Genomic DNA, 56,002 nt, shown 5'->3' with positions numbered 1-56,002 from the left:
GCCAAGGCCCTCGCCGACGCCGTCGGAACCCGGGCGCGGCACGCCGCGCGGTCGCTGACGGCGTCCCCGTCGGGAGGCGCCCGATGAGGGCCGGAGCGCTGCGGCGCACGGCCGCCTGCGTGGTGGCGGCCGCCGGACTCGCCTTCGTCCCCGTCGCCCCGGCGCACGCGGACGCGGTACGGGACGCGGACTGGGCACTGGACGCCCTGCACGCGCAGGACGCGTGGCGGACGACGAAGGGCCGCGGGGTCACCGTCGCCGTCCTGGACACGGGTGTGGACGACTCGCACCCCGACCTGACGGGACAGGTGCTGCCCGGCAAGGACCTGATCGGCTTCGGCGACGGCCGCGGGGACAGCGCGTGGGCCCGGCACGGCACCGGGATGGCGGGCATCATCGCAGGCCACGGCCATGGTCCCGACGGCGCGGACGGCGTGATGGGCATCGCCCCGGAAGCCAGGATCCTTCCGGTGCGCGTGATACTGGAGGACAAGGACCCGCAGCGCAAGAAGGCCCGCACCACCCGCGGCGGGGCGCTGTCCGAGGGCATCCGCTGGGCCGCCGACCACGGTGCCGACGTCATCAACCTCTCCCTCGGCGACGACAGCCGCACCGCGCACCCCGAGGCCCAGGAGGACGACGCCATCCAGTACGCCCTGCGCAAGGGCGTGGTGGTGGTGGCCTCCGCGGGCAACGGCGGCGAGCAGGGCAACCGGGCCTCGTACCCGGCCGCCTACCCGGGGGTGATCGCCGTCGCGGCCGTCGACCGCTACGGCACCCGCGCCGCGTTCTCCACCCGGCGCTGGTACGCGGCCGTCTCCGCGCCCGGTGTCGACGTGGTGATCGCCGACCCCAACCGCCGCTACTACGAGGGCTGGGGCACCAGCACCGCTTCCGCCTACGTGTCCGGCACCGCCGCGCTCATCCGCTCCGCCCACCCGAAGCTGAGTCCGGCCCAGGTCAAACGGCTGCTGGAGGACACCGCGCGGGACGCACCGCCCGGCGGGCGCAACGACGCGGTCGGCTACGGGCTGGTGGATCCGGCGGCCGCCCTCGCGGCCGCGGCCCGCCTCGAGCCGGAGGGCCTCACCCCGCGCCCCGCCGCCTACCCGCGGCAGTACTTCGGCCCGGGTCCCGACGCGGCCCGTGCCGCGCCGGTCGCGGACGGGCACACCTTCGGCGACGGGATCGCGGCGGCCTTCGCCGTGGGCGGCGCCGCCCTGCTCGCCCTCGCCGGGGCCCTGTGGCTGCGGCCCCGTCTCACGACGCGGCGGAGCCGCCCGCAGCCTTGGTGAACGCCGCCACCGCCGCCTTGGCGGCGTCCTCGACCAGGGCGATGCCCCCGGCCCGGGTCGCGCTGCCGCGCGAGACGACGGCGACCAGGTAGGTGCGACCGCCCGAGGTGATCCGGCCGATGCTGTTGATGTCCCACAGCGAGGTCGTACTCCGTTGCAGCCAGCCGTTCTTGACCTCGAAGGCGCCGTCGGCCGCGCTCGGCACCCCCCAGTCCTGGCCCGACGAGACCCGGCCCATCAGCCGGCGTATGTAGCCGCGCGAGGACGCGTCCAGTGCTCCGTTCGAGCCGAACACCGCCCGCAGCAGGGTCAGTTGGTCCGCGGCAGTGGTCTGCGTCAGTCCCCACAGCTCTCCGCTGCCGCCGCTCGTCCCGGTCAGTCCCAGACGCTTGTTGGCGGCGTCGAGACCGGCGGCCCGGCCGATGCGGTGCCACAGCTCCAGGGCCGCCGCGTTGTCGCTGTTCTCGATCATGACCTCGGCCCGGGCCCGCTCGTGCGCCGTCAGCGGCCGTCCGGCGTCCTGTGCCTGGAGCAGCAGCGTCGCCAGGATGTCCACCTTGACGATGCTCGCCGTGTCGTATGCCCCCTGGCCGTACACCGCGCTGTTCCCCGACGCTGTTTCCGCGATCGCGACCGAGTACCGCGCGTCGCGGTCACCGGTGACGCCCGCCAGCGCCGTGCGGACCGCCTTGTCGAAGTCCACCCGCGGCTCCCTCTCCAATGCCCCGGACACCACGTCCGCCGCGACGTCCCGCGCCGCCTTCCCCGGCAGCGCGGACACCGGCGCGGCCCGCACGTGCCGCTGTGCCGAGGATATGTACGTCACCGCGAGCAGCGCCGCGGCCGTCAGGACCGCGACGGCCACCACCCCGCGCACCATCCCCTGCGGGCGTCCGCCCCCGGGGTCGGACGGCGTGCGGGAGCGGTCGAGGCGTCCGGCGAGCCGGCGCCGCCACGGCGTGGATGTCTCGGGGGCCATGCCCGGGAAAATTAAGGACCGAACATGCGTGTGCCATGAGAGGGGAATTAAGGACCGGTAACAATCGCCTCTTGCCCTGCGGCTACCCTCGGGGAGTGGCCCTCAAGAACATCCCGGACTCCGGATTCCCCGACGACGACGGCTCCGCCGACCCCCGGCTGGCGGCCGCCCTCGCCGCGTACGGCGCCGACCCGGCGGCGGAGGACGAGGTGCTCGCCGCCCTGCCCGGCGCCCGTGTGCTGGTGCCGGTCGTCGCGCTCCTGGGCGAGGTCGAGGAGGGACCCGGGGGACTGCGCCGGGAGAAGACCAGCGACATGGCCGTGCCCACGATCGAGACCGCCGACGGCCGCCGCGCCCTGCCCGCGTTCACCTCGACCGCGTCGCTGACCCGCTGGCGCGCGGACGCCCGGCCCGTGGCCGTGCCCCTGGGGCAGGCCCTGCAGGCCCTGGCGCACGAGAAGGCCGACACGCTCCTGGTCGACATGGCCGGTCCCGTCCCCTACGCCCTGACGGGCGCCGCGCTGCGGGCCGTCGCCGCCGGCCGCGCCGGCGGGGACCCGCTGGCCGACCCGGCCGTCCGCCAAGCTTTGCGCATGGCCGTCGCCGGTGAGCCCGACGTGCTCCGCGCCCACATGGTGCCCTCCGCCGGCTCGGACGGCACCCTGGGCATCGTGCTGGGCCCCGCCGCCGACGTGCGCGGCGTGGCGCAGCGCGTCTCCGCCGCCCTGGCGGGCGACGAGGTGCTGCGCGGCGCGCTCGTGCGCGGCATCGAACTGGCGCTGTTCCCCGACGGCGCGACGCTGCCGGGCGAACCCCTGTTCACGCGCTGACGGCGCCGCCCCGAGGGGGCCGGCGCCGTCAGGTGGACCGTACGTCCGCTACTAGCCGTGGACGGGCCCGGTGAACTTCTCGCCGGGGCCCTCGCCCGGGGCGTCCGGGACGGTGGAGGCCTCGCGGAACGCGAGCTGCAGGGACTTCAGGCCGTCCCGCAGCGGGGCGGCGTGGTAGGACCCGATCTCGGGGGCACCGGCGGTGATCAGCCCGGCCAGGGCGGTGATCAGCTTGCGCGCCTCGTCGAGGTCCTTGTGCTGGTCGCCCTCCTCCGCGAGGCCGAGGTTCACCGCCGCCGCGCTCATCAGGTGCACCGCGACCGTCGTGATCACCTCGACCGCGGGGACGTCCGCGATGTCGCGGGTCATCGTGTCGAAGTCGGGGCGGTCGGCGGAGGGGGACTCGTGCTGGGAGGTGGCGTCACTCATGCCTCACACGATAGGCCCACGTCGTCCGATTACGGTCTGCGGTCGATCGCTGGTATGCTTGACGATTGACCGGCTGTACACCCCTCCGTCGACGCACGGCCCACGAAGCACCATCCAGTGGAGCCCATGGACGCGGAGGACCGTCAGCCCACAAGTGGAGCTCCGATCTCCCACCTTGCCGGCCCTGGAGGCCGGCGGGTCACCGGTCAGGTGACGCGTCCTCGACGAGGACGCGGTGCCCGACGCGCCCCGCGGGGAATACCGCGGCGGTGCTCCCGGTTGTGAGGAGCCCGCCTGTGACCCGTTAGGGGCGTTTTTTGCGCCCTCTTCCGGGCGGAACCAACGACACAGATGTTACGCGGCTGTCGGCCAGTCAGTCGCGTGGTGCTACCGAGGAGGCCCCATCAGCGCCGAGCCCCGCATCAACGACCGGATTCGCGTCCCCGAGGTGCGACTCGTCGGTCCCAGTGGCGAGCAGGTCGGCATCGTGCCGCTTGCCAAGGCACTGGAGCTTGCGCAGGAGTACGACCTCGACCTGGTCGAGGTGGCGGCGAACGCACGCCCGCCGGTCTGCAAGCTCATGGACTACGGCAAGTTCAAATACGAGTCGGCCATGAAGGCCCGTGAGGCGCGCAAGAACCAGGCGCACACGGTCATCAAGGAGATGAAGCTCCGGCCGAAGATCGATCCGCACGACTACGACACCAAAAAGGGTCACGTCGTCCGGTTCCTCAAGCAGGGCGACAAGGTCAAGATCACGATCATGTTCCGCGGTCGTGAGCAGTCGCGCCCGGAACTGGGCTTCCGACTGCTGCAGCGGCTCGCGGACGACGTCCAGGACCTGGGCTTCGTGGAGTCCTCGCCCAAGCAGGACGGCCGCAACATGATCATGGTCCTCGGTCCGCACAAGAAGAAGACCGAGGCGATGGCCGAGGCCCGCGAGGCGCAGGCCGCCCGCAAGGCCGGTCGCCTGCCGGGCAACCCGGACGACGAGTTCGACCCCGACGACGAGCACGGTGAGCAGCAGGAGCACCAGCAGGACGCTCCCGCCGACGCCAACTGACGCCACCGGACCGGTGTCCGGCGGCGATGCCAGGGCCCGGAGCACCGCTCCGGGCAAGGAATGAAGGACTGACGCTCTCCGTCCGCCCCCGGGCGGGCGGGAGGGCCAGCGACGAGGAGACTACGGCGCATGCCGAAGAACAAGACCCACAGCGGTGCGAGCAAGCGATTCAAGATCACCGGCTCCGGCAAGGTGATCCGCGAGCGCGCCGGCAAGCGCCACCTGCTTGAGCACAAGCCGTCATCGAAGACCCGCGCCCTGACCGGCACGGTCGTCCTGGCCAAGCCCGACGCCAAGAAGATCAAGAAGCTTCTCGGCAAGTGACGGCCCGCCCCCTTCGACCAGGGGGCGCGCTGCTGGACCGGGACCCATTCGCTTTCGGACCGTGTGACGACTTCCGCGGTCCCTCAAAAGGAGTTATCAAGTGGCACGCGTCAAGCGGGCAGTCAACGCCCAGAAGAAGCGCCGGGCGATCCTCGAGCAGGCCAGCGGTTACCGCGGCCAGCGTTCCCGCCTGTACCGCAAGGCGAAGGAGCAGGTCACCCACTCCCTCGTCTACAACTACAACGACCGCAAGAAGCGCAAGGGCGACTTCCGTCAGCTGTGGATCCAGCGCATCAACGCCGCTGCCCGCGCCAACGGCATCACCTACAACCGCTTCATCCAGGGTCTGAAGGCCGCCAACGTCGAGGTGGACCGCAAGATCCTCGCGGAGCTGGCCGTCAACGACGCCAACGCGTTCGCCGCGCTGGTCGAGGTGGCCCAGAAGGCCCTGCCGAGCGACGTCAACGCCCCGAAGGCGGCCTGACCCCACGCTCTTCCGGACCCGCAGGCCGCGTGCCTGCGGGTCCGAGGTGTGTTCCGGGCCGGCGTCGCCGTCCGCCCCCGCAAGCCCGCCAGACCCGACCGAAGTGAGTGCACCCCCATGGCCGGCCCCGAGCTGACATCCCTGCGATCCCCGCGTGTCGTCGCGGCCCGCCGCCTCGCCAAGCGCAGCTTCCGCGGCAAGGAGCGCCGCTTCCTGGCCGAGGGGCCGCAGGCCGTGCGCGAGGCCATGGCCCACCTCGTCGAGGTCTACGTCACCCTCGAGGCCGCGGAGCGGCACGCCGGCATCGTCGCCGCCGCCCGGGCCGCCGGCGTGCCGGTGTTCACCGCGACCGACGAGGTCGTCGCCGAGATGTCGGACACCGTCACCCCGCAGGGCGTCGTCGGCCTCTGCCGCTTCCTGGACACCCCGTTCGAGGAGATCCTGCGTGCCCGGCCGCGGCTGGTCGCCGTGCTCGCCCATGTGCGCGACCCCGGCAACGCGGGCACCGTGCTGCGCTGCGCCGACGCGGCCGGGGCCGACGCGGTCGTGCTGACCGACGCCTCGGTGGACCTCTACAACCCCAAGGCCGTGCGCGCCTCCGTCGGGAGCCTGTTCCATCTGCCCGTGGCGGTCGGCGTCCCCATGGAGACGGTGGTCGGCGGACTGCGCGGGGCCGGTGTGCGGCTGCTGGCCGCCGACGGCGCGGGGGAGCGCGACCTCGACACCGAGCTGGACGAGGGCACGATGGGCGGCCCCACCGCCTGGATCTTCGGCAACGAGGCGTGGGGCCTGCCGGAGGAGACCCGCGCACTCGCGGACGAGGTGGTGCGCGTCCCCATCCACGGCCGCGCCGAGAGCCTCAACCTCGCGACGGCCGCCGCCGTGTGCCTCTACGCCTCCGCCCGGGCGCAGCGTGCTCCCGGAGGGTGCCGCACGGTGACGATGAGCTAGTAGGGTGGCGCCCCGGGGACCGCCCTGGAGAGGGGGTTGCGGGGATGGACGTCAGGACCACCGACGGAACCGAGCCGCGCGCGCGGCCGGCCTGGACCGCAGTCCTGACCGAGTTCGGCATCACGACCGACGAACTGCCCGACGGCCTCGTCGTCGCCGACGAGCGCGGCCTGGTGGTCTGTTTCAACGCCGCCGCCGCCCGCATCACCGCGCTCGACCCCGCCCGGGTGCTCGGCCTCCCCATCGAGCAGGCGCTGCCCCTGGAGGACCTGGACGGCCGCCGCTGGTGGCAGCTCACCCAGCCGTACGGGGGACTGGCCACCCGCACCGGACAGCCCGAGCGCAACCTGCTGCTGCCCGGCGGCCGCGAGGTGCTGGTCTCCGCCCGCTACGTCCGCGACCACCCCACAGGACCGGTGCGCCGGCTGGTCGTCGCGCTGCGCGGCACCGAGGCCCGGCGGCGCACCGAGCGCAGCCACGCCGAACTGATCGCCACCGTCGCGCACGAACTGCGCTCCCCGCTCACCTCGGTCAAAGGGTTCACCGCCACCCTGCTCGCGAAGTGGGAACGGTTCACCGAGGACCAGAAGAAACTGATGCTGGAGACCGTCGACGCCGACGCCAACCGCGTCACCCGGCTGATCGCCGAGCTGCTCGACATCTCCCGTATCGACTCCGGCCGGCTGGAGGTGCGCCGGCAGCGGGTCGACATGGTCGCCGCGATCCGGCGCCATGTGGACGCGCTCGTCGCCGCCGGGGAGTCGTCCGACCGCTTCCTCGTCCGGGTGGCCGAACCACTCCCGGAACTGTGGGCCGACCCCGACAAGGTCGACCAGATCCTCGGCAACCTGCTGGAAAACGCCGTGCGCCACGGCGAGGGTACTGTCACCATTGACGTATCCGCGGCTCCCCGTCCGGCGGACTCCTCCCGCGAGCGGGACCAGGCCGGCACGGCGGTGTCCGTCAGCGACGAGGGGCCAGGCATCCCGGAGGAATCCATGAACCGCGTCTTCACCCGCTTCTGGCGGGGCAGCAAGCGCGGCGGCACGGGCCTGGGGCTGTACATCGTCAAGGGCATCGTCGAGGCCCACGGCGGCACCATCATCGTGGGCCGCGCGCCCGGCAAGGGCGCCCAGTTCCGATTTATCCTGCCCGTCGGGGCGCCGGCCTTCATGGCCTGAGCGAGCGTGGTATTCCACCGGCCCCGACGGGCGTGACCAGCCTTTCCCCGTGGCCCCGATAGACTCGACCCTTGGCATTCAGCGGTCGGGCAGGCAGGTCGGCCACGCCATCACCCACATCGGAACGGGAAGAAATGTCGGCACCGAACAAGTCGTACGACCCTGTCGAGGTCGAGGCACTGAAACCGGAACAGATCGAGCGCCGGCGTGACGAGGCGCTCGCCGCGATCGCCGAAGCCGCAGACCTCGACGCGCTGCGCGAGGTCAAGGTGGCGCACACCGGGGACCGCTCGCCGCTCGCCCTGGCCAACCGTGAGATCGGCGCGCTGCCGCCGCACGCCAAGGCGGAGGCCGGCAAGCGCGTCGGCCAGGCCCGCGGTGCGGTCAACCAGGCGCTCAAGGCCCGCCAGGAGGTGCTGGAGAACGAGCGCGACGAGCGCGTGCTGGTCGAGGAGGCGGTGGACGTCACGCTGCCCTACGACCGCACCCCGCGCGGCGCCCGGCACCCGCTGACCACCCTCTCCGAGCGGATCGAGGACATCTTCGTGGCCATGGGCTACGAGGTGGCCGAGGGCCCCGAGGTCGAGACCGAGTGGTTCAACTTCGACGCCCTGAACATCTGGGCGGACCACCCGGCCCGGACGATGCAGGACACCTTCTTCGTCGAGGGCGACAAGCCGGCCGGGTCCGACCCGCAGGAGAGCGGTGTCGTGCTGCGCACGCACACCTCCCCGGTGCAGATCCGCTCGCTGCTCGGCCGTGAGGCGCCGGTCTACGTGATCTGCCCCGGCCGGGTGTACCGCTCCGACGAGCTCGACGCGACGCACACCCCGGTCTTCAACCAGGTCGAGCTGCTCGCCGTCGACGAGGGCCTGACCATGGCCGACCTCAAGGGCACCCTCGACCACATGGTGCAGTCGCTGTTCGGCGCGGACATCACGACCCGGCTCCGCCCGAACTACTTCCCCTTCACCGAGCCGTCCGCCGAGATGGACATGGTCTGCTACGTCTGCCGCGGCGAGTCCGTCGGCAACCCGGACCGGCCCTGCCGCACCTGCGGCAGCGAGGGCTGGATCGAGCTCGGCGGCTGCGGCATGGTCAACCCGCGGGTGCTCACCGCCTGCGGCGTCGACCCGCAGAAGTACAGCGGCTTCGCCTTCGGCTTCGGCATCGAGCGCATGCTGATGTTCCGTCACAACGTCGAGGACATGCGAGACATCGTCGAGGGTGACGTGCGCTTCACCCTTCCGTTCGGGATGGAGATCTGATGCGGGTCCCGCTTTCTTGGCTGCGGGAGTACGTCGACCTGCCCGCCGGCGAGTCCGGCCGCGACGTCCAGGCCAAGCTCATTTCCGCCGGCCTCGAGGTCGAGACCGTCGAGCAGCTCGGCGCCGGGCTCAAGGGCCCGCTGGTGGTCGGCAAGGTGCTCACCATCGAGGAGCTGACCGGTTTCAAGAAGCCGATCCGCTTCTGCACCGTCGACGTCGGCATCGCCAACGGCACCGGCGAGCCGCAGGAGATCGTCTGCGGCGCGAGCAACTTCGCCGTCGGCGACAAGGTCGTCGTCATCCTCCCCGGCGGCGTGCTGCCCGGGAACTTCGAGATCTCCGCGCGCAAGACCTACGGCCGCACGTCGCACGGCATGATCTGCTCGGGTGCCGAGCTGGGCATGGGGGACGACGGCTCGCACGGCATCATCGTGCTGCCGCCGGAGCACGAGGCCGGCACCGACGCGATCGAGCTGCTGGAGCTCGTCGACGAGGTGCTGGACATCGCGGTCACCCCCGACCGCGGCTACTGCCTGTCGATGCGCGGCGTCGCCCGTGAGGCGGCCATCGCCTACGGCCTGCCGCTGCGTGACCCGGCGCTGCTCGACGTGCCCGGCCCCAACGCGCACGGCTACGAGGTGCGGATCGCCGACCCCGCCGGCTGCGACCGCTTCACCGCGCGCACCGTCACCGGGCTGGACCCGGAGGCCGCTTCGCCGGTGTGGCTCCAGCGCCGCCTGCAGAAGGCCGGCATGCGGCCGATCTCGCTCGCGGTCGACGTCACCAACTACGTGATGCTGGAGCTGGGCCAGCCCCTGCACGCGTACGACCGGCACCGCGTCGAGGGCGCGATCGGCGTGCGCCGGGCGCAGCCCGGCGAGAAGCTGACGACGCTCGACGGCCAGGTCCGGGTGCTGGACCCCGAGGACCTGGTCATCACCGACAACCGCGGGCCGATCGGCCTGGCCGGTGTCATGGGCGGCGCCAACACCGAGATCGACGAGACCGGCGCCACGACGACGGACGTCGTCATCGAGGCCGCGCACTTCGACCCGGTCGCCATCGCCCGTACCGCGCGCCGCCACAAGCTGTCCTCCGAGGCGTCCAAGCGCTTCGAGCGCGGTGTGGACCCGCAGGCCGCGTCCGCCGCGGCGCAGCGCACGGTCGATCTGCTGGTGCTGCTCGCGGGCGGCACCGCCGAGGCCGGCGTCACCGAGATCACCGCGCCCTCCGCCCCGCACACCATCAGCATCCCGGCCGACCACCCGGACAAGGTGGCGGGCATGGAGTACGGCCGCGAGACCGTCGTGCGCCGGCTGCAGCAGGTCGGCTGCGACGTGTACGGGTCCGACGAGCTGATCGTCACCGTGCCGTCCTGGCGTCCCGACCTGCGCGACCCCAACGACCTCGCCGAGGAGGTCATCCGGCTGGAGGGCTACGAGAACCTGCCCTCCACGCTGCCGCACCTGCCGTCCGGCCGCGGGCTGACCGAGTCGCAGAAGCTGCGCCGCCGGGTCGGCCGTGCGCTGGCCGGCGCGGGCTACGTCGAGGTGCAGAACTACCCGTTCCTGGGTGAGGGCGTCTTCGACCAGCTCGGCCTGGACGCGGACGACCCGCGCCGCATCACGGTGCGGCTCGCCAACCCGCTGTCGGACGAGGAGCCCGCGCTCCGCACGACCATGCTCCCCGGCCTGCTCGGCGCGCTGCGCCGCAACGTGGGGCGCGGCGCGCACGACCTCGCGCTCTTCGAGACCGGTCTGGTCTTCCGCCCCAGCGGCGAGGAGCCCGCGCCGCCGCGGCTGCCGGTCGACCGGCGTCCCACCGACGCCGAGATCGCCGCGCTCGACGCCGCCCTCCCGCGGCAGCCCCGCCGGGTGGCCGTCGTCCTGTCGGGCGCGCGCGAGCAGTCCGGCTGGTGGGGCCAGGGCCGTCCCGCGACCTGGGCCGACGCCGTCGAGGCCGGGCGGGTCGTCTCCCGCGAGGCCGGGGTCGAGCTGATCGTCCGCCAGGACCGGCACGCCCCGTTCCACCCGGGCCGCTGCGCGGCGCTGCTGGCCGTCGTGGACGGCGAGGAAGTGCTCGTCGGCAACGCGGGCGAGCTGCACCCCCGGGTCATCAAGGCGATGCACCTGCCCGAGGGGACCGCCGCCATGGAGCTGGACCTGGACCGCCTGGAGCGCGCCTCGGCGGGCGTCGTGGCGGCCCCCACGGTGTCCACCTTCCCGGTGGCCACCCAGGACGTCGCGCTCGTCGTGGACGCCTCGGTCCCGGCGGCCGAGGTCGAGACCGCCCTGCGGTCCGGCGCCGGCGGGCTCCTGGAGGCGCTGCGGCTGTTCGACGTCTTCACCGGGGACCAGATCGGTGCGGGCAAGAAGTCGCTCGCGTACTCGCTGCGCTTCCGTGCCCCCGACCGCACGCTGACCGCGGAGGAGGCCTCCGCGGCCCGCGACGCCGCGGTCGCCGTCGCGGCCGAGCGCACCGGCGCCACCCTGCGCGGCGCGTAGGCCCGACACCGCCGCCCGGCCCCGCGCGGGGCGCCCCCGGACCCCCGGAGGCGCCCCGCGCGCGCATGCGCGCGCCCTGCGGTCCGGCGCCCGGTCGCGGAGCCGTCGCACGTCGACCGCGGCCGTGCGCACCCCGGGGCCACCCCACCCCGCGTGCCGCGCATGACCCGGCCGCCCGTGCGGTGCGTCTGCTCGGACGTTTCGGTGGAGCGTTCGGTTCTCGTGCCGGGACGGCAGGGGCTCAGGCAGGCACCTGGTTCGTGGGGGACGACCCGGGGATCGCCGCACTGCGGCTGGGCCTGGACCTGGGCATGACGCCGGTGGACACGGCGGAGACGCGCGGCGGGCGTCGCCGCCTTCGTGCCGCGGAACGCGCCGCTCGCGGCGTGCTGCGCGAGGCGACGCCGCCGCGGTCGCCGAGGCGCCCCGGCGACGGGCCCCCGAGTGCGTCGCCCGAGCGCGTACGCGCCGTACTCGCCGCGCCTTCGCGCCCGCGACCGCGGAGGAGGCCGCCCGCCGCCCCTGACGTCCCGTCGCCGTCGCGGCCGGCGGCGACGGGGGGCGCGCCGCGCGTGAATGCGGGCGTATACGGGCGGGATGGGGCACATGGGGCGGGGGCGATCACTCCAATACCCCCGATCCAGCCACATAAGGGTCACGTCGCACGATCGGGTGAACTGGCCGGAGAGGGGGTGGAACCCGGCCGGCCGGTCGACAGAATCGTGGGCGAACCAGCCCCGCTCGACGCGGGAGCGACGGCTGCGAGGGGGAGCCCGGCGGCATGATCGGACCCAGGGTGGCCATGGCGATGACGGGCCGGGTGCGGGGGTGGCTGTTACTGGCGTGGCCCGGTGCGTGGGTGGCCGCCGTGCTGGGGCTGGCGTGCGGGGTGCCCGGTGGTGACGAGTGGATCCCCGGTGTCGCGGCGGCGCCCGCCCTCGCCTGCGCCGGCACGGGGCGGCGGCGCTGCGTCGCGGTGCACGGCGGGCTGGCGGTGGCCGCGCTCTTCGTACCGGGAGCGGGCCGGCCGCGGCCCGGCGCCGCGGTGGCGGTGGTCGCCGTGCTGGCGGCCTGCTTCTGGCTGGCCGACCGCAGGAGCAGGCTGGCCGCCGAACTGAGCCGAGCCCGCGAGGTCGCCGTGGCCACCCAGCGGGTGCTGCTGCGCCCGCTCCCGCCGCGGGTGAGCGGCCTCACCGTCGCCGCCGATCATGTGTCGGCCAGCCGGGGCGCCGACGTCGGCGGCGACCTGTACGAGGTGCTGGCCACGCCCTACGGGGTGCGCGCGGTCATCGGCGACGTACGCGGTCACGGCCTGGAGGCCGTCGGTACGGTCGCGGCGCTGCTCGGTACCTTCCGCGAGGCCGCGTACGACGAGCCGGAACTCGGCGGGCTGCTGGCGCGGATGGACCGGGCGCTCGCCCGGCACGTGCGGGAACGCCCGTTCGCCGCCGAGGAGTTCGTCACCCTGATGCTGCTCCAGCTCGACGAGGACGGCCAGGTGGACGTCCTGAACTGCGGCCATCCCGGACCGTACCGGCTGTCCACGGACCGCCCCGGCAGGGTCGTGGCGGTTCCGCTGGAGGCGGGGGAGCCCCTGCCGCCCCTGGGCCTGGTGGACGCGGCCGCCGGGGCGAAGCCCGTGCGCTGCGGTCAACTGCGGCCCGGGCAGGCGCTGTTCCTGCACACCGACGGCGTGGCGGACGCCCGGGACGCGGACGGCGCGTTCTTCCCGCTGACGGCCGCGCTGGAGGGGGCAGCACGTGCCGCGGCCGGGCACACGCTGTGCGCGCGGGCCCTGGTGGACGCCGTGCGCGCCGCCTACATGCGGCACACCCGCGGCCGTCCCACCGACGACATGGCCCTGCTCGTCCTGCACCGGGACGCCCCGCGCGTGCCCGTACAGGCGTCCGGCGCCCGGACCGTGACCCGGCGTTCCGGAGTGCCGCGCGTCTGATCATGCTCATCCTTGGTACACCTTGGTCGATCCGTGAGCGAAACGCTCATTGCCCGCCTCGTGCGCCGTTGTCGCACGAGGAGCGTCACCCGAGGAGAACCGAGCAGAGGGGCAGGCATGGCACCACCGACCGCCACCGACGTCGCGCTGTCCGCGCCCGCGGGAGAACTCATCGCCGTCGTCGGCCCGCCCGGCCCGCAGCGCTCCGCGCTCCAGCACGCGCTCAACGACGCGCCCTGGCACCGGGGTCCCGCCGTGACGACCACCGTCATCAGCGACGGCGCCTGGAGCGAGCTGCGCCGGGTCGCCGCGGCGGGCATCACCGTGGTCGCCGCGTGCGACGCGACGGTCGCCGCCGAGGCCAACGCCCACCGCGTCGTACTGCTCCCGGATCCGGACGGGGTGGCGTGACGGACGCCTCCGTACCGGGCTGACGCGCGCCATTGACAAGGTAGTTGCATCAACGTTGTCATGTGCATATGCCGTCCCTGATCGGGCGTCGGGAGATCCTCGACCATGCCCGGACACAGCTGAGCGCCGGTCCGGGCGTCCTGTTCCACGGATCCGCGGGCATCGGCAAGTCCGCGCTGCTGGACGCCTTGACGGAGCAGGACGGGGAGTTGTCCGCGGGCGGCTCCGTACTGCGCTGCGCCCCCGTCGAGGAGGACGCCAAGCTGCCCTTCGTGGCGCTGATGGACCTCTTCGCCCGCGTACCGGACGCCTATGTGGACGGGCTGTCCGAAGGCCCCCGCGCCGCCCTGCGCGCCGCCCTGCTGCGCGGGCGTGAGCCGGTCTCCCCGCAGAGCCGGCTGGCCGTGCGCGACGCGGCCGTCGACCTGCTGCGGGCGTTGTCCGCGGCCGGTCCGGTCCTCATCGTCGTCGACGACCTGCAGTGGCTCGACATGCCGAGCGCCGAGGTCCTCTCGGTCGCCCTGCGGCGCCTGTACGACAAGGCGCCGGTACGCTTCCTGGCCGCCGAGCGGGTCATGGACGGGGAGGAGCCGCTCGGACTGCGCTGCTGCCCGCCGGGCACCACCACCGTGCCCGTGCCCCCGCTCGCCGACGGCGAGGTGGCCGACCTCCTGCTGCAACGCACCGGCCGGCAGCTCCCCGAGCACGCGCTGCGCGCGATCCAGGAGACCGCCGCGGGCAATCCCCTGTACGCGATCGAGCTCGGCCGCGCCGCCCTGCGCGACGGCATGCCCGTCGAGGCGGGCGACACCCTGCCCGTACCGCCCCGGCTCCGCGACCTGCTCCTGGACCGGGTACGGCTGCTGCCCGCCTCCGCCCGGCAGACGCTGCTGGTCGCCTCCGCCGCGGCGCGCCCCACGCTGCCGCTGCTGGCCGCCGCCGGCATCCCGGACCCGGCGGGCGACCTGGCCACCGCCGAGGCGCTCGGCGTCGCCGTGGCCGACGCCGAGCAGACGATCCGCTTCCACCACCCGCTGATCCGCGCGGCGGTCTATGCCGACGCCCCGGAACACGGCCGACGCGCGGCCCACAAGCTGCTCGCCCGTGCGGTCCCCGAGCCCGTCGAGCACGCCCGCCACCTGGCGCTCGCCCATCCGCACGCCGACGAGACCACCGCCGCCACGCTCACCGCCGCCGCCGGGTCCGCCCGCCGCCGCGGTGCCCCCGCCACCGCCGCCGAACTGGCCGCGCTGGCCGCCCGCCGCACCCCCGCCGACCGCCCCGCCGAGCGCGCCGAACGACTGCTGGCCGCGGCCGAGTACGCCAGTGACGCGGGGCTGCGCGCGGACGCCGACCGCTCCGCGGAGACCGTACTGGCCGAGGCCGCCTCCGCCCCGCAGCGCGTCCGCGCCCGGCTGATCATGCTCGGCAACGCCGGGCAGGCCCTCGGCGGCACCGGCCGGCTGATCTCGGACGGCCTGGTCGAGGCCGAGGGGCACCCCGAACTGGAGGCCCGGCTGCACCACTGGGCCGCGGTGCGGCATCTGATCGGAGGCCGTCCCGCCCAGGCCGCCGCGCACGCGCGGCGCGCCGCCTACCCGGCGCCGGCGACCGGCCCGGCCGTGGGCGGCGTCACCGCCGACACCCGGGTGGCCGCCCTGGCCCTGCTCGCCCGGCTGCACGCCCTGCACGGCGAGGCCGCCGCCGCCGAGTCTGCGCTCGGCGAGGCGATGGCGCTGCTCGGCCCCGCCGACGAGCCGGGTGCCCGGGAGCTCGTGCGCACGCGGGCGCTGCTGGCCGCCGACGCCGACCGCATCGACGAGGCGGAACGCGAGATGGCCGGGCTGCTCGACCGGCCGGGCGAGTACGCCTCCGTGGAGGAGACCGCCGCCACCCTGGTCGCCCTGGTCCGCATCCAGGTCAGGTCCGGGCGCTGCCGCGAGGCCCTGGACAACGTGGCCCGCTGCGCCGTCCTTCCGGTCCGCGCGGGCAGCGACTCCTCGCCGGTGCTCTACGCCGCCACGCTCGCGGAGACCGCGGGCGGCCGGCTGGACCGCGCACTGGAGCTCGCCGACCGTACGGTGCGCGCCTGCACGACCGACGGCGACCAGCTGTTCCTGCTGCGGGCTCTGGGCGTGCGCGGCCGGGCCCAACTGCTCGCGGGGGGACGGGAGAACACCGCCGCGGCCGTCGACACCCTCCGGCAGGTGCGGCGGCTGGGGGAGACGATGGGGATCTGCGACCCGGTGCTGCTGCGCTGGTACGGCGACCTCGCGGAGGCGACCGCCATCCTCGGTGACACCGACGCCGCCGCCGAGGTGCTGCGCGCCGCCCGCCGCCGCGCCGGGGCCCGTCCGCCGGTGAGCGTGGTCGCGGCCCTGGAACGCGCGGAGGGACTGCGCGACATCGCTCTCGGCCATCACAAACGGGGCACCGCCCGTATCCAGTCCGCCGTCGCGCGACTGCGCGGGCGGTCACTGCCGCTCGACCTCGCCCGCACCCTCATCGTGCTGGGCGCCGCCGAACGCCGCCCGCGCCGGGCCGCCGCCGCGCGCGGGGCGCTGACGGAGGCCCTGGAGATCAGCTCGGCCGTGGGCGCGGCCCCGATGGAGGCCAGGGCCCGCGCCGAACTGGCCCGGTTCGGCGGGAGCCGCCCGGCGGCGACCCGGGCCGCGGGTTACGTGTAGTCGTAGAAGCCGTGGCCGCTCTTGCGGCCCAGGCGGCCCGCGTCGACCATGCGCTGGAGCAGCGGGGGAGCGGCGTACAGCGGCTCCTTGAACTCGTGGTACATCGAGTCGGCGACCGAGGCCACGGTGTCCAGGCCGATCAGGTCGGAGAGCTTGAGCGGGCCCATCGGGTGGGCGCAGCCCATCTCCATGCCGTTGTCGATGTCCTCACGGCTGGCGATGCCGGACTCGAACATCCGGATCGACGACAGCAGGTACGGGATGAGCAGGGCGTTGACCACGAAGCCCGCCCGGTCCTGGGCGCGGATGGGGTGCTTGCCGAGCACGTCGGTGACCAGCTTCTCGGCGCGCACCAGCGTCTGGCCGTCGGTGGTCAGCGCGGGGATCAGCTCGACGAGCTTCTGCACCGGCGCGGGGTTGAAGAAGTGGATGCCGAGCACCTGCTCGGGACGCGAGGTGGCGACGGCGAGCTTCACCAGCGGGATGGAGGAGGTGTTCGAGGCCAGGATGGCGTCCCGGCGGGTCACCACCTGGTCGAGGACCTGGAAGATCTCCGTCTTGACCTGCTCGTTCTCCACGACGGCCTCGATGACCAGGTCACGGTCCGCGAAGTCGCCGAGGTCGGTGGTGAAGCTGAGGCGCTCCAGCGCCGCGTCGCGCTCCTCCTCGGTGATCTTGCCGCGCTCGGCGGCCTTGGCGAGCGACGTCGTCAGGCGCGTGCGGCCCAGTTCCAGGGCCTCGCCGGTGGTCTCGGCCACCCGGACGTACAGTCCCGCCCGGGCGCACACCTCGGCGATGCCCGCACCCATCTGGCCACAGCCCACCACACCGACAAAACGGATGTCGTCGTTCAACGCCCAGCCTCTCCCTGATCGCGAGACGAAGACCCGGGCCGTTGTACGGACCGGACCAGCCCGATCGACAGTACACCCGGGTGGACGACCGCAGGCCGCCGGTGCGAAGGTGCCGTCGGGCCGCACGTCAGGCCGCACGTCGGGCCGCACCGGAGGCGCAGCCCGGGGCCGCGCGGTGACACGCCGGGGCCCGGCACGGGTTGCCCGCGGCGGCCGGTTCGCCGCATGATCGGCCGAAGTGACGGATCATCAGGGGGATCGGATGGCTCACCTCTCACGCAGGGCCTTCGCCGCCGGTGCGGCCGGCGCCCTCTCCGTGGCGCTGACGTCGGCGGACGCATCGGGTGCCGCCGCGACCGGTGCCGCGGTCCCGGCGGGCGGCGCCGCGCTGCCGCAGTTCCGCGGCATGTGGCTCGCCACGGTCGGCGGCCGCGACTGGCCGTCGGCCCGCGGCGGCTCGCCCGACGAGCAGCGCGGCGAACTGCTGGACTACCTCGACACGGCCGTGGACCGCCGGCTGAACGCCGTGGTCATGCAGGTCCGGCCCACCGCCGACGCGTTCTGGCCGTCCCCGTACGAGCCGTGGTCGGAGTACCTGACCGGCGTCCAGGGCCGCGACCCGGGGTGGGACCCGCTGGGCACCGCCGTGGAGGAGGCGCACGCGCGGGGGCTGGAGCTGCACGCCTGGTTCAACCCCTACCGGATCGCCAACCACGCAGACCTGTCCCGGCTGTCGCCCCAGCACCCCGCCGTGCGCAACCGCGGCTGGGCCGTCCCGTACGCCGGGAAGCTCTACTACAACCCTGGTCTGCCCGAGGTCCGCGCCTTCGTCCAGGACGCGATGCTGGACGCGGTGCGCCGCTACCCGGTCGACGGCGTCCACTGGGACGACTACTTCTACCCGTATCCCGTGGCGGGGAAGGCGTTCGCCGACGACGACGCCTTCGAGCGGTACGGCGACGGCTTCTCCGACCGGGCCGCCTGGCGGCGCCACAACACCGACCTGCTGGTGAGCGAGACCGCGGCGCGCATCAAGCGGCTGCGGCCCTCGGCGCGGTTCGGCATCAGCCCCTTCGCGGTCTGGCGCAACAGCACCACCGACCCGCGCGGCTCCGCCACCCGCGGCGGCGTGCAGACGTACGACGACCTGTACGCCGACACCCGCGGATGGGTGCGCAAGGGCTGGATCGACTACATCGCGCCCCAGGTGTACTGGAACATCGGCTTCGAGATCGCCGACTACGCGACGCTGGTCCCCTGGTGGTCCGACGTCGTGGCCGGCACCGGGACGGACCTCTACATCGGCGAGGCCCTGTACCGGGCCGGGGCCGCCGGCGAGGCCCAGGCCTGGCAGGACCCGGAGGAGCTGTCGCGGCACCTGACGCTGGCCGCGGACCACCCCGAGGTCGGCGGCAACATCTTCTTCTCCGCCAAGGAGGTCGTCACCGATCCCATCGGCGCGATGAGCCGCGTCGTCCAGGACCACTACCCCACCCGGGTCCGGGCACGCTGAAGGATCCGCGGCCGCGCGGGGGCGGCCGCGGTCCGGGACGCGGTGGGGCTGCTGCCGCGCGCTACGGCTGGGGGGTGCGGGTCACGCCGTGTTCGTGCTCGACCGTCGAGTCCGGTCCGGGCGACAGGATGCACTCGTGCCCGTCCTCGAACCGCACCCGGTACGGCGGCTCCCCGCTCTTGCCCATGACCTCGACGATCTCGGCCACCTTGTCGTGCTGTCCGACGACACGTCCGTGCTGCCTGACGTGGTCACCCTTGTTCGCGTGCATCGGTCGACCTCCTGGGAACTCGGCGGTCCACGGCTTGGCTCCTCCAGTCTAGGGTCGGCGGCCGGGTCCGCACCCGCTGCGCGGGACGCCTCAGAAGGGGTACCGGGGCTGCTGCGTGGCCACCGTCAGCCAACGGGTGTTGGAGAAGGCCTCGATGCCCCAGCGGCCGCCGAACCGGCCGTAGCCGCTGGCCGCAAAGCCGCCGAAGGGCGCCTGCGGCTCGTCGGCCACCGTCTGGTCGTTGACGTGGACGATGCCGGTGCGCAGCCGGCGGGCGACGGCCAGGCCGTGCGTGGCGTTCTCGGTGATGACGCCCGCGGTCAGCCCGTGCTCGGTGTCGTTGGCCAGGGCCACGGCGGTGTCGTCGTCCGCGAAGCCGGCGATGGTGACGAGCGGCCCGAAGGCCTCGGCGCGGTAGAGCTCCGCGTCGCCGGGGACCCCGGAGAGCACCGTCGCCGGGTGGACCGCGCCGTCCGGTTCGCCGCCGCCGGTCAGGAGCGTGGCGCCCTTGCCGACGGCGTCCTTGATCAGGGCGGCGACCCGGCGTGCCGCATCGGCGCTGACCAGCGGGCCGACGACGGTGTGCGGGTGGGAGGGGTCGCCGGCGGGCAGCGAGGCGACCTTCGCGGTGAACTTGGCCGTGAACTCCTCGACGAGGCTCTCGTGGACCAGGAGGCGGTCGGCGGACATGCAGATCTGCCCGGCGTTCAGGAAGACCCCGAAGGCGGCGGCGTCGACCGCGTGGTCCACGTCCGCGTCCTCCAGGACGATCACCGAGTTCTTGCCGCCGAGCTCCAGGACGGCGGGCTTGAGGTGGCGGGCCGCGAGCGTGCCGACGATCCGGCCGACCTCGGTGGAGCCGGTGAAGTTGACGGCGCGGACCCGGGGGTCGGCGATGAGCGCCTCGGCGACCTCGGCCGCGTCCTCGGGGGCGTTGGTGACGACGTTCAGCACCCCGTCCGGCAGCCCCGCCTCGCGCAGCAGGTCCGCGACGAACAGCCCGCACGCCACCGGCGCGTCCTCGCTGGGCTTGACGACGACGGTGTTGCCCGCCGCGAGCGGTGCCGCGACCGCGCGGACGCCCAGGATGAGCGGCGCGTTCCACGGGGCGAAGGCGGCGACGACGCCGAGCGGCTCGCGCACCGCGAGCCCGAGCACGCCCTCGTCCTGCGCGCTGAGCACCTCGCCGCGCGGGGCGGTGGCCGCCGCGGCGGCCTCGCGCAGGATGCCGGCGGCCAGTCCGACGTTGAAGTACGCCCAGGGCCGGGTCGCGCCCGCCTCGTGGGCCATGATCTCGGCGACCTGCTCGGTACGGCCTTCCAGCAGGTCGGCGGCGGTGAGGAAGATCCTGCGCCGCTCCACCGGGCTCAGCGCCGCCCACTGCGGGAACGCGCCGTGCGCCGCGTCCACCGCCCGCGTGATGTCCTCGGGGCCCCCGGCGGCGACCGTCGCCCAGACCTCGCCGGTGTACGGGTCGACGTCCTCGGCCGTGCGCCCGGAGGCGGCCGGCACGTCCTTGCCGCCGATCAGCAGTTCCCGCGTGATGGTCATGGCAGCCCCTTGTCCTGCGGCGAACGGCGCTGTTCGCACAGTGAACCATCGTTCATCGAGCTTTCGGCCACCGAGTCTGCGGCGCCCCCGTCGCCCTGTCAACGGACCCGCACCCATGGCCGCATGCCGGTTCCGGACGCCGCGCCCGGCGTCGTCGGCCCCGCGCCGGCCCCGCATCGTTGCGTCGCGTTTGCGCGGCGGTCGGGTCGATGCCGCCTGCCCGCAGCGGACTCCGGGCACGGTGCGCGGAACGGGCGTGACCGGCGGGATCGCGTCAGGGCTTTGCATAAAAGTTCCGGCGGCCGTATAGTCATGCCATCGACGAGGAGGGTCCATGGCATTCCGGGCAGCGGTGGCGGGTGCGAGCGGTTACGCGGGCGGAGAGGTGCTGCGCCTGCTGCTCAACCACCCCGAGATCGAGATCGGCACGCTCACGGCGAACTCCAGCGCCGGGCAGCGCCTCGGCGGCCTGCAGCCGCACCTGCTGCCGCTCGCGGACCGCGTCCTCCAGCCCACCGACCCCGAGGTGCTCGCCGGGCACGACGTGGTCTTCCTCGCCCTGCCGCACGGCCAGTCGGCGGCCGTCGCGGAACAGCTCGGGGAGAACGTGCTGATCGTGGATTGCGGCGCCGACTTCCGGCTCACCGACCCCGCCGACTGGGAGCGCTTCTACGGCAGCCCGCACGCCGGCACCTGGCCGTACGGCCTGCCCGAGCTGCCGGGCGCGCGCACCGCGCTCGCCGGGACCCGCCGCATCGCGGTGCCCGGCTGCTACCCCACCGCCGTCTCCCTCGCGCTCTTCCCGGCCTACGCGGCCGGACTGGTCGAGCCCGAGGCCGTCGTCGTCGCCGCGTCCGGCACCTCCGGCGCGGGCAAGGCGGCCAAGCCGCATCTGCTCGGCAGCGAGGTCATGGGCAGCATGACCCCGTACGGCGTCGGCGGCGGCCACCGGCACACCCCGGAGATGATCCAGAACCTGTCGGCGGCAGCCGGTGAGCGCGTGACGGTCTCCTTCACCCCGACGCTGGCCCCCATGCCCCGCGGCATCCTCGCCACCTGCACCGCTGCCGCCCGGCCGGGCGTCACCGCCTCCGCCGTGCGCGCCGCGTACGAGAAGGCGCTCGCGGACGAGCCCTTCGCGCACCTGCTGCCCGAGGGGCAGTGGCCGGCCACCGCGTCGGTGGTCGGCTCCAACGCCGCGCTGGTGCAGGTCGCGTACGACGAGGCGGCCGGCCGGATCATCGCCATCAGCGCCATCGACAACCTCACCAAGGGCACCGCCGGCGGTGCCGTGCAGAGCATGAACATCGCCCTCGGCCTGCCCGAGGAGACGGGCCTGAGCACCGTCGGGGTCGCGCCGTGACCCCCCGCCCCGCCACCCGCGCGCGCCGCGCCGTCGCCGTCCTGCTGACCCGGGCGGCTCCCTGTGACACGGCACCCGGCACCGGCGCCACCACCGCCCACACGGCCACCGAGCCGCACCAAGGCACCATGACGAAGTCCGCCCCCACCCGGTGGACCACCGCGGAAGCGACGAAGGAGACCACAGCGTGAGCGTCACGGCAGCGCAGGGATTCACGGCGGCCGGCATCGCCGCCGGGATCAAGGAGAACGGCAACCCGGACCTGGCCCTGGTGGTCAACAACGGTCCGCGCCTCGCCGCGGCCGGCGTCTTCACCTCCAACCGCGTCAAGGCCGCCCCCGTCCTGTGGTCAGAACAGGTCCTGCGCGGCGGCCAGGTCTCCGCCGTCGTCCTCAACTCCGGTGGCGCCAACGCCTGTACGGGCCCGCTCGGCTTCCAGGACACCCACACCACCGCCGAACGCGCCGCCGCCGCCCTCGGCCACAGCGCCGGCGAGGTCGCGGTCTGCTCCACGGGACTCATCGGCGTGCGCCTGCCCATGGACAAGCTGCTGCCGGGCGTGGACGAGGCCGCCGCGGCCCTGTCCCCGCACGGCGGCGAGAAGGCCGCCATCGCCATCAAGACCACCGACACCGTCCACAAGACCGCCGTCCACGACGGCGACGGCTGGAGCGTCGGCGGCATGGCCAAGGGCGCGGGCATGCTCGCCCCGGGCCTGGCCACCATGCTGGTGGTGATCACCACCGACGCCGACCTGGACTCCGCGACGCTGGACAAGGCGCTGCGCGCCGCCACCCGCACCACCTTCGACCGCGCCGACTCCGACGGCTGCATGTCGACCAACGACACCGTGCTGCTGATGGCCTCCGGCGCCTCCGGCGTCGCCCCCGCGTACGAGGACTTCGCCGCGGGCGTCGAGCGGGTCTGCGCCGACCTGGCCCGCCAGCTGATCCGCGACGCCGAGGGCGCCTCCAAGGACATCAAGATCGAGGTCGTCAACGCCGCGACCGAGGACGACGCGGTGGAGGTGGGCCGTTCCATCGCCCGCAACAACCTCCTCAAGTGCGCCATCCACGGCGAGGACCCCAACTGGGGCCGGGTGCTCTCCGCGATCGGGACGACCTCGGCCGCCTTCGAGCCCGACCGCCTGAACGTGGCCATCAACGGCGTCTGGGTCTGCAAGGCCGGCTCGGTCGGCGAGGACCGCGAGCTGGTCGACATGCGCTACCGCGAGGTGCACATCACCGCGGACCTCGCCGCGGGCGACCGGACCGCGACGATCTGGACCAACGACCTGACCGCCGAGTACGTCCACGAGAACAGCGCCTACAGCTCATGAGCGCGCGCAAGCACACCGCCCTGCCCAAGGCGCAGATCCTCGTCGAGGCGCTGCCCTGGCTGACCCGCCACAACGGCAAGACCGTCGTGGTCAAGTTCGGCGGCAACGCCATGGTCGATGAGGAGCTGAAGGCCGCGTTCGCGCAGGACGTCGTCTTCCTGCGGCACGCCGGGCTCAAGCCGGTGGTCGTGCACGGCGGGGGCCCGCAGATCAGCGCGCAGCTCGACAAGCAGGGCCTGGTCAGCGAGTTCAAGGCGGGGCTGCGGGTCACCACGCCCGAGGCCATGGACGTCGTGCGCATGGTGCTGGCCGGGCAGGTGCAGCGCGAGCTGGTCAACCTCCTCAACCAGCACGGCCCCCTCGCGGTCGGCATGACCGGCGAGGACGCCCACACCATCAGCGCCACCCGGCACCGTCCGGTCGTCGACGGCGAGGCCGTCGACATCGGCCGGGTCGGCCAGATCACCGCGATCGACACCGGCGCCATCGAGGCCCTGCTCGACGACGGCCGTATCCCGGTCGTCTCCTCTATCGCCCGCAGCGCCGACACCGGCGACGGCGCCGGGGTCTACAACGTCAACGCCGACACCGCGGCCGCGGCCCTCGCGGCCGCCCTCGGCGCCGAGACCCTGATGGTCCTCACCGACGTCGAGGGCCTCTACGAGGACTGGCCCCACAGCGACGAGGTCATCAGCCGGCTCACCGCGAGCGAGCTGGAGAAGCTGCTGCCGGAGCTGTCGAGCGGCATGGTCCCCAAGATGGAGGGGTGCCTGCACGCCGTACGCAACGGCGTGAACACCGCCCGGGTCATCGACGGGCGCGTCCAGCACTCGATCCTGCTGGAGATCTTCACCGACGAGGGCATCGGCACCATGGTGGTGCCCGACCCCGCGAACGGCATCGCTGACGGCATCGCGAACGGAAACGCGCACGGAGGGGGACGGGCATGACCGGGACCGGGAACCACGGCAACCAGGCCAACCACGGCAACCACGGCAACCAGGGCAACCAGGCGCTCACCGAGCGGTGGCAGGGCTCCTTGATGGACAACTACGGCACACCGCGGCTGCCCCTGGTCCGCGGTGAGGGCGCCACCTTCTGGGACGCCGACGGCAACGCGTACCTGGACTTCCTCGGCGGCATCGCCGTCAACGCCCTCGGCACCGCGCACCCCGCCGTCGTGCGCGCCGTCTCCGAGCAGATCGCCACCCTCGGCCACGTCTCCAACTTCTTCGTCGCCGAGCCCACCGTCGCCCTCGCGGAGCGGCTGCTGCAGCTGTCCGGGCGGCCCGGGCGCGTGCTCTTCTGCAACTCCGGCACCGAGGCCGTCGAGGCCGCCTTCAAGATCGGCCGGATGACCGGCCGCACGCACATGGTCGCGACCGAGGGCGGCTTCCACGGGCGCACCATGGGGGCCCTCGCGCTCACCGGACAGCCCAAGAAGCAGGAGGCCTTCCACCCGCTGCCCGGCGACGTGACGCACGTGCCGTACGGGGACACCGAGGCGCTGCGCGCCGCAGTGACGCGGGAGACCGCCCTGGTGGTGCTGGAGCCGATCCAGGGCGAGAACGGCGTCGTCGTCCCCCCGGCCGGCTACCTCGCCGCGGCCCGCGAGATCACCCGGGCGGTCGGCGCCCTGCTCGTCCTGGACGAGGTGCAGACCGGCATCGGCCGCACCGGCCACTGGTTCGAGCACCAGGCGCAGGGCATCGAGCCCGACGTCGTCACCCTTGCCAAGGGGCTCGGCGGCGGACTGCCCATCGGCGCGGTCCTCGCGTTCGGGCCCGCCGCCGACCTGCTGACCCCCGGTCAGCACGGCACCACCTTCGGCGGCAACCCGGTCGCCTGCGCCGCCGCGCTGGCCGTCCTGGACACGATCGCCGCCGACGGCATCCTGGAGAACACCAAGCGGCAGGGGGAGAAGCTGCGGCAGGGGATCGAGGCGCTGGGCCACCCACTGGTCGATCAGGTGCGTGGTGCGGGCCTGCTGCTGGGTATCGTGCTCACCGAGCCGCTCGCCGCCCAGGTGCAGAAGGCGGCTCAGGACGCCGGACTCCTGGTGAACGCCGCCGTACCCGACACGGTGCGGCTCGCCCCGCCGCTCATCCTGGGTGACGCGGAGGTGACGGCCTTCCTCCGGGAGCTGCCGGGGGTGCTGGACGCCGTCCGGGCCCAGCACGAGGGATCGCGAGCCGGAGAATGACACGACGATGAGCGAGGCGCAGCAGCAGGGCGGCGGAGCCGCGGCCGTACCGCAGACCCGGATGGCACGCCACCGGCGGATCGTGGACATCCTGAACCGGCTCCCGGTGCGGTCGCAGAGCCAGCTCGCCAAGCTGCTCGCCGACGACGGGCTGACCGTCACGCAGGCGACGCTCTCCCGGGACCTCGACGAGCTCGGCGCCGTCAAGATCCGCACCAACAACGGTGAGTTGATCTACGCGGTGCCGAGCGAGGGCGGATTCCGCACACCGCAGGCGCCGCTGGGCGAGTCGGTGAAGGAGGAGCGGATGCGCCGCCTGGCCAGTGAACTGCTGATCTCCGCCGAGGCCTCGGCCAACCTCGTCGTCGTGCGTACGCCCCCGGGGGCCGCGCAGTTCTTCGCCTCGGCGATCGACCAGGCCGAGGTGTACGACATCCTCGGCACCATCGCGGGCGACGACACCGTCATGCTGATCAGCCGCGACCCCTCCGGAGGGCAGGCGGTCGCCGACCACCTGCTGCGCCTGGCCGGGGGCGGCGCCGAGCGATGAGCCCGGCGCCACGCGGCTTCCTGACGGGTGATCAGGCGACCGGGCTGAGACCGCCGTCGAGGTTGATGCCGGTGCCCGTCACGTAGGCGGCGCGGTCCGAGAGCAGGAACGCGACCAGGTCCGCGAACTCCCCGGCCCGCCCCACCCGGCCGAGCGGGATGCCGGACTCGCGGCCCATCGTGGCGTACAGCTCCTCGACGGTGATGCCCCGCTCCGCGGCCAGGCGGTCCCACTGCCCGCTCTCGACGAGGCCGACCAGCACGGCGTTGACCCGGATGTTGTCGGGGCCGAGCTCCTTGGACAGCGCCTTGGTGAGGGCCAGGCCCGCGGCCCGGGACACCGAGGTGGGAGTGCTGCCCGCTCCCGGTGCCTTGGCGGAGACGGCGAGGGTGTTGACCACACTGCCGCCCCCCGCGGCGCGCAGGTGCGGCAACACCAGCCGGGTCAGCCGGACCGCGGCGTGCAGCTTGAGGTCCAGGTCCTCCTCCCACACCGAGTCGTTTTGGCGCTCGAAGAATCCGGCCGCGCTGCGGCCGGCGTTGTTCACGACGGCGTCGACCCGCCCCCAGCGGCCGTCGGCGGCGGAGACGAAGCGCTCCAGGTCCTCGGTACGGGTCACGTCGGCGGGGACACCGAGGACGTCCGCCCCGGTGGCACCCAGGTCCTTGACCAGGCGCTCGATGCGCTCGGCGTCGCGGCCGCACAGCGCCACCTTGGCGCCCTCGGCGGCCAGCCGCCGGACCAGGGCCGCGCCGAGGCCGTCGGACCCTCCGGTGACGAGCACGACCTTGTCGCTCAAATGCAGATCCATGGGACGCATTCTTGCCCCTGCGAACCGCTGATCGTCAAGCGCTCAACTGGGCGGTGAGACCCCCGAATCCCCGGGTCTGCCAGGTGGAGCCGTCGGCGGTGACGGCGAACGCCTCCGTGCCGGGGAGTTCTTCCAGCCATTCCCGCGCGGCCGGGCCCATCGCGTACCCGGCGGTGGCCCGCACGTCGGCCTCGGTGAGCCCGGGGCAGACCACGGTGAGCGAGGCGAGGCCGTCCGCGGGCGGTTGGCCGGTGTGCGGGTCGAGGATGTGGCAGCCGCGCTCGGCGGGACCGGAGGTGGCGACGGCGAGTTCGCCGTCCGCGCACTCCACCACGGTCGCGAGGCCCCCCGGCCGCAGCGGGTCGGCGATGCCCACCCGCCACGGGCCGCCGGTGAGCTGGACGTCCCCGCCGCCGTTGACGCAGACCGACTCCGCGCCGGCGGCGGCGATGGCGCGCGCGGCGCGTTCCACCGCCCAGCCCTTCACCAGCCCGGTGGGGTCGGGCGCGGTGTCCGGCCCCGCGTAGCGGAGGGTGAACCAGCCGCCGGTGGCGAGCTCCGCCTCCGCGCAGCGCCGCAGCACCTCCCGCACCTCCAGGGAGCAGTCCTGGGGGCCGAGTTCGCCGCGGCCGAGTCGGCTGACCTCGCTGTCGGGGCGGTAGGTGGAGAACAGTGCGTCGGCCTCGTGGAGCCCGGCGACCGCCGCCTCCAGGGCCGCCCGCACCCGCGGGTCACGGGCGCCGCGGACGTCGAAGGAGAACACCGTCCCCATGCAGTGTTCGACGTGGCGCAGTCGAGGGGGGTTGTCGGACACGGTCAGACACCGGCCTTGTCCAGCGCGCTCTGCAGGGACTGCTGGTAGCCCTGGCTGGTGAAGGAGGCACCGGAGACGGTGTCGATGGCCGCGCTCTGCGCGGTGACCGCCGCCTGGTTGAGCCGTGGGATCGCGGAGGCGGTCAACTGGTCGCTCATCGGTGTGCCGTTCGGGGCCTGAACGGCGGTCGCCGCGGTGATCCGCCCGCCCTCCACGGTGATGCTGACCTGCACCGGCCCGTAGCTGGTCTGCGCCACGTCCCCGGTGACCGTCCGCTTGGCGGGTGCGGCCGGCGCCGCGGGCCGGGCGGACGCGGCGGGGGAGCCGGCCGGCGTCCGGCGCGCCGGTCCTGACGGCTCCGTCACCGGCACCGTCGGGTCGCCGCCCGCCGCGGAGGGCTCCGCCGACACCGGCGGCCGCTGCGGCGCCCGGACCCCCGCCTGCGAGGCGAAGGGCGCCGTCGTCGGCTTCAGCGCCAGCAGCAGCACGATGGCGGAGACGGTTGTCGCACCGGTCAGGACGATCCGGCGGAGCGGATGCTTCTTCTTCACGGGCACCTCACAGCTCGAAGGACTCGTGGTGGATGCGGCGTTCGGGCACTCCGGCCTCGCGCAGCGCGGAAAAGGACTCCTCGGCGAGCCCGGGCGGCCCGCACAGGAAGACGTCGTGCTCCTCGATGTCCGGCAGCATCCTGCGCAGCGCCTGCGCGGTGATCTCCGGACGGGCCCCGCCCGGGCCGTTGACCGCGTAGACCAGGCGGGCGCCGCGCTCGGCGGCGATCTCCTGCAACTCGGCCCACAGCGCGAGGTCCTGCTTGCTGCGCGCGCGGTAGAGCAGCGTGAGGTCGCCGCGCGCGGCCGGCAGCGTCTCGAACAGTGCCCGCAGCGGGGTGATGCCCGCACCGCCGGCCAGCAGCAGTACTTTGCCGCCGCGGCGCCGCGAGGCGGTCATCGCGCCGTACGGCCCCTCCGCCCACACACGGGTGCCGGGCCGCAGCCCGGCGAGTGCCGAACTGTGCCCGCCGACCGCCTTGACGGTGATGCGCAGCAGGTCGGGCCGCGGCGGCGCGGACAGCGAGTACGGGTGGGAGCTCCACCGCAGCCCCTCGGCCATGAACCGCCAGCGGAAGAACTGGCCGGGCTCCGCGCCCAGCCGGTGCAGTCGCCGCCCCCTGATCAGCACCGACACCACCCCGGGCGCCTCCTCCACGGTCTCCTCGACCCGCATGCGGTGCTTGAGGTTGAGCCGGACGGGGACCAGCACGCGGTACCAGAGCACGAGGCCCGTGACCGTGCCGTAGAGGGCGTACCAGACGCCGCGCGCCGTCGCGTCGCCTGCGAACTCCGCGCCGGTGGCGAGCTGGTGCCAGAACGTCAGGTAGACGGCGGCATAGGTGAGCAGGTGGATGTAGTACCAGGTCTCGTACCGCAATCTGCGGCGCAGCGCGCCCGCCGAGAGGAAGCCGATGAGCAGCAGCAGCCCGGTGCCGATCGTCGCCTTGATCATCTCGGGGTAGTCCAGCACGACGCTCGTCGTCTGCCGGGCGATCGGCAGCCCGGACTGCGCGGAGTAGCCCCAGAGGACGAGCACGACGTGTGCCACGACCAGCGAGATCGCGTAGCGGCCGGTCATCGCGTGCCAGCGGGCGACCCGGTCGGAGCCGACCCGCCGCTCCAGGGCCGGGACCCTGGCCATCTGGAGGACGACGAGGGAGATCGCGTAGCCGCCGAGCAGGCCGGTGATCCGGCCGGCGGCGATCAGCCGGTCGGCCGTGACCGGCCGGACGTAGGGGGTGTTGCCCCACCACAGCCAGACGACCCCGGCGGCACCCGCCCAGGCCAGCAGGAGCAGGGGGACCGCGGGGGAGCGGCGGGGACGGATCCGGCGCATGGCCTGCCGTCTGCCCGCCCTGCTGTTGTGGATCATCGTGCTCGTGGCCGCCATGCGGTGGGGTACGGGCGGGAGTTCGAGGTGACTCAAAGCGGGGCTTCGCCTGACGGCCGGGGCGGGGGTGTGCTATGTGCTGCGCGCGGCGCGCCGTTGTGCCGCGGCGGGCGCTGTGCCGGTGCTCGGGTGCGGGTGCGTGTGCGGGTCGCGCGGTTCCCCGCGTCCCTCCGGGGTGGGTTCCCGTGCCTGCGGCACGGCTGTGACCTGCGGCGACACGGCCGATTGACGAAACATACGGGGGAGTGCATACTTATACCCAACAGCGTATGCACCCTCAGGCCTCGCGCACCAAAGGAGAGACCCGTGACCGAGCGCGTCGTACTCGCCTACTCGGGCGGACTGGACACCTCCGTCGCCATCGGCTGGATCGCCGAGGAGACCGGCGCCGAGGTCATCGCCGTGGCCGTGGACGTCGGCCAGGGCGGCGAGGACCTGGACGTGATCCGCAAGCGGGCGCTGGCCTGCGGCGCGGTCGAGGCCGAGGTCGCGGACGCCAAGGACGAGTTCGCCGACGAGTACTGCCTCCCGGCGATCAAGGCCAACGCCCTCTACATGGACCGCTACCCGCTGGTCTCCGCCCTCTCCCGGCCCACCATCGTCAAGCACCTGGTGGCCGCCGCGAAGAAACACGGCGCCTCCGTCGTCGCCCACGGCTGCACCGGCAAGGGCAACGACCAGGTCCGCTTCGAGGCCGGCATCTCCTCCCTCGCCCCCGAGCTGAAGTGCATCGCCCCGGTCCGCGACTACGCGATGACCCGCGACAAGGCCATCGCCTTCTGCGAGGAGAAGAACCTCCCGATCGCCACCACCAAGAAGTCCCCGTACTCGATCGACCAGAACGTCTTCGGGCGGGCCGTCGAGACCGGCTTCCTGGAGGACATCTGGAACGCCCCGATCGAGGACGTCTACGAGTACACCCAGAACCCGGCCACGCCCCGCGAGGCCGACGAGGTGGTCATCAGCTTCAAGCAGGGCGTCCCGGTCGCCATCGACGGCAAGCCCGTCACCGTCCTGCAGGCGATCCAGCAGCTCAACGAGCGTGCGGGTGCCCAGGGCATCGGCCGGATCGACATGGTCGAGGACCGGCTGGTCGGCATCAAGTCCCGCGAGGTGTACGAGGCGCCGGGCGCGATCGCGCTGATCACCGCCCACCAGGAGCTGGAGAACGTCACCGTCGAGCGCGAGCTCGCCCGCTACAAGCGGCAGGTCGAGCAGCGCTGGGGCGAGCTGGTCTACGACGGCCTGTGGTTCTCCCCGCTCAAGCGCGCCCTGGACGGCTTCATCAACGAGGCCAACCAGCACGTGTCCGGTGACATCCGGATGACCCTGCACGGCGGCCGCGCCGTCGTGACCGGCCGCAAGTCCGCCGAGTCGCTGTACGACTTCAACCTGGCGACGTACGACACCGGTGACACGTTCGACCAGTCCCTCTCCAAGGGCTTCATCGAGATCTTCGGCATGTCGTCGAAGATCGCCGCCAAGCGCGACCTGGCCTAGTCAGTAGCCTCGACCACGGCAGACCGCCTCCCCGCCCGTCCCACGGCGGGGAGGCGGTCGCACATCGACCCACCGACGGAAGCGAGCGAAGAGTTGAGCAGCAACACCGGTGACGTCCGGCTCTGGGGCGGCCGTTTCGCCGACGGTCCCGCGGAGGCGCTGGCCAGGCTGTCGGCGTCCGTGCACTTCGACTGGCGGCTCGCGCCGTACGACATCGCCGGCTCCCGCGCCCACGCGCGCGTGCTCACCGCGGCGGGCCTGCTGACCGAGGACGAGCTCACGCGCATGCTGGCCGGCCTCGACCAGCTGGAGGCCGACGTCGCCGACGGCAGCTTCACCGGCACGATCGCCGACGAGGACGTCCACACCGCCCTGGAGCGCGGCCTGCTGGAGCGGCTCGGCCCCGACCTCGGCGGCAAGCTGCGCGCCGGCCGGTCCCGCAACGACCAGGTCGCCACGCTCTTCCGGATGTACCTGCGCGACCACGCCCGCGTCATCGGCGGCCTGGTCGCCGAGCTCCAGCACGCCCTGGTCGCTCTCGCCGAGGCGCACATCGACGTCGCCATGCCGGGCCGTACCCACCTGCAGCACGCGCAGCCGGTGCTCTTCGCGCACCACGTCCTCGCCCATGTCCAGGCGCTGTCCCGGGACGCGGAGCGGCTGCGGCAGTGGGACGAGCGCACGGCCGTGTCGCCCTACGGCTCCGGCGCGCTGGCGGGGTCCTCGCTCGGCCTGGACCCGCAGGCAGTCGCGCGGGACCTCGGGTTCGAGCACGGCTCGTCGGCCAACTCCATCGACGGCACCGCCTCGCGGGACTTCGCCGCCGAGTTCGCCTTCATCACGGCGATGATCGGCGTCGACCTGTCGCGGATCGCCGAGGAGGTCATCATCTGGAACACGAAGGAGTTCTCCTTCGTCACCCTCCACGACGCCTTCTCGACCGGCTCGTCGATCATGCCGCAGAAGAAGAACCCGGACATCGCCGAGCTGGCGCGCGGCAAGTCCGGCCGCCTCATCGGCAACCTGACCGGACTGATGGCCACCCTCAAGGCCCTTCCGCTCGCGTACAACCGCGACCTCCAGGAGGACAAGGAGCCGGTCTTCGACTCCTGCGACACCCTCGAGGTGCTGCTGCCGGCGTTCACCGGGATGATGGCCACCCTCACCGTCAACCGCAAGCGCATGGAGGAGCTGGCCCCTGCCGGTTTCTCCCTGGCCACCGACATCGCGGAGTGGCTGGTCAAGCAGGGCGTCCCGTTCCGGGTGGCGCACGAGATCGCCGGTGAGTGCGTCAAGGTCTGCGAGGCCGAGGGGATCGAGCTGGACCAGCTGACCGACGAGCAGTTCGCCAAGATCTCCCCGCACCTGACCCCCGAGGTGCGGACCGTGCTCGACGTGCCCGGCGCGCTGGCCGCCCGCAACGGCCGGGGCGGCACGGCGCCCTCGGCGGTCGTCGTCCAGCTCGCCGAGATCAAGCGGGACCTGGCCGTCCAGCTGGCCTGGGCGCAGGCCAAGAGCTGATCGGCCGCCTGTCCGGCGGTTCGGCCCGGCCGGGGTCCCAGACCCCGGCCGGGCTTCTTTGTCGTCACGTATGAGACGTCAATGTCTCATACGGAGTACCCTTGTCTCATGAGTTTCGATCGTGAGCAGGTCCTGCGCGACACGGCCGACCTGCTGTCCCGTCGCGCCACCGCCTCCATGGACGAGATCGCCAAGGCGGCGGGCGTCAGCCGGGCCACCCTGCACCGGCACTTCCCGGGACGGGACGCGCTCGTGCGCGCCCTCGGCACGCTCGGCATCGAGCAGACCGAGGAGTGCCTGGACGCGGCGCGCATCGAGGAGGGCGACCCCGTCGAGGCCGTCCGCCGGCTCATCACCGAGGCCATGCCCGTCTCCGGCTTCCTCGCCTTCCTCTACGGCGAGAACCAGCTCTACGACCTGGACGAGATCAACGACGGCTGGGCGCGCATCGACGCACGCGTCGCCGCGCTCTTCCGCCGCGGCCAGGAAACCGGCGCCTTCCGCTACGACCTGGCGCCCGCCTGGCTCGTCGAGGCCCTGTACGCGCTGATCGCCGCCTCCGCCTGGTCCGTCCTGGACGGCCGGATGGCTCGGCGGGACTCCGCGCGCATGGTCACCGACCTGCTGCTCGGCGGCATGCTGCGCGCCCCCCGCGAGACCGGGAGCACCTGATGGCCACCCTCGCCCGGGTCACCACCACCCGCCGAGGGGGCCGCGGGCACCCCTCCCGCTGGCTCGCGCTCGGGGTACTGACCCTCGCCCTGCTGCTCGTCGCCGTCGACGCCACCGTCCTGGGCCTGGCCATCCCCTTCCTCACCGAGGACCTGAGGCCCACCTCCACCCAACTGCTCTGGATCGGCGACGTCTACTCCTTCGTCATCGCCGGCCTGCTGGTCTCCATGGGCAGCCTCGGCGACCGCGTCGGCCGCAAGCGGCTGCTGCTCACCGGTACCGCCGCCTTCGGCGCGCTGTCGGTGTTCGCCGCGTACGCCACCACGCCCGGGACGCTCATCACCGCCCGCGCGCTCATGGGTGTCGCCGGCGCCACGCTCATGCCGTCCACCCTCGCCCTGATCCGCACCCTCTTCCCCGACGCGCGCGAGCGCAGCTTCGCCATCGGTGTCTGGGGCGCGGTGTCCACCGCGGGCGCCGCGCTCGGGCCGGTCGTCGGAGGGCTGCTGCTGGAGCACTTCTGGTGGGGCTCGGTCTTCCTCATCAACCTGCCGGTGACGGCCGTACTGCTGGTCGTCGGCGTGCGCCTGCTGCCCGAGTCCCGCGATTTTGGCCGCGGGCCGTGGGACCCGGCGAGCGTCCTGCTGTCGCTGATCGGCATGTTCGGGGTCGTCTACGCCGTCAAGCAGCTCGCCGTCCACGGGCCGGGACCGGCCGCGCTCGGGACCGGACTGCTCGGCGCGGCCTGCCTGTACGGCTTCGTCCGCCGTCAACTCGCGCTGCCCGCACCGCTGCTGGACATGCGGCTGTTCCGGCACCGCGGCTTCTCCGGGGCGGTCCTGGCCGACCTGCTCACGGTGCTCGGGCTCGCCGGGACGGTCTTCTTCCTCTCCCAGTTCCTCCAGGAGGTCCAGGGCCGCTCCCCGCTCCAGGCGGGACTGTGCGAACTGCCCGCCACGCTCGGCGCGGCGGCGACGGGCCTCGTCGCGGGCGCCGCCGCCCGGCGCTGGTCGGTGCGGGGCGCGGTCGCGGGCGGGCTGGGTGCCACCGGGCTCGCGCTGGTCGCCCTGCTGGCCCTGCGGCCCGACTCGGGCTACCTGTTCCTCGGCTCCGCCCTGCTCGTCGTCGGCGCGGGGGCCGGGCTCTCGTACACGGTCACCGCCGACGTCATCCTCTCCAGCGTGCCGCCGGCGCAGGCCGGCGCCGCGTCCGGTGTCTCCGAGACGGCCTACGAACTCGGCGCGGCCCTCGGCATCGCCCTGCTCGGCTCGATCGTCACCGGCATCTCGGGCGGTCCGGCCTCGGCGGCGCCCGCCGCCTTCACCGACGGCCTGGGGGCGGCTTCCGCTGTGGGCGGCGGCGTCCTGCTCCTCGCGGCCGCGGCGGCGTGGCGCCTTCTGCGCGGCCAGCGGCTCGCGGGTTGCGCCCGGCGCTGAGTGCTCCGCGCGGGTGCGTCATGGTTCGCCGCGCCCCTTGGGGCCCTTCGGCGTACCGGCGAATTCCTTTCGCGGGATTGGGCTGATCGTGGCCCGACCGGGCGATGGTGTGTTCCGTGCGGATACATCGTGGCTCGTCGCGCAGTTCCCCGCCCTTTGGGACGCGACGCCGTTCCGGCGCGAGACCCTCGCGCGGTGGCGCTCACGCCCCTGGAAGGTGCCCGGAGGTGCGTTGTGCGCAGAGAGTCGCCGGTGACGTCTGCTCGGGCGCCGCGCGCCGAAGTCGGCTTCTGGCAGTACGTCAGGCACCGCTGCGCCAGCCGATGGTGGCGGTCCCCGGGAGCCGGGGGGCGCACCCGTTCGCCCGAAGGGCGCGGGGCACTGCGTGACCGGCGGCGACGCATCAGTACGCGGCCCCAGGCGGCGCGGGAGGGACGGACGCTACGCGGCCGTCGCGTGGTCGGCGGCCTTGGCCGCCTTGGCCTTGGTGGCGTAGACGTCGACGTACTCCTGGCCGCCCAGCCGCATCACGTGGCTCATGACCTCGTCGGTGACGGCGCGCAGCACGTAGCGGTCGCGGTCCATGCCCTCGTAGCGGGAGAACTCCAGGGCCTTGCCGAAGCGGACCGTGAAGCGGTGGACGCGGGGCACGCCGGCGCCGCCCGGCTGGATGCGGTCGGTGCCGACCATGGCGAAGGGGACGACGGGGGCGCCGGTCATGAGGGCCAGGCGGGACACGCCGGTGCGGCCGCGGTAGAGGCGGCCGTCGGGGGAGCGGGTGCCCTCCGGGTAGATGCCGAAGACCTTGCCCTCGTCGAGGATCCGACGTCCGGTCATCAGGGCGGCGACACCGCCGTGGCCGCCGTCGCGGTCCACGGGGATCATGCCCACGGAGGTGAAGAACGCCGCCATGAGGCGGCCCTTGAAGCCGGGGGTCGTGACGTACTCGTCCTTGCCGATGAAGAAGACCTGCCGCTTGACGACGAGTGACAGGAACATCGAGTCGATGAAGGTGACGTGGTTGCCCGCGAGGATGACCGGTCCGTCGCCCGGGATGTGCTCCGCGCCCTCGACCCTGGGGCGGAACAGCACGCGCATCAGTACTCCGAGCAGCGCCTTGAGGATGATGCGGAACAACGGGTCCTCCGGTCGTGGTCGGCAGAGGTCCGGCGGGACTCTGCGCAGGGTCTCGCTCACCAGTGTGCGCCTCCCCCGTCGACGACGATACTTCCGCGGCGCCGCGACACGCACACCGGGTTCACACGACCGGCACGCATTGTTGATCTGCGTTTCCGCCATGTTCCGACGACGGCCGCCCGGCTGAAAGGACCGCCCGCCTACGATGCGCCCGTCGCTTGGCAGGGACCGGACACATGTTCGGCCGATTCGAGGGAGCGCACATGACGCACGAGCAGCAGGGCCAGGACCAGGGCCGGGGTCCCGGTCGCCGGGCACTGATCGGGGCGGCGGCCGCCTTCGGGGCCGGCGCCTCCGTCCTCGGTGCCGCCGGGAGCGCGGCGGCGAACGGGCGCGAATCCTCGCACGGATCGTCGCGCGGCTCCTCGCACGGACCGGTGAGAGCCCTCCCCGTGCCCACCGTCGTCGGCCACCGCGGCGCCAGCGGCTACCGCCCCGAGCACACCCTCGGCTCCTACCAGCTCGCGCTGGACCTCGGCGCCGACGTGATCGAGCAGGACCTCGTCCCCACCAAGGACGGCCACCTGGTCTGCCGCCACGAGCCCGAGATCGGCGGCACCACGGATGTCGCCAAGCACCCGGAGTTCGCCTCCCGCAGGACCACGAAGACCATCGACGGTGTGGCCACCACCGGCTGGTTCACCGAGGACTTCACCCTCGCCGAGCTGAAGACGCTGCGCGCCGTGGAGCGGCTGCCCGCACAGCGCCAGCACAACACCCTCTACGACGGCCACTGGGAGATCCCCACCTTCGAGGAGGTGCTGCGCTGGGCCGACGAGCAGGGCCGCAAGCGCGACAAGGCGGTGTGGCTGCACGTCGAGACCAAGCACCCCACCTACTTCCGCGGCATCGGCCTCGGCCTGGAGGAGCGGGTCGCCGGGCTGCTGCGCCGCTACGACCGCGACGGGCGCAACTCCCCGCTGTTCCTGCAGTCCTTCGAGCCCACCAGCCTCCAGCGGCTCGGCGCGCTGGGCCTGCGCAACCCCAAGGTCTTCCTGCTGGACGCGGCCACCACCCGCCCGTACGACCTCGTGGTGGCGGGCGACCCGCGCACCGTCGCGGACCTGGTCACCCCGGCCGGCCTGAAGTGGATCGCGGGCTTCGCGCAGGGCATCGGCCCCACCGTCAACCTGATCATCCCGCGGGACGCGGCCGGCAACCTCGGCACGCCCACCACGCTGGTGCGCGACGCCCACAAGGCCGGGCTGATCCTGCACCCCTTCACCATGCGCAACGAGAACGCCTTCCTGCCGGCCGACTTCCGCGTCGGCACCGACCCGAACGCCTACGGCGACGCCTTCGGCGCCTTCCAGGTCTACTTCGAGCAGGGCATCGACGGCATCTTCTCCGACAACTGCGACACCGCGCTGCTCGCCCGCGCGGCCTTCGTCAACAAGGCGTGACTCCGCTGCCGCGCACGGGTGGTTCCCCGGCCAGGGGGCAACCACCCCGCGCGGCACGGGTGTCCCGCCGGACATGACCGCTCACGTACGACACGACGAACTGGCCGGCATCCGGCCGCTGCTCGCCGCCGAGGCCGCGGCCGAATCCGTACCCGGCGCCGTCGAGGCCGCCGACCTCGAGCAGTCCGTGTGGCTGCGCCTGCTGGAGCTCCCCGAACCGCCCGCCGACCCCTCGGCCTGGCTGCGCCGCGCGGTGCGTGCCGAGGCCCGGCTCGCCGGACGGCACGCCCGCCACGAGACGTCGCTGGCTCCGGGTGTGCTGGGGGCGCACGCCGCGGCGCAGGCGCCCACCGCGGAACAGCAGGTGCTCGCCGCCGAGCGGCGCCGCGCCCTGCTGGCCGCCGTGGGCCGGCTGCCGGGGCGCTGCCCTGAGCTGGTATCCGCCCTGATCTCCCGTTCCGACCTCACTTACCGTGAAATCTCCCGGGAGTTGGGAATCTCACAGGGCAGTCTGGGTCCGCTCCGTTCCCGCTGCCTGAGTTGCCTGCGTACGATCCTCGCAACCGGGGTTGCATCTCCCGTACGACGGGGTAATGCACCGTAAACAGTCGGCGACAGGGCGCTTGTGCGCGGCCGCGCCGTGTTTCCGGTTCCAGTCAGGGCAACGTCCTGGGCGCCCCCTCACCCCTTGTGCGCCCGGGCGACTCGAAGGGGAGGCCAGCGCACATGGGCATGAGCGTGACCATCTCTACCGCGATGGGCGAAGACGCCGAAAAGATCCTCAAACTGCAATACCTGTGCTACCAGAGCGAGGCGGAGCTTTACGGCGACTACGGCATCGAACCGTTGACGCAGACCCTCGACGCGCTGCGCGCGGAGCTCACGCAGGGCACGGTCCTGGTGGCCAGGCTCGGCGAGGAGGTGGTCGGCTCGGTCCGCGGCGCGGTCGACGAGGACGGCACCGCCAGCATCGCCAAACTGATCGTCCACCCGCGCATGCAGCGGCACGGCCTCGGCGGCCGGCTGCTGCGGGCCATCGAGGAACGGCTGGCCGACGATCTCCAGGCCAAGCGCTACCGCCTGTTCACCGGTCACCGCAGCGAGTTCAACCTGCGGCTGTACCGCAAGCTCGGCTACGCGCAGGTGGGCACGGCCGAGCCGGTCAGCGGCCGGCTGAGCCTGGTGCACATGGAGAAGCCGGCGGCGCAGACGTACGCCGCCAGCGCCTGAGCGCGGATCAGGAGGCCTTCTGTGGCTGCGCCGCCCGGCGCAGCCACAGAAGGCCGCTGACCGGGATCACCACGGGCAGGAACACATAGCCCATGCCGTAGTCCGACCACACCGTCTGGTCGGGGAAGGCCGAGGAGTCCACCAGCGTCAGCGTGCCCACGGTCAGTACGCCGATCAGCTCCAGCGTGCAGCTGACCAGGGCCACCTTCCGGGCGCCCTCGCCGCCGCGCCACAGCGCCACCGTGATCACCGCGTACACGATCCCGGCGAGCAGGGAGAGCAGGTAGGCCAGCGGCGCCTCGTCGAACTGCAGGACGATCTGCACGATCGCGCGGGACAGCGCGGCGACCGTGAACACCCCGTACAGGGACAGCAGCAGGCGTCCCGGGCCGCGGCCGATCCCCTTGGCGCCGGTGCCGGACGCGGCCTCCGGCGCGGTCCCCTCGGCGGTCTCAGGCACTGACGCCTCCCCAGATGTCGTACAGCCGCACTTCCAGCACGGCCAGGATGAGCCCGCCCGCGGCCACGATCGCCGAGCCCCAGCGGGTGCGCTCGGTCAGCGACATGAAGGCCGCCGCCGGCACCGTGCAGGCCGCCCCGATCAGATAGGCGAAGAAGATCGTCGTCCCGTCGACCGGCTTCCCGCCCGTCGAGACCTTGATCACGCCGATCACCAGCTGGGCGAGTGCCAGCACGGCCACCACGGCCATGCCGATGAAGTGCCAGTCCTTGGTCGGCTGGTCCCGGAAGGCAGCGAAACCGCACCAGGCGGCCAGCAGCAGCGCCGTGGCGGAGACCACGATCGTGAGGACGTCGAGCATGGCGCGACTCTATTACGGTCGGGAACGACCGGATCCCACCCCCCGGCCTGTCCGCATCGCGGACAGCGGGACCGGATATTGGTACGCCGTTCGGCGGTCTGCTTTACTGGTGCGCATGACCACGACGAACCGCCGCTGCCGCGCGACCGAGGCGATGACGCCCGGTGTTCGTCGTATGTGTCGAATGTGTGCACGCTGAGGGCCCACGCCATCTGAGTCTCGCGCCCCGAAGTGAGACCCGCCCCTCCTGCCACGGATCGCACACCCCGATGGACCTGGACATGGAACCGCAGCTGTCCCTTTGCCGCTGCCGGCTGACGCACGACCCCCAGCCGCCCGGCACGCGCTGCTGACTCTCCCCACGCCCCCTCCGGGGCGCAGCCATGCCTGCCGATCGTGAATTCGCCCCCGTGCGCGGCTTTTGCGTGCCGCGCACTCGACAGTGACGGAATCCCCAGTGATCACCACAACGGGCCTGACCAAGGTCTACCGTTCCCACGGCCGGGACACGGTGGCCCTCGACGGCGTCGACCTGCATGTCCGCGAAGGCGAGGTGTTCGGCGTCGTCGGCCGCAGCGGCGCGGGCAAGAGCACCCTCATCCGGTGCGTCAACCTGCTGGAACGGCCCACCTCGGGCACCGTCGAGGTCGCCGGGCAGGACCTCACCGCGCTGGCCGGCCGCTCGCCGCGCGCCGGTTCCGCCCTGCGCGCCGCCCGCGGCCGCATCGGCATGGTCTTCCAGCACTTCAACCTGCTGTCCTCGCGCACCGTCCAGGACAACGTCGAACTCCCGCTGGAGATCCTCGGCGTCTCCGGACGGCAGCGTACGGCCAAGGCCCGCGAACTGCTCGACCTCGTGGGGCTCGCCGACAAGGCGCGCGCCTACCCCGCCCAGCTGTCCGGCGGCCAGAAGCAGCGCGTCGGCATCGCCCGCGCCCTGGCCGGAGACCCGAAGGTGCTGCTCTCCGACGAGGCCACCTCCGCCCTGGACCCGGAGACCACCCGCTCGATCCTCCAACTGCTGCGCGACCTCAACCAGCAGCTCGGCCTGACCGTGCTGCTGATCACGCACGAGATGGAGGTCGTCAAGGCGGTCTGCGACTCCGCCGCACTGATGAAGGGAGGCCGGATCGTGGAATCAGGCAAGGTCACCGACCTGCTCGCCACTCCCGGTTCCGAACTCGCCCACGAGCTGTTCCCGGTCGGCGGTGAACCGTCCGGGCGGGACCGCACCGTCGTCGACCTCACCTTCCACGGGGAGGCCGCGACCGAACCGGTCATCTCGCAGCTCTCGCGCACCTACAACATCGACATCTCGGTGCTCGGCGCCGCGCTGGAGACCGTCGCCGGGCGCCAGGTCGGCCGGATGCGCATCGAACTCCCCGGCGCCTTCGAGGACAACGTGGTGCCGATCGGCTTCCTGCGCGAGAAGGGCCTGCAGGTCGACGTCGCGCCGGCGACCGCCGCCGAGCGGGCCGAGCGGGTCGAGGGGGCCGCGAAGTGACCTGGTCCGAGATGCAGCCCCTGCTGTCGCAGGCCTGCGGGGAAACGCTGGTCATGGTCGGCTGGTCCACGCTGATATCCGTCGCGGGCGGCCTGCCGCTCGGCGTGCTGCTCGTACTGACCGACCGCGGCGGACTGCTCGCCAACGGCGTGTTCTCCAAGGCACTGGGCGCCGTGGTCAACGTGATCCGGTCGCTGCCCTTCGTGATCCTCATGATCTACCTGATGCCGTTCACCAAGTCCCTGGTCGGCACCACGATCGGTCCCGAGGCGATGATCGTCCCGCTGTCGATCGGCGCGATCCCGTTCTTCGCCCGGCTGGTGGAGATCGCCGTCCGCGAAGTGGACTCCGGTCTCGTCGAGGCCGTCCAGGCGATGGGCGGCAGCACCTGGACCGTCGTACGCAAGACCCTCCTGCCGGAGTCGCTGCCCGCGCTGATCTCCGCCGCGACCACCACCGTCATCGCCCTGATCGGCTACTCGGCCATGGCCGGGCTCATCGGTGGCGGCGGCCTCGGCGACCTCGCCGTCCGCTACGGCTACCAGCGCTTCGAGACCGGGCTGATGAACGTGACGCTGGCCGTCCTCGTCGTGATCGTCACCGGCGTCCAGTTGATCGGCGACCTCAGCGCCCGCGGCGTCTCGCACCGCGGCCGCGCCTCCGTCGCCCCCCGGCTGCGCCTGCTGCGCCGGGCCGCCGCCCCCGAGACCTCCTGACACCCGCACCACCGACACCGCTCAGAAAGGCACTTTTCGTGCGTACCCCTGTCAAGATCACCACTGCTGTCCTGGCCGCCACCGGTCTCGCCCTCGGCCTGGCCGCCTGCGGCTCGGACTCCGGCTCCACCAAGGACAGCGCGAGCGACCCGCTCGTCGTCGCCGCGAGCCCGGTCCCGCACGCGGAGATCCTGGACTTCATCAAGAAGAACCTGGCCGCCAAGGCCGGACTCAAGCTGGAGGTCAAGGAGTTCAGCGACTACGTGACGCCGAACACCGCGACCGAGGACGGTGACGTCGACGCCAACTACTTCCAGAACCAGCCCTACCTGGACGACTTCAACAAGAAGAAGGGCACCCACATCGTGCCCGTCGTCACCGTCCACCTGGAGCCGCTGGGCCTGTACTCCAGCAAGCTGAAGTCCGCCGACGCCATCAGGAGCGGTGCGACCATAGCCCTCGCCAACGACGCGGTGAACGAGGCCCGCGGCCTCGAACTGCTCGCGGCCAACGGCCTGATCACCCTCAAGGACGGCGTCGGCAACGAGGCCACCCCCGCCGACGTCACCGGCAACCCGAAGAACCTGAAGTTCAAGGAGCTGGAGGCGGCCCAGCTGCCGCGCTCCCTGGACGACGTCGACGCCGCCGTCATCAACGGCAACTACGCCATCTCCGCAGGCCTCAAGCCCGCCCAGGACGCCCTGGTCCTGGAGTCCGCGAAGAACAACCCCTACGGCAACTTCCTCGCCGTCAAGGAGGGCAACGAGAAGGACCCGCGGGTGCTCAAGCTCAAGAAGCTGCTCACCTCTCCCGAGGTGAAGAAGTTCATCGAGGACACCTACGCCGGCTCCGTGATCCCCTCCTTCTGAGCCCTCGCGCGCCCAGGCGGGGGCGGCACCGTGTCACCGTGTGCCGCCCCCGCGGTCCGGGTCCGCCGTCGCTCCCGCCCAGTCCAGCCGCAGCTGCTCGGCCCGGGGCAGCCGGGACACGATCAGGTCGTACGAGTCCTCGATCATCTCGCGCACCAGGCGGTCGGGCAGCGAGCCGTCCAGAGTGACGGTGTTCCAGTGGCGCTTGTTCAGGTGCCAGCCGGGGGCGATCGCCGCGTGCTCCGCGCGCAGCCGCACCGCCAGTTCGGGATCGCACTTCAGGCTCACCTGGAGCGGTTCACCGCCCAGCGCGCTGATCGCGAAGATCTTCCCGCCGACCTTGAAGACGGTCACCTCCGCGTTGCGCGGGAACGGGTTCTCCTCGCTCACGCCGTTGAAACCGAGGCAGAAGCCCCTGAGCCGGTCCGTGTCCATCCGCCCATTCAACAGGGCGGCACCGACAGCCACGGCCGCGCGGCCTCAGAGCCGGCGCACCCAGTACGCATCGGTCGTGTACGGCATCTCGATGGCGCCCCTGCCCCGCGTCGCGTCGTGACCGGCGAGCACCGCCTCGACCTCCGCGCGCACGCGCTCCTGCTCCGCGGGGTCCATCACCGCGATGTGGCTGGAGGACGTCATGCGCTCCACCACGTCCGACACCGTCGTCGAGTACGGGTTGGGCCAGTGCCGCTCGTACACCTGCGACCAGCCCTCCCGGTCGGCGAAGGCCTTGCGCCAGCCGCCGTCCAGCGGGCTCGGCAGGTCCCGCGGCGCGAGCCGGAAGACGATGTCCTGGTAGTCCCGCACCCACGGCACGGAGGTGTCGTAGGTGTTCCACACCAGCGCCAGCGACCCGCCCGGCCGCAGCAGCCGTTCCACCTCGGCCAGCGCCTCGTCCTCCTGGAACCAGTGCCACGACTGCGCCGCCACCACCACGTCCGCGCACCCGTCGGGCAGCCCGGTCGACTCCGCGGTGCCGGCCGTGACCCGCACCTTCGGCAGCCGCAGCCCCGCGAGCCGGTCCCGCATCTCCGCCACCGGCTCCACCGCGACCACCTCGGCCCCGGTCAGCGCCAGCAGCCGGGTGAACTTGCCGGTGCCGGCACCGAGGTCGATGACGGTGCGCCCGGCCTCGAGGGCCAGCGCCTCCGCCAACTCGGCCAGGGCAGCCATGGGGTACGAGGGCCGCGACCGCTCGTAGACACCCGCCGCCCGCTGATATCCGACTCCTGCTGCGTGGTGCACCGTCACGCGGGCAGACGCTAGCAGGACCGTATGACCACAGGGGGAGCGGACCTGCGGAAAAGCCGAAGAACAGCATGCCAACTGCGCTCGTCGCGGGGGTGGTTGCCCGTACCCTTGACCGACGGCCGCAGGGCCACCGCGGCCACCCGGTCCTGCGGGTGACCCGATGGATGCTGCATGCTGTGCACTTCACACATGTCCTTGCTACGGAGCGTCGAATGACCAGCTTTCCGGAGATCTCCATCAGTACGGAGCGGCTGGTGCTGCGCCCCTACGAGGAGGCGGACATCCCCGCGCAGGCGGAGATGATGAACGACGAGTCCGTGGTCGCGTGGACCTCCGTGCCGCACCCCTACAGCGAGGCCGACTCCCGGGCCTTCCTCACCGAGACCGCCCCCGCCGAGCGGGCCGCCGGCCGCGGGGTCGTCTTCGCCGTGACCGAGTTCCTCACCCAGCGGCTGGTCGGCACCGTCCACCTGCAGCGCGCCGACTGGCGCATCCGCAGCGCCGAGGCGGGCTACGTCATCGCGCCCTGGGCACGCGGCGAGGGATACGCCGCCGAGGCCGTGCTGGCCGCCGCCCAGTGGCTCTTCGACGACCAGAAGTTCGAGCGGCTGGAACTGCGCACCGCCGCCGACAACGCCGCCTCCCAGCAGGTCGCCCAGCGGATCGGCTGCGTCAGCGAGGGCGTGCTGCGCAACGCGGGCCTGGTCCGCGTGCGGCCCGAGGGGGAGGCCGACGGCCGCTGGGAGCAGATCCGCACCGACCTGATCGTCTGGAGCCTGCTCCCCGAGGACCTCGACGGCCTGACCGGACGCGCCTCGGACGGCTCGGACTACGCGGCCTACGCCGACTGGCAGTGAGCACCCCGTAGGGCAAGATCCGGGGCGGGGTACTGTGCACACCCCGGGGAAGACGTGCCCCGGGAAACCACACCGCGACGCGCCCAGAAGGCAGGACGACGATGGCCGACCGTGTCACCGTGATCGGGTGGGACGGCTCACCACCGGGCGAGGCCGCGCGCTCCGCGCTGGCCGCGGCGACCCTGGTGGCCGGAACACGGCACCACCTCGCACTGCCCTTCGTGCCGGAGGAGGCCGAGCGGATCGTGCTCGGCAGCATCGACCTGGCCGCCCGCCGCATCGCCCGGCATCGCGGCACCGCGGTCGTGCTCGCCGACGGCGACCCCGGGTTCTTCGGCGTCGTACGCGCCCTGCGCGCACCCGAGCACGGCCTGGAGGTGGAGGTCGTCCCCGGCGTGACGTCGGTGGCGCAGGCCTTCGCGCGGGCCGGCATGCCGTGGGACGACGCACGGGTCGTCGTCGCGCACGCGCGCACCCTGCGCCGCGCCGTGAACGTCTGCCGCGCCCACCCCAAGGTCGCGGTGCTGACCGCGCCCGGCGCCGGTCCGGCCGAACTCGCCCTGCTGCTCGGCGACGAGCACCGCACCTTCGTGATCTGCGAGGCGCTGGGCACCGAGCAGGAGCAGGTCACCGTCCTCACCTCCGACAAGGTCCCCGACCACACCTGGCGCGACCCCAACGTCGTCCTGGTCGTCGGTGCCGCCCCCAGCGCGCCGCCCGTCGCCTCCGGGCAGGCGAGCTGGCTGGCCGGCGGCGACCCCGCTCCCGCGGACCGGGTCCGCGGCTGGGCCCTTCCCACCGAGCGGTACGCGCCGGTGGACGGCCCGGCGCAACTGCGCGCTCTTCAACTGGCCCGGCTCGGACCGCGCACCGGCGACCTGGTCTGGGACATCGGCGCGGGCGGCGGCGCCGTCGCCGTGGAGGCCGCGCGCTTCGGCGCGGCCGTCATCGCGGTCGACCGGGACGCGGCGGCCTGCGACCGCGTCGAGGCCACGGCACGGGACTTCGGGGTGCAGGTGCGCGTCGTGCACGGCGAGGCGCCGGAGGTCCTCGAGGACCTTCCGGAACCGGACATCGTGCGGATAGGCGGCGGCGGAGCGGAGGTCGTCGAGGCGTGCGCCGCGCGCCGGCCGGAACGGATCGCCGCGAGTGCCGCGAACCGGGACGAGGCAGAAGCCGTCAGAAGCGCTCTGGAAGAGGGCGGATACGCCGTCGAATGCGCGTTGTTGCAGGCTGTGGAGCTGGACTCGGACTGGACGGAGCGGGAGCGCACGGTGGTGTTCGCGCTCCTCGGCCACCGCAGGTAGGCCATGTGTTGCGCCCGTATTGCGACCGGTTTGAGGTGAACCCCCGCTGAGCACGCGCGGGCACACGCACGGTAGGCTGGCGGACCGCTGTGCCGTCGTCGTGCGTTGACGTCGACTGAGGGCTGATCAGTATCGATCAGTATCGGTCACTCCCCGCCGACGTGCCGCTTGCAGCCCACGCTCGTTCTTGCTGTGGGCAGTGTGTGCGGCGCAGCGTTGGAAGGAGCGAACCGATGGGCGAGGGGCACGCATGACTGACACCGGCCAGGTCCCGGGTGAGGGACTGCCGGAGAACGCAGGCGGAGAAGCGGTTCTGCAGCCGCACGCCGACCTTCCCGGCCTTCCCGGCAGCGGTGCGCAGCAGCCGGTCGTCCCGACCTGGGAGACCGACCCGCTGAACGCGCCGGTTCCGCCCGCCGCATACGCCTACCTCGACCAGCCGGCGGGCCCCGCGGTCGCCGACGAGGACGAGGAGATGCTGCTGATGCCCGGACTGCAGGGGTCGTGGGCCGACCCGCAGCCGGTGCCGCCGCCGCCCGTCGCGCCCGCCGGTGTCCCGGTCGCGCCGGCCCCCATGGCCGAACCCGCCCCGATGGCGCACGAGACCCACGTACAGGTCCACGAGCCGCTGCCCGGCGGTCCTCATGAGCACGACGCCCACGAGAGCGGCGGCCGCGACTCGGTCTCCCTCGACTACTCCGCCGTGCGGGCCTCGGCGACACCGCCCGCCGGTGTCCCCATGCCGGGCACGGTGGCGGCCGAGCAGCCGCAGGGCGTCCCGGTGGAGCCAGTCGTCCCGGCCCCCGCGCCCGCGCCCGCGCTCGAGACCCTGACGCCGGAGCCGGTCGTGCCGGAGGCCCCGCAGGCGTTCCAGGAGCAGGTCCCGGCCGCACCGGCACCCGTCCGGCGGCCGCTGCACATGGGCCCGCCCATCCCGGACCCGTCCAACGGCGGGGGTGTCGTACGGTCCCTGGCCGACCGCGGGCCGGCGACGCCCGCCCCGCAGCCCGTGCCGGCCACGCCGCCGCCCGCGGTGGCGGTGCAGCCGGTACCGGAGACGCCCGTCGCGACGACCCCGCTCGCGCCGGTGCCGCCGTCCGTCGAGACCCCGCTGCGTCAGGCCGGGCCGCCGACGACCGGCCCCGAGTATCTGGACATCCCGCGCGACGAGCCGTCCGTCGCGGTGCCCGCCCCGGGGGCCGCCTGGTCGGCGCCGGAGCCCGTGGAGACGCCGTTCACGCCGCCCGCCCCCGCCGCGCCGCAGGCGGAGGAGGTCGTGGTGGTACCCGCTCCGGCGCCGGCGCCCGAGCCGGTCGCGGAGGCGCTGCCCGAGCCGGTCGTGGCGGAGCCCGAGCCGGTGGAATCCCCGGACGAGCCGCTGCCGTTCGGCATGGAGCCCGAGACCGTCGTCCCCGAGACCGTCGTCCCCGAGCCGGTGGCGGAGGTCGTCGAGGTCGTCGAGGTCGTGGAGATCGCCGAGGTCACGGATGCCGCCCCGGCCGCCGTGATGCCCGAGCCGGTGGAACCCGCCGGGCCCGGCGAGCCGGTCGAGCCCGTCGTGTCCGCCGACGCGGAAACCGTGGAGGCGGTGGAAGCCGCGGACGCCGCGGACGCCGTCGAGGCCGCCGAATCCCCGGAGCCCCCTGAGGACGAGGACGCCCCGGAGCCGCAGCTCCCCGTGGCCGAGGGCTACGACCCCGCCGTACGGGACGCCGTCCACCGCGTCATCCGCGAACGCCGCGACATCCGCAACGGCTTCCGGAACGACCCCATCCCGCACGAGGTGCTGATCCGTGTCCTGGAGGCGGCCCACACCGCGCCCAGCGTCGGCCACTCCCAGCCCTGGGACTTCGTCGTCATCCGCTCCGCCGAGACCCGGCAGCGCATGCACGAACTCGCCATGCAGCAGCGCGACGCCTACGCCAAGTCCCTCCCCAAGGGGCGCGCCAAGCAGTTCCGCGAGCTGAAGATCGAGGCGATCCTCGACACCCCGGTCAACATCGTCGTCACCGCCGACCCCACCCGCGGCGGCCGCCACACGCTGGGCCGCTACACCCAGCCGCAGATGGCGCCGTACTCGTCGGCACTGGCCGTCGAGAACCTCTGGCTGGCCGCCCGTGCGGAAGGCCTCGGCGTCGGCTGGGTCAGCTTCTTCGACGAGCGCGAGATGGTCCGCGAACTCGGCCTCCCCGAGCACCTGGAGGTCGTCGCCTACCTGTGCGTCGGCTACGTCGACGAGTTCCCCGAGGACCCGGAGCTCGTGCAGTCCGGCTGGTCCAAGCGGCGCCCGCTGGCCTGGGTCGTCCACGAGGAGGAGTACGGCAACCGCGCCCTGCCGGGCGAGGAGCCGCACGACCTCCTGGAGGAGACGCTGCGCGGCATCCGCCCGCTCGACGCCAAGGCGCTCGGCGAGGCGTGGGAGCGGCAGAAGCGGATGACCAAGCCGGCCGGCGCGCTCGGCATGCTGGAGATCATCTCCGCGCAGCTCAGCGGCCTGTCCCGGCAGTGCCCCCCGCCGATCCCCGAGCCTGCCGCGGTCGCCGTCTTCGCCGGCGACCACGGTGTGCACGCGCAGGGCGTCACGGCCTGGCCGCAGGAGGTCACCGCCCAGATGGTCGCCAACTTCCTGGGCGGCGGGGCCGTGTGCAACGCCTTCGCCAACCAGGTGGGCGCCGAGGTCTGCGTCGTCGACGTCGGCGTCGCCTCCGAACTTCCCAGCACGCCCGGGCTGCTGCCGCGCAAGGTGCGTCCGGGCACGGCCGACTTCACCGCCGGCCCCGCGATGTCCCGTGAGGAAGTGCTGCGGGCCATCGAGGTCGGCATCGAGACCGCGCGCGATCTCGTCGCCGCGGGCAACAAGGCGCTGCTGACCGGTGAGATGGGCGTCGCCAACACCACCGTCTCCGCGGCCCTGATCTCCGTCTACACCGGGGTCGACCCGGCGGAGGTCACCGGGCGGGGCACGGGCATCAACGACGAGATGCACGCACGCAAGGTCGACGTCGTCCGGCGGGCCCTCGAGCTCCACCAGCCCGATCCGTCCGACCCGATCGAGGTCCTCGCGGCCATCGGCGGCCTCGAACACGCCGCGATGGTGGGCCTGTTGCTCGGTGCCGCGTCCCTGCGGACGCCGGTCATCCTCGACGGCGTCAGCGCCGGCGCGGCCGCGCTCGTGGCGCGTGCCATCGCCCCGGAGGTCCTCGCGGCCTGCATCGCGGGACACCGCAGCGCGGAGCCCGGTCACCGGGCCGCCCTCACGAAGCTGGGGCTGCGGCCGCTGGTCGACCTCGACCTGCGGCTGGGGGAGGGGACGGGGGCGTTGCTGGCGCTGCCGTTGGTGCAGAGTGCTGCGCGGGCGATGCATGAGGTGGCGACGTTCGACTCCGCGGGGGTCACGGAGAAGTCCTGACGGCCCTGTCCGGCTAGGTTTTTTCCCCGCCCGCCCTCCCGTGTGCCCGGCAAGGTCTGGGCGCCCCGGCGCGCGTGTGGGGTGGGCCGGGTGCGGGGCCTCCGGGGCTGCACGTCCTGGACTGGGATATTTACGCGCGTTTCCAGCACTTGCTCATCCCGTCCCTGCCCGGATGGTGCGCACAAATATCCCGCAGCGTCCAGAACATCCACCCCTACGACCCCGCCCCCTCCGTAGTTCCATGCGCCTGATCCCCGGAGGGGGGTGTGTGGGCGGTCCGGGTGACCGCGGTTGCCTGACTCCGCCCCTTCGGCGTGCCGCGCGATGGCTGGCCCCGCGGACTGCGTTGCGCCAACGGGCGGCCCCGGGCACGGTGCCGCTATCACCACCCCCCGGGGATCAGGCGCGACAACTTACGGAGGGGGCGGGGTCGGAGGGGTGGGTGTTCTGGACTGTGGAGCATATTTGGGTGCATGACCCGGGGTGGTCAACGGCAGGTACCGGAGGCACCTAAATGTGCTGTCCAGAATGGCCAGCCCCGGAGGCCCCGCACCCGGCCCCCACGAAACGGGCGCCGGGGTCACTGACTTCCTGGGGCACACGGGAGGGCGGGCGGGGGAGAAACGCCACCCCAGTCACATCGTAGGGTTGAGGGGCGGAACCCCACCCCCCTCGCGCCGCAGGCGCGCACCGCACGACGACAAGGAGCCGCACGACCATGACCGCCGAGCGCAGCGACGCCGTACCCGCATACCCCGTCGGACTGCGCCTCGCAGGTCGCCGCGTGGTCGTGCTGGGCGGCGGACAGGTCGCCCAGCGCCGGCTGCCGACGCTGGTGGCCGCGGGGGCGGACGTCGTCCTGGTGTCGCCGTCGGCGACCCCGTCCGTGGACGCGATGGCCGCCGCCGGCGAACTGCGCTGGGAGCGGCGCCGCTACCGTCCGGGGGACCTGGCGGACGCCTGGTACGCGCTGATCGCCACGGACGACGCGGAGGCGAACGAGGCGGCGTCCGCGGAGGCGGAGTCGCGGCGGGTGTGGTGCGTGCGCAGCGACGACGCCGACGCGGCGACCGCGTGGACGCCCGCGACGGGGCGGACGGACGGGGTGACGGTCGCCGTGCTGACCGGGCGCGATCCGCGCCGGTCCGCGGCGGTGCGGGACGCGATCGTGGAGGGCCTGCGCGACGGTTCGCTGGCCGCGCCCCAGCACCGGGGCCGCACCCCGGGCGTGGCGCTGGTGGGCGGGGGGCCGGGCGACCCGGACCTGATCACGGTGCGCGGTCGCCGGCTGCTCGCGGAGGCGGACGTGGTGATCGCGGACCGTCTGGGCCCGCGTGATCTGCTGGACGAACTGCCGCCGCACGTCGAGGTGATCGACGCCGCGAAGATCCCGTACGGCCGCGCGATGGCGCAGGAGGCGATCAACGCCGCGCTGATCGAGCACGCGAAGGCGGGCAAGGCCGTCGTGCGCCTGAAGGGCGGCGACCCGTTCGTGTTCGGCCGGGGCATGGAGGAGGCGCAGGCGCTGGCGGAGGCCGGGATCGTCTGCACGGTGGTGCCGGGTATCTCCAGTTCGATCAGCGTGCCGGCCGCCGCGGGCATCCCGGTGACGCACCGGGGCGTGGCGCACGAGTTCACCGTCGTGAGCGGCCACGTGGCCCCGGAGGACCCGCGTTCCCTGGTGGACTGGGCCGCGCTGGCCCGCCTGCGCGGCACGCTGGTGCTGCTGATGGCGGTCGAGCGGATCGCGCCCATCGCCGCGGCGCTCGTGGCGCACGGACGGGGCGCCGACACGCCTGTCGCGGTCGTCCAGGAGGGCACGACGGCCGCGCAGCGGCGCGTGGACGCGACGCTCGCCACGGTGGGCCGGCGGGTCGCCGAGGAGGGCGTACGACCGCCCGCGGTGATCGTGATCGGCGAGGTGGTGGCCGTGGGCGCCGAGTTCCGGACGGGGCGGTAGTACCCCGTGGCTGAGATCGTCACCATCGACGACCCCGACGACCCGCGGCTGCACGACTACACGTCGCTGACCGACGTCGAGCTGCGCCGCCGCAGGGAGCCCGCGGAGGGCCTGTTCATCGCGGAGGGCGAGAAGGTCATCCGGCGCGCCCGGCAGGCCGGCTACGGCATGCGCTCGATGCTGCTGACGGCGAAGTGGGTCGACGTGATGCGGGACGTCATCGACGAGGTCTCCGCGCCGGTGTACGCCGTCGACCCCGGCCTGGCCGAGCAGGTGACCGGCTACCACGTGCACCGTGGTGCCCTGGCGTCGATGCAGCGCAAGCAACTGCCCGATCCGCGGGAGCTGTTGGCCGGCCCTGGCCCGGGGCAGCGCCGTGTCGCGATCTTCGAGGACATCGTCGATCACGCCAATATGGGCGCGGCCTTCCGCAACGCGGCCGCTCTGGGGGTGGACGCCGTGCTCCTCACCCCGCGCTGCGCGGACCCCCTCTACAGGCGGGCGGTGAAGGTGTCCATGGGGGCTGTCCTCGCCGTTCCGTACGCCAGGTTCGCGACATGGCCGCGTGACGCGGATCTCGTCCGGGAGCACGGGTTCGCGCTCGCGGCTCTGTGCCTGTCGGCGAGTTCCATCACACTCGACGAGCTCGCCGACCGCCGGCACGAGCGGCTGGCCCTGATGCTGGGCACGGAGGGGGAGGGCCTGTCGGCCGGGGCGCTGCGGGCCGCCGACGAGCACGTGCGCATCCCGATGGAGGCCGGTGTCGACTCCCTGAACGTGGCCGCCGCCTCGGCTGTCGCCTTCTACGCCACCCGGCGGCCCGGCAGCGGCTGACGTCGCCACCGGGGCGATTAGTTTAAGTCTAAATTACCGGTGTACGGTCTTCTGAGGCGCACTGCGCGGACCCCCGGGCAGCCCTCCGGCCCGGGCGCTCCACCGGCCGGGGGAGGCGCCGGGAGGACCGGGAATCGTTCGCACGCCCCCACGGTTGATGCGAGCGCAGAAAGAAGATGATCACAGTGAACGAAGCAGCTACCGCTCCCGCGGAACCGTTGCGGCGCCTGGCCGCCGCGGGAGTATCGATCTGGCTCGACGACCTCTCGCGCAGACGGATCACCACCGGCGACCTCGCCGAACTCGTGGCATCGGAGCGGGTGGTGGGCGTCACCACGAATCCGTCCATCTTCCAGGCCGCCATCGGCTCGGGAGAGGACTACCGGGAGCAACTCGCCGAGCTGGCCGTGCGCGGGGTGACCCGCGACGAGGCGGTCCGCATGATGACCGCCGCCGACGTCCGGGACGCCGCCGACGTGCTGCGGCCGGTGTACGACGCCACCGGCGGCCGGGACGGCCGGGTGTCGATCGAGGTCGACCCGCGTCTCGCCCACCACACCGCCGCCACCGTCGCCGAGGCCAAGCAGCTGGCCTGGCTGGTGAACCGCCCCAACGTGATGATCAAGATACCGGCGACCGAGGCGGGTCTGCCGGCCATCGCGGAGGTCATCGGCCTCGGCATCAGCGTCAACGTCACGCTGATCTTCTCGCTGGAGCGCTACCGCGAGGTCATGGAGGCCTACCTGACGGGCCTGGAGAGGGCGAAGGCCGCGGGCCTGGACCTGTCCCTGATCCATTCGGTGGCGTCCTTCTTCGTGTCCCGCGTGGACAGCGAGATCGACAAGCGCCTGGAGAAGATCGGCACCGAGGAAGCCAGGGGCCTCAAGGGCAGGGCGGCACTCGCCAACGCCCGGCTGGCGTACGAGGCCTACCAGGAGGTCTTCGCGGGGGAGCGCTGGACCGTGCTCGCCGCCGCCGGCGCCCACGAGCAGCGCCCGCTGTGGGCCTCGACGGGCGTGAAGGACCCCGCGTACAAGGACACGCTCTACGTCGACGAGCTGGTCGCCCCCGGAACGGTGAACACCATGCCCCAGGCGACGCTCGACGCCACCGCCGACCACGGCCGCATCGAGGGCGACACCGTCACCGGCCGCTACGACGGCGCCCGCGCCGACCTCGCGGCGGTCGAGCGGCTGGGGATCTCCTACGGCGAGGTCGTGAAGCAGTTGGAGGACGAGGGCGTGGCGAAGTTCCAGGCCGCCTGGGACGACCTGCTGGCCGCGGTCGGTGCCGCACTGAACGAAGGAGTCGACGCGGAATGAGCACGGCCGAGACCGGACCCGCCGCATCGTGGTCCAACCCCCTGCGGGCCCCCGGCGACCGCCGGCTGCCCCGCATCGCGGGACCGTCGGGCCTGGTGATCTTCGGGGTGACCGGTGACCTGTCCCGCAAGAAGCTGATGCCGGCCGTCTACGACCTCGCCAACCGCGGGCTGCTGCCGCCGGGTTTCTCGCTCCTGGGCTTCGCCCGCCGCGAGTGGGCGGACCAGGACTTCGCCCAGGTCGTGCACGACTCCGTGCGCGAGCACGCCCGCACGCCGTTCCGCGAGGAGGTCTGGCAGCACCTCGCGGAGGGCATGCGCTTCATCCCGGGCGACTTCGACGACGACGTCGCGTTCAAGCAACTGCGCGCCACCGTCGACGAACTGGACGCCTCGCGCGGGACCAGCGGCAACTACGCCTTCTACCTCTCCGTGCCGCCGAAGTTCTTCCCCACGGTCGTACGGCAGCTGAAGAAGCACGGGCTCGCCGACGCGCCCGAGGGGTCGTGGCGCCGGGCGGTCATCGAGAAGCCGTTCGGCCGCGACCTGGACAGCGCCCGGCAGCTCAACGGGCTCGTCCACGAAGTCTTCGCCCCGGAGCAGGTGTTCCGGATCGACCACTACCTGGGCAAGGAGACGGTCCAGAACATCCTGGCGCTGCGCTTCGCCAACACGATGTTCGAGCCCGTGTGGAACCGCTCGTACGTGGACCACGTGCAGATCACCATGGCCGAGGACATCGGCATCGGCGGTCGCGCGGGCTACTACGACGGGATCGGCGCCGCCCGCGACGTCATCCAGAACCACCTGCTGCAACTCCTGGCGCTGACCGCCATGGAGGAGCCCGCGGCCTTCGACGCCGAGTCGCTCCTCACCGAGAAGCTGAAGGTGCTGCGGGCGGTCAAGCTCCCCGCCGACCTCGGCGGTCACACGGTGCGCGGGCAGTACGCGCACGGCTGGCAGGGCGGCGAGGAGGTGCCCGGCTACCTGGAGGAGACCGGCATCGACCCCGCGTCGACCACGGACACCTACGCCGCGATCAAGCTGGAGGTCGACAACCGCCGCTGGGCGGGCGTCCCCTTCTACCTGCGCACCGGCAAGCGGCTCGGCCGGCGGGTCACGGAGATCGCGGTCGTCTTCCAGCGCGCCCCGCACTCCCCGTTCGACCCGAAGGCGACTCAGGAGCTGGGCCAGAACGCGATCGTCATCCGGGTCCAGCCGGACGAGGGCGTGACGGTGCGCTTCGGCTCCAAGGTGCCCGGCACCTCGATGGAGATCCGGGACGTGACCATGGACTTCGCCTACGGCGAGTCCTTCACCGAGTCCAGCCCGGAGGCGTACGAGCGGCTCATCCTCGACGTGCTGCTCGGCGACGCGAACCTCTTCCCGCGGCACCAGGAGGTCGAGGAGTCCTGGAAGATCCTCGACCCGGTCGAGCGGCACTGGGACCGGCACGGCAGGCCCGCGCAGTACACCGCGGGCAGCTGGGGCCCCGCGGAAGCCGACGAGATGCTCGCACGAGACGGACGGAGCTGGCGCAGGCCATGAGGATCGATCTGACCGACACCACGGCAAGCCGCATCAACAAGGCCCTCGTGCGCGCCCGCCGCGCGATCGGATCCCCCGCCGTGGGCGTGGTCCTGACCATGGTCATCGTGACCGACGAGGAGAACGCGCACGACTCCCTGAAGGCCGCCGAACAGGCCTCGCAGGAGCACCCCTCGCGCATTCTCGTCGTCGTCAGGCGGCCGAGCCGCGCCCCGCACCGGCGCGTCGCCTCCCGCCTCGACGCGGAGGTCCGCGTCGGCTCGGACGCCGGCTCCGGCGAGGCGGTGCTGCTCAGGCTGTACGGCGAGGTGGCCGAGCACGCCGACTCGGTGGTCCTGCCGCTGCTGCTGCCGGACGCCCCCGTCGTGGTCTGGTGGCCCGTGGACGCGCCCGCGGCCCCGGCGCGGGACCCCCTGGGCGTGCTCGCCCAGCGCCGTATCACCGACGCGTACGCCGTCGAGCAGCCGCTGGAGCAGCTGGCGGCGCGGGCCGCGTCGTACGCGCCCGGCGACACCGATCTGGCGTGGACCCGGCTGACGCCGTGGCGCTCGATGCTCGCCGCCGCCCTCGATCAGGCCCGTGCCCGGGTCACCTCGGCGGTCATCGAGAGCGAGGCCGACAACCCCAGCGCCGAGCTGCTGGCCGGCTGGTTCGCCGACCGCCTGCACGTGCCGGTCGAACGGGTCGTCACCGCCGGGCCCGTCGTCACCGCGGTCCGGCTCCGCACCGGGCAGGGCGACATCGTTGTCGACCGTCCGGAGGGCGCTGTCGCGAGCCTGTCCATCCCCGGGCAGCCCACGCGCGTCCTGGCCCTGAAGGTCCGCACCACGGCGGAACTGGTCGCGGAGGAGCTCCGCCGTCTCGACCCCGACGAGGCGTACGCCGCGGCGCTCCGGGCAGAGGTCAAGGCGCCCCCCGCGGCCGCCGCCCCCGAGGACGGTTCGTCCCACGAACAGCGAAGGAACGCGTGACATGCAACTCGGTCTCATCGGTCTCGGCAAGATGGGCGGGAACATGCGCACCCGCATCCGCCAGGCCGGCCACACGGTCATCGGCTACGACCGCAACCCGGA

The 56,002-nt window shown here is 73.2% G+C and carries 53 protein-coding genes (1 of these 53 cut by a window edge); 39 read left to right on the top strand and 14 right to left on the bottom strand.

Going from position 1 to position 56,002, the window contains the following annotated elements; translation table 11 throughout:
- Nucleotides 1–87 carry the 3' end of a hypothetical protein gene (locus ACIP98_RS17320; protein WP_401976652.1) on the top strand. 933 nt of this gene lie to the left of the window's left edge, so 87 of the gene's 1,020 nt are visible here — the last part of the coding sequence; the start codon falls outside the window, past its left edge; it ends in the stop codon at nucleotides 85–87.
- Nucleotides 84–1,295 (top strand): type VII secretion-associated serine protease mycosin, encoded by a 1,212-nt coding sequence (gene mycP / locus ACIP98_RS17315; RefSeq protein WP_401976650.1) that lies wholly within the window; start codon nucleotides 84–86, stop codon nucleotides 1,293–1,295. Before ACIP98_RS17320 ends, mycP begins: the two co-directional genes overlap by 4 nt.
- Here the strand turns inward: mycP and ACIP98_RS17310 are convergent.
- On the bottom strand, nucleotides 1,261–2,274 hold the full coding sequence (locus ACIP98_RS17310; protein WP_401976648.1) for a serine hydrolase: 1,014 nt from the start codon (nucleotides 2,272–2,274) through the stop codon (nucleotides 1,261–1,263). The two genes, mycP and ACIP98_RS17310, sit on opposite strands and share 35 nt — an antisense overlap.
- A gap of 95 nt (nucleotides 2,275–2,369) precedes the next feature.
- On the opposite strand from ACIP98_RS17310, the gene ACIP98_RS17305 reads away from it, so the two are divergent.
- Nucleotides 2,370–3,104: an SseB family protein gene (locus ACIP98_RS17305; RefSeq protein ID WP_401976647.1), complete on the top strand. Its 735-nt coding sequence runs from the start codon at nucleotides 2,370–2,372 to the stop codon at nucleotides 3,102–3,104.
- A 51-nt stretch (nucleotides 3,105–3,155) separates the two neighbouring features.
- Here the strand turns inward: ACIP98_RS17305 and ACIP98_RS17300 are convergent, their stop codons facing one another.
- Nucleotides 3,156–3,533, bottom strand: a complete 378-nt coding sequence (locus ACIP98_RS17300) for a DUF1844 domain-containing protein (RefSeq protein WP_319662037.1) — start codon at nucleotides 3,531–3,533, stop codon at nucleotides 3,156–3,158.
- A gap of 403 nt (nucleotides 3,534–3,936) precedes the next feature.
- On the opposite strand from ACIP98_RS17300, the gene infC reads away from it, so the two are divergent.
- From infC to ACIP98_RS17250, 10 genes are all read left to right on the top strand, one after another.
- A complete protein-coding gene (gene infC / locus ACIP98_RS17295) occupies nucleotides 3,937–4,596 on the top strand; it encodes a translation initiation factor IF-3 (protein ID WP_319662058.1) in 660 nt (219 codons plus the stop codon).
- Between the two features lie 129 nt (nucleotides 4,597–4,725).
- Complete coding sequence (rpmI, locus tag ACIP98_RS17290) at nucleotides 4,726–4,920, top strand: 50S ribosomal protein L35 (RefSeq protein ID WP_319662038.1); 195 nt, start codon at nucleotides 4,726–4,728, stop codon at nucleotides 4,918–4,920.
- 100 nt (nucleotides 4,921–5,020) lie between these two features.
- The gene (rplT, locus tag ACIP98_RS17285; RefSeq protein WP_018564305.1) at nucleotides 5,021–5,404 is read left to right on the top strand and encodes a 50S ribosomal protein L20; all 384 of its coding nucleotides are present in this window, start codon (nucleotides 5,021–5,023) and stop codon (nucleotides 5,402–5,404) included.
- Nucleotides 5,405–5,521: 117 nt separating this feature from the next.
- On the top strand, nucleotides 5,522–6,355 hold the full coding sequence (locus tag ACIP98_RS17280) for a TrmH family RNA methyltransferase (RefSeq protein ID WP_401976646.1): 834 nt from the start codon (nucleotides 5,522–5,524) through the stop codon (nucleotides 6,353–6,355).
- Nucleotides 6,356–6,399: 44 nt separating this feature from the next.
- Nucleotides 6,400–7,536, top strand: a complete 1,137-nt coding sequence (locus ACIP98_RS17275; RefSeq protein WP_319662041.1) for an ATP-binding protein — start codon at nucleotides 6,400–6,402, stop codon at nucleotides 7,534–7,536.
- 134 nt (nucleotides 7,537–7,670) lie between these two features.
- A complete protein-coding gene (pheS, locus tag ACIP98_RS17270; RefSeq protein WP_319662042.1) occupies nucleotides 7,671–8,804 on the top strand; it encodes a phenylalanine--tRNA ligase subunit alpha in 1,134 nt (377 codons plus the stop codon).
- On the top strand, nucleotides 8,804–11,308 hold the full coding sequence (gene pheT, locus ACIP98_RS17265; RefSeq protein ID WP_401976642.1) for a phenylalanine--tRNA ligase subunit beta: 2,505 nt from the start codon (nucleotides 8,804–8,806) through the stop codon (nucleotides 11,306–11,308). The genes pheS and pheT overlap by 1 nt, the downstream gene beginning before the upstream one ends.
- Before the next feature lie 781 nt (nucleotides 11,309–12,089).
- Complete coding sequence (locus tag ACIP98_RS17260) at nucleotides 12,090–13,262, top strand: PP2C family protein-serine/threonine phosphatase (RefSeq protein WP_401976639.1); 1,173 nt, start codon at nucleotides 12,090–12,092, stop codon at nucleotides 13,260–13,262.
- Nucleotides 13,263–13,379: 117 nt separating this feature from the next.
- Entirely contained in the window at nucleotides 13,380–13,673 is a 294-nt protein-coding gene (locus tag ACIP98_RS17255; protein WP_319665902.1) for a hypothetical protein, read from the top strand.
- Between the two features lie 68 nt (nucleotides 13,674–13,741).
- Nucleotides 13,742–16,360, top strand: a complete 2,619-nt coding sequence (locus ACIP98_RS17250; RefSeq protein WP_401976637.1) for an AAA family ATPase — start codon at nucleotides 13,742–13,744, stop codon at nucleotides 16,358–16,360.
- Here the strand turns inward: ACIP98_RS17250 and ACIP98_RS17245 are convergent.
- Entirely contained in the window at nucleotides 16,351–17,214 is an 864-nt protein-coding gene (locus ACIP98_RS17245; protein ID WP_319665904.1) for a 3-hydroxybutyryl-CoA dehydrogenase, read from the bottom strand. The two genes, ACIP98_RS17250 and ACIP98_RS17245, sit on opposite strands and share 10 nt — an antisense overlap.
- Nucleotides 17,215–17,476: 262 nt before the next feature.
- On the opposite strand from ACIP98_RS17245, the gene ACIP98_RS17240 reads away from it, so the two are divergent.
- The gene (locus tag ACIP98_RS17240; RefSeq protein WP_401976634.1) at nucleotides 17,477–18,727 is read left to right on the top strand and encodes a glycoside hydrolase family 10 protein; all 1,251 of its coding nucleotides are present in this window, start codon (nucleotides 17,477–17,479) and stop codon (nucleotides 18,725–18,727) included.
- Nucleotides 18,728–18,788: 61 nt separating this feature from the next.
- Here ACIP98_RS17240 and ACIP98_RS17235 read toward each other — a convergent pair whose 3' ends face one another.
- Entirely contained in the window at nucleotides 18,789–18,998 is a 210-nt protein-coding gene (locus ACIP98_RS17235) for a DUF1918 domain-containing protein (protein WP_319665906.1), read from the bottom strand.
- Nucleotides 18,999–19,088: 90 nt separating this feature from the next.
- On the bottom strand, nucleotides 19,089–20,549 hold the full coding sequence (locus ACIP98_RS17230) for an aldehyde dehydrogenase family protein (protein WP_319665907.1): 1,461 nt from the start codon (nucleotides 20,547–20,549) through the stop codon (nucleotides 19,089–19,091).
- A gap of 334 nt (nucleotides 20,550–20,883) precedes the next feature.
- Here ACIP98_RS17230 and argC point away from each other — a divergent pair, with 334 nt between their 5' ends.
- The 6 genes from argC to ACIP98_RS17200 are packed head-to-tail and all read left to right on the top strand — an operon-like array spanning nucleotide 20,884 to nucleotide 26,004.
- A complete protein-coding gene (gene argC, locus ACIP98_RS17225) occupies nucleotides 20,884–21,912 on the top strand; it encodes an N-acetyl-gamma-glutamyl-phosphate reductase (protein WP_319665488.1) in 1,029 nt (342 codons plus the stop codon).
- Entirely contained in the window at nucleotides 21,909–22,103 is a 195-nt protein-coding gene (locus ACIP98_RS17220; RefSeq protein ID WP_319665487.1) for a hypothetical protein, read from the top strand. Before argC ends, ACIP98_RS17220 begins: the two co-directional genes overlap by 4 nt.
- Entirely contained in the window at nucleotides 22,100–23,251 is a 1,152-nt protein-coding gene (gene argJ, locus ACIP98_RS17215) for a bifunctional glutamate N-acetyltransferase/amino-acid acetyltransferase ArgJ (protein WP_319665486.1), read from the top strand. Before ACIP98_RS17220 ends, argJ begins: the two co-directional genes overlap by 4 nt.
- A complete protein-coding gene (gene argB / locus ACIP98_RS17210) occupies nucleotides 23,248–24,201 on the top strand; it encodes an acetylglutamate kinase (protein WP_319665485.1) in 954 nt (317 codons plus the stop codon). Before argJ ends, argB begins: the two co-directional genes overlap by 4 nt.
- Nucleotides 24,198–25,454: an acetylornithine transaminase gene (locus ACIP98_RS17205; protein WP_319665484.1), complete on the top strand. Its 1,257-nt coding sequence runs from the start codon at nucleotides 24,198–24,200 to the stop codon at nucleotides 25,452–25,454. The genes argB and ACIP98_RS17205 overlap by 4 nt, the downstream gene beginning before the upstream one ends.
- 7 nt (nucleotides 25,455–25,461) lie before the next feature.
- Nucleotides 25,462–26,004: an arginine repressor gene (locus ACIP98_RS17200; protein ID WP_319665483.1), complete on the top strand. Its 543-nt coding sequence runs from the start codon at nucleotides 25,462–25,464 to the stop codon at nucleotides 26,002–26,004.
- A 31-nt stretch (nucleotides 26,005–26,035) separates the two neighbouring features.
- Here ACIP98_RS17200 and ACIP98_RS17195 read toward each other — a convergent pair whose 3' ends face one another.
- Genes ACIP98_RS17195 through ACIP98_RS17180 form a run of 4 tightly spaced genes read right to left on the bottom strand, consistent with a single transcriptional unit; the run spans nucleotide 26,036 to nucleotide 29,573 of the window.
- Complete coding sequence (locus ACIP98_RS17195) at nucleotides 26,036–26,815, bottom strand: SDR family oxidoreductase (protein ID WP_401976629.1); 780 nt, start codon at nucleotides 26,813–26,815, stop codon at nucleotides 26,036–26,038.
- Nucleotides 26,816–26,849: 34 nt separating this feature from the next.
- On the bottom strand, nucleotides 26,850–27,587 hold the full coding sequence (locus tag ACIP98_RS17190; protein ID WP_401976838.1) for an FAD:protein FMN transferase: 738 nt from the start codon (nucleotides 27,585–27,587) through the stop codon (nucleotides 26,850–26,852).
- 44 nt (nucleotides 27,588–27,631) lie between these two features.
- Complete coding sequence (locus tag ACIP98_RS17185; RefSeq protein WP_319665481.1) at nucleotides 27,632–28,180, bottom strand: FMN-binding protein; 549 nt, start codon at nucleotides 28,178–28,180, stop codon at nucleotides 27,632–27,634.
- A 7-nt stretch (nucleotides 28,181–28,187) separates the two neighbouring features.
- Nucleotides 28,188–29,573 (bottom strand): ferredoxin reductase family protein, encoded by a 1,386-nt coding sequence (locus tag ACIP98_RS17180; protein ID WP_319665480.1) that lies wholly within the window; start codon nucleotides 29,571–29,573, stop codon nucleotides 28,188–28,190.
- A gap of 306 nt (nucleotides 29,574–29,879) precedes the next feature.
- Between ACIP98_RS17180 and ACIP98_RS17175 the strand changes: the two genes are divergently transcribed.
- The 4 genes from ACIP98_RS17175 to ACIP98_RS17160 all read left to right on the top strand — a co-directional run bounded on the left by ACIP98_RS17175 (nucleotide 29,880) and on the right by ACIP98_RS17160 (nucleotide 34,702).
- A complete protein-coding gene (locus tag ACIP98_RS17175) occupies nucleotides 29,880–31,073 on the top strand; it encodes an argininosuccinate synthase (RefSeq protein ID WP_319665479.1) in 1,194 nt (397 codons plus the stop codon).
- Between the two features lie 93 nt (nucleotides 31,074–31,166).
- Nucleotides 31,167–32,594 (top strand): argininosuccinate lyase, encoded by a 1,428-nt coding sequence (gene argH / locus ACIP98_RS17170; RefSeq protein WP_319665478.1) that lies wholly within the window; start codon nucleotides 31,167–31,169, stop codon nucleotides 32,592–32,594.
- Nucleotides 32,595–32,702: 108 nt separating this feature from the next.
- A complete protein-coding gene (locus ACIP98_RS17165) occupies nucleotides 32,703–33,266 on the top strand; it encodes a TetR/AcrR family transcriptional regulator (RefSeq protein ID WP_401976624.1) in 564 nt (187 codons plus the stop codon).
- A complete protein-coding gene (locus tag ACIP98_RS17160) occupies nucleotides 33,266–34,702 on the top strand; it encodes an MFS transporter (RefSeq protein WP_401976621.1) in 1,437 nt (478 codons plus the stop codon). The genes ACIP98_RS17165 and ACIP98_RS17160 overlap by 1 nt, the downstream gene beginning before the upstream one ends.
- A 441-nt stretch (nucleotides 34,703–35,143) precedes the next feature.
- Here ACIP98_RS17160 and ACIP98_RS17155 read toward each other — a convergent pair whose 3' ends face one another.
- Nucleotides 35,144–35,800, bottom strand: coding sequence for a lysophospholipid acyltransferase family protein (locus ACIP98_RS17155; RefSeq protein WP_319665492.1), 657 nt, complete (start codon nucleotides 35,798–35,800; stop codon nucleotides 35,144–35,146).
- Nucleotides 35,801–36,102: 302 nt separating this feature from the next.
- Between ACIP98_RS17155 and ACIP98_RS17150 the strand changes: the two genes are divergently transcribed.
- The 3 genes from ACIP98_RS17150 to ACIP98_RS17140 all read left to right on the top strand — a co-directional run bounded on the left by ACIP98_RS17150 (nucleotide 36,103) and on the right by ACIP98_RS17140 (nucleotide 38,532).
- A complete protein-coding gene (locus tag ACIP98_RS17150) occupies nucleotides 36,103–37,302 on the top strand; it encodes a glycerophosphodiester phosphodiesterase (protein ID WP_401976619.1) in 1,200 nt (399 codons plus the stop codon).
- Nucleotides 37,303–37,375: 73 nt separating this feature from the next.
- The gene (locus tag ACIP98_RS17145; protein WP_401976617.1) at nucleotides 37,376–37,906 is read left to right on the top strand and encodes a sigma-70 family RNA polymerase sigma factor; all 531 of its coding nucleotides are present in this window, start codon (nucleotides 37,376–37,378) and stop codon (nucleotides 37,904–37,906) included.
- A 122-nt stretch (nucleotides 37,907–38,028) separates the two neighbouring features.
- Nucleotides 38,029–38,532, top strand: coding sequence for a GNAT family N-acetyltransferase (locus ACIP98_RS17140; RefSeq protein WP_319665473.1), 504 nt, complete (start codon nucleotides 38,029–38,031; stop codon nucleotides 38,530–38,532).
- A gap of 7 nt (nucleotides 38,533–38,539) precedes the next feature.
- On the opposite strand, the gene ACIP98_RS17135 is transcribed toward ACIP98_RS17140, so the two are convergent.
- Nucleotides 38,540–38,992, bottom strand: a complete 453-nt coding sequence (locus ACIP98_RS17135) for a hypothetical protein (RefSeq protein ID WP_401976614.1) — start codon at nucleotides 38,990–38,992, stop codon at nucleotides 38,540–38,542.
- Nucleotides 38,985–39,353 carry a hypothetical protein gene (locus ACIP98_RS17130; RefSeq protein WP_319665471.1) on the bottom strand — a complete coding sequence of 123 codons (369 nt, stop codon included), beginning with the start codon at nucleotides 39,351–39,353 and terminating at the stop codon, nucleotides 38,985–38,987. Before ACIP98_RS17130 ends, ACIP98_RS17135 begins: the two co-directional genes overlap by 8 nt.
- A 457-nt stretch (nucleotides 39,354–39,810) precedes the next feature.
- Between ACIP98_RS17130 and ACIP98_RS17125 the strand changes: the two genes are divergently transcribed.
- From ACIP98_RS17125 to ACIP98_RS17115, 3 genes are read left to right on the top strand one after another with little or no spacing between them, the layout of a single operon-like run.
- Nucleotides 39,811–40,857 carry a methionine ABC transporter ATP-binding protein gene (locus ACIP98_RS17125; RefSeq protein WP_401976611.1) on the top strand — a complete coding sequence of 349 codons (1,047 nt, stop codon included), beginning with the start codon at nucleotides 39,811–39,813 and terminating at the stop codon, nucleotides 40,855–40,857.
- Nucleotides 40,854–41,573: a methionine ABC transporter permease gene (locus ACIP98_RS17120; protein WP_401976608.1), complete on the top strand. Its 720-nt coding sequence runs from the start codon at nucleotides 40,854–40,856 to the stop codon at nucleotides 41,571–41,573. The genes ACIP98_RS17125 and ACIP98_RS17120 overlap by 4 nt, the downstream gene beginning before the upstream one ends.
- A 38-nt stretch (nucleotides 41,574–41,611) precedes the next feature.
- Entirely contained in the window at nucleotides 41,612–42,442 is an 831-nt protein-coding gene (locus ACIP98_RS17115; RefSeq protein ID WP_319665468.1) for a MetQ/NlpA family ABC transporter substrate-binding protein, read from the top strand.
- A 33-nt stretch (nucleotides 42,443–42,475) separates the two neighbouring features.
- Here ACIP98_RS17115 and ACIP98_RS17110 read toward each other — a convergent pair whose 3' ends face one another.
- Together ACIP98_RS17110 and ACIP98_RS17105 are read right to left on the bottom strand one after the other, a co-directional pair.
- Nucleotides 42,476–42,877 (bottom strand): MmcQ/YjbR family DNA-binding protein, encoded by a 402-nt coding sequence (locus ACIP98_RS17110; protein WP_319665467.1) that lies wholly within the window; start codon nucleotides 42,875–42,877, stop codon nucleotides 42,476–42,478.
- 45 nt (nucleotides 42,878–42,922) lie between these two features.
- Entirely contained in the window at nucleotides 42,923–43,693 is a 771-nt protein-coding gene (locus tag ACIP98_RS17105; protein WP_319665466.1) for a methyltransferase domain-containing protein, read from the bottom strand.
- 212 nt (nucleotides 43,694–43,905) lie between these two features.
- Here ACIP98_RS17105 and ACIP98_RS17100 point away from each other — a divergent pair, with 212 nt between their 5' ends.
- The 9 genes from ACIP98_RS17100 to ACIP98_RS17060 all read left to right on the top strand — a co-directional run.
- Entirely contained in the window at nucleotides 43,906–44,550 is a 645-nt protein-coding gene (locus tag ACIP98_RS17100) for a GNAT family N-acetyltransferase (protein ID WP_319665465.1), read from the top strand.
- Nucleotides 44,551–44,651: 101 nt separating this feature from the next.
- Nucleotides 44,652–45,857 (top strand): precorrin-6y C5,15-methyltransferase (decarboxylating) subunit CbiE, encoded by a 1,206-nt coding sequence (gene cbiE / locus ACIP98_RS17095; protein ID WP_319665464.1) that lies wholly within the window; start codon nucleotides 44,652–44,654, stop codon nucleotides 45,855–45,857.
- 250 nt (nucleotides 45,858–46,107) lie between these two features.
- Nucleotides 46,108–49,266 (top strand): nicotinate-nucleotide--dimethylbenzimidazole phosphoribosyltransferase, encoded by a 3,159-nt coding sequence (gene cobT / locus ACIP98_RS17090; RefSeq protein WP_401976603.1) that lies wholly within the window; start codon nucleotides 46,108–46,110, stop codon nucleotides 49,264–49,266.
- A 718-nt stretch (nucleotides 49,267–49,984) separates the two neighbouring features.
- Complete coding sequence (gene cobA / locus ACIP98_RS17085; RefSeq protein WP_401976601.1) at nucleotides 49,985–51,226, top strand: uroporphyrinogen-III C-methyltransferase; 1,242 nt, start codon at nucleotides 49,985–49,987, stop codon at nucleotides 51,224–51,226.
- Nucleotides 51,227–51,232: 6 nt separating this feature from the next.
- Nucleotides 51,233–52,060 carry an RNA methyltransferase gene (locus tag ACIP98_RS17080; protein WP_319665461.1) on the top strand — a complete coding sequence of 276 codons (828 nt, stop codon included), beginning with the start codon at nucleotides 51,233–51,235 and terminating at the stop codon, nucleotides 52,058–52,060.
- A 176-nt stretch (nucleotides 52,061–52,236) separates the two neighbouring features.
- The gene (tal, locus tag ACIP98_RS17075) at nucleotides 52,237–53,382 is read left to right on the top strand and encodes a transaldolase (RefSeq protein WP_401976599.1); all 1,146 of its coding nucleotides are present in this window, start codon (nucleotides 52,237–52,239) and stop codon (nucleotides 53,380–53,382) included.
- Nucleotides 53,379–54,929 (top strand): glucose-6-phosphate dehydrogenase, encoded by a 1,551-nt coding sequence (gene zwf, locus ACIP98_RS17070; protein WP_319665459.1) that lies wholly within the window; start codon nucleotides 53,379–53,381, stop codon nucleotides 54,927–54,929. The genes tal and zwf overlap by 4 nt, the downstream gene beginning before the upstream one ends.
- Entirely contained in the window at nucleotides 54,926–55,900 is a 975-nt protein-coding gene (opcA, locus tag ACIP98_RS17065; RefSeq protein WP_319665458.1) for a glucose-6-phosphate dehydrogenase assembly protein OpcA, read from the top strand. The genes zwf and opcA overlap by 4 nt, the downstream gene beginning before the upstream one ends.
- Before the next feature lies 1 nt (nucleotide 55,901).
- Nucleotides 55,902–56,002: NAD(P)-binding domain-containing protein (locus ACIP98_RS17060; RefSeq protein WP_401976836.1), on the top strand; the 101-nt coding region annotated here is incomplete at its 3' end.

The organism is Streptomyces sp. NPDC088354, from assembly GCF_044753585.1.
Lineage (GTDB): Bacteria > Actinomycetota > Actinomycetes > Streptomycetales > Streptomycetaceae > Actinacidiphila.
The sequence above is the reverse complement of the archived record's forward strand: the minus strand, read 5'-3'. Positions and strand labels throughout refer to the sequence as shown.

What these genes read in the sequence shown, in the direction of transcription:
- mycP (WP_401976650.1), top strand. Translation starts at nt 84, where the DNA reads ATGAGGGCCGGAGCGCTGCGGCGCACGGCCGCCTGCGTGGTGGCGGCC.
- ACIP98_RS17310 (WP_401976648.1), bottom strand. Translation starts at nt 2,274, where the DNA reads ATGGCCCCCGAGACATCCACGCCGTGGCGGCGCCGGCTCGCCGGACGC.
- ACIP98_RS17300 (WP_319662037.1), bottom strand. Translation starts at nt 3,533, where the DNA reads ATGAGTGACGCCACCTCCCAGCACGAGTCCCCCTCCGCCGACCGCCCC.
- rpmI (WP_319662038.1), top strand. Translation starts at nt 4,726, where the DNA reads ATGCCGAAGAACAAGACCCACAGCGGTGCGAGCAAGCGATTCAAGATC.
- ACIP98_RS17280 (WP_401976646.1), top strand. Translation starts at nt 5,522, where the DNA reads ATGGCCGGCCCCGAGCTGACATCCCTGCGATCCCCGCGTGTCGTCGCG.
- ACIP98_RS17275 (WP_319662041.1), top strand. Translation starts at nt 6,400, where the DNA reads ATGGACGTCAGGACCACCGACGGAACCGAGCCGCGCGCGCGGCCGGCC.
- pheS (WP_319662042.1), top strand. Translation starts at nt 7,671, where the DNA reads ATGTCGGCACCGAACAAGTCGTACGACCCTGTCGAGGTCGAGGCACTG.
- pheT (WP_401976642.1), top strand. Translation starts at nt 8,804, where the DNA reads ATGCGGGTCCCGCTTTCTTGGCTGCGGGAGTACGTCGACCTGCCCGCC.
- ACIP98_RS17260 (WP_401976639.1), top strand. Translation starts at nt 12,090, where the DNA reads ATGATCGGACCCAGGGTGGCCATGGCGATGACGGGCCGGGTGCGGGGG.
- ACIP98_RS17255 (WP_319665902.1), top strand. Translation starts at nt 13,380, where the DNA reads ATGGCACCACCGACCGCCACCGACGTCGCGCTGTCCGCGCCCGCGGGA.
- ACIP98_RS17250 (WP_401976637.1), top strand. Translation starts at nt 13,742, where the DNA reads ATGCCGTCCCTGATCGGGCGTCGGGAGATCCTCGACCATGCCCGGACA.
- ACIP98_RS17240 (WP_401976634.1), top strand. Translation starts at nt 17,477, where the DNA reads ATGGCTCACCTCTCACGCAGGGCCTTCGCCGCCGGTGCGGCCGGCGCC.
- ACIP98_RS17235 (WP_319665906.1), bottom strand. Translation starts at nt 18,998, where the DNA reads ATGCACGCGAACAAGGGTGACCACGTCAGGCAGCACGGACGTGTCGTC.
- ACIP98_RS17230 (WP_319665907.1), bottom strand. Translation starts at nt 20,549, where the DNA reads ATGACCATCACGCGGGAACTGCTGATCGGCGGCAAGGACGTGCCGGCC.
- argC (WP_319665488.1), top strand. Translation starts at nt 20,884, where the DNA reads ATGGCATTCCGGGCAGCGGTGGCGGGTGCGAGCGGTTACGCGGGCGGA.
- argB (WP_319665485.1), top strand. Translation starts at nt 23,248, where the DNA reads ATGAGCGCGCGCAAGCACACCGCCCTGCCCAAGGCGCAGATCCTCGTC.
- ACIP98_RS17205 (WP_319665484.1), top strand. Translation starts at nt 24,198, where the DNA reads ATGACCGGGACCGGGAACCACGGCAACCAGGCCAACCACGGCAACCAC.
- ACIP98_RS17200 (WP_319665483.1), top strand. Translation starts at nt 25,462, where the DNA reads ATGAGCGAGGCGCAGCAGCAGGGCGGCGGAGCCGCGGCCGTACCGCAG.
- ACIP98_RS17195 (WP_401976629.1), bottom strand. Translation starts at nt 26,815, where the DNA reads ATGGATCTGCATTTGAGCGACAAGGTCGTGCTCGTCACCGGAGGGTCC.
- ACIP98_RS17190 (WP_401976838.1), bottom strand. Translation starts at nt 27,587, where the DNA reads ATGGGGACGGTGTTCTCCTTCGACGTCCGCGGCGCCCGTGACCCGCGG.
- ACIP98_RS17180 (WP_319665480.1), bottom strand. Translation starts at nt 29,573, where the DNA reads ATGGCGGCCACGAGCACGATGATCCACAACAGCAGGGCGGGCAGACGG.
- ACIP98_RS17165 (WP_401976624.1), top strand. Translation starts at nt 32,703, where the DNA reads ATGAGTTTCGATCGTGAGCAGGTCCTGCGCGACACGGCCGACCTGCTG.
- ACIP98_RS17160 (WP_401976621.1), top strand. Translation starts at nt 33,266, where the DNA reads ATGGCCACCCTCGCCCGGGTCACCACCACCCGCCGAGGGGGCCGCGGG.
- ACIP98_RS17155 (WP_319665492.1), bottom strand. Translation starts at nt 35,800, where the DNA reads ATGCGCGTGCTGTTCCGCCCCAGGGTCGAGGGCGCGGAGCACATCCCG.
- ACIP98_RS17150 (WP_401976619.1), top strand. Translation starts at nt 36,103, where the DNA reads ATGACGCACGAGCAGCAGGGCCAGGACCAGGGCCGGGGTCCCGGTCGC.
- ACIP98_RS17145 (WP_401976617.1), top strand. Translation starts at nt 37,376, where the DNA reads ATGACCGCTCACGTACGACACGACGAACTGGCCGGCATCCGGCCGCTG.
- ACIP98_RS17140 (WP_319665473.1), top strand. Translation starts at nt 38,029, where the DNA reads ATGGGCATGAGCGTGACCATCTCTACCGCGATGGGCGAAGACGCCGAA.
- ACIP98_RS17130 (WP_319665471.1), bottom strand. Translation starts at nt 39,353, where the DNA reads ATGCTCGACGTCCTCACGATCGTGGTCTCCGCCACGGCGCTGCTGCTG.
- ACIP98_RS17110 (WP_319665467.1), bottom strand. Translation starts at nt 42,877, where the DNA reads ATGGACACGGACCGGCTCAGGGGCTTCTGCCTCGGTTTCAACGGCGTG.
- ACIP98_RS17100 (WP_319665465.1), top strand. Translation starts at nt 43,906, where the DNA reads ATGACCAGCTTTCCGGAGATCTCCATCAGTACGGAGCGGCTGGTGCTG.
- cbiE (WP_319665464.1), top strand. Translation starts at nt 44,652, where the DNA reads ATGGCCGACCGTGTCACCGTGATCGGGTGGGACGGCTCACCACCGGGC.
- cobT (WP_401976603.1), top strand. Translation starts at nt 46,108, where the DNA reads ATGACTGACACCGGCCAGGTCCCGGGTGAGGGACTGCCGGAGAACGCA.
- cobA (WP_401976601.1), top strand. Translation starts at nt 49,985, where the DNA reads ATGACCGCCGAGCGCAGCGACGCCGTACCCGCATACCCCGTCGGACTG.
- tal (WP_401976599.1), top strand. Translation starts at nt 52,237, where the DNA reads ATGATCACAGTGAACGAAGCAGCTACCGCTCCCGCGGAACCGTTGCGG.
- zwf (WP_319665459.1), top strand. Translation starts at nt 53,379, where the DNA reads ATGAGCACGGCCGAGACCGGACCCGCCGCATCGTGGTCCAACCCCCTG.
- opcA (WP_319665458.1), top strand. Translation starts at nt 54,926, where the DNA reads ATGAGGATCGATCTGACCGACACCACGGCAAGCCGCATCAACAAGGCC.